Annotated in this window: 50 protein-coding genes and 1 riboswitch (2 of these 51 cut by a window edge); of the genes, 32 read left to right on the top strand and 18 right to left on the bottom strand. The window is 66.9% G+C overall.

Features of this window, described 5'->3' with window-relative positions; translation table 11 throughout:
• The 3 genes from thiC to ABIC90_RS23760 all read left to right on the top strand — a co-directional run.
• Positions 1-766, top strand: partial view of a phosphomethylpyrimidine synthase ThiC gene (thiC, locus tag ABIC90_RS23750; protein ID WP_354358524.1) — the final stretch only. Its footprint begins 1,121 nt before the window's first position; 766 of the gene's 1,887 nt are visible here — the last part of the coding sequence; its start codon lies beyond the left edge, outside the window; the stop codon is at positions 764-766.
• Positions 767-1,492: 726 nt separating this feature from the next.
• Entirely contained in the window at positions 1,493-2,185 is a 693-nt protein-coding gene (locus ABIC90_RS23755) for an HAD family hydrolase (RefSeq protein WP_354358526.1), read from the top strand.
• Between the two features lie 63 nt (positions 2,186-2,248).
• A complete protein-coding gene (locus ABIC90_RS23760; protein ID WP_354358528.1) occupies positions 2,249-2,575 on the top strand; it encodes a thioredoxin family protein in 327 nt (108 codons plus the stop codon).
• Between the two features lie 30 nt (positions 2,576-2,605).
• On the opposite strand, the gene ABIC90_RS23765 is transcribed toward ABIC90_RS23760, so the two are convergent.
• Positions 2,606-3,634: an AraC family transcriptional regulator gene (locus ABIC90_RS23765; protein ID WP_354358530.1), complete on the bottom strand. Its 1,029-nt coding sequence runs from the start codon at positions 3,632-3,634 to the stop codon at positions 2,606-2,608.
• A 139-nt stretch (positions 3,635-3,773) separates the two neighbouring features.
• Here ABIC90_RS23765 and ABIC90_RS23770 point away from each other — a divergent pair, with 139 nt between their 5' ends.
• From ABIC90_RS23770 to yfcF, 8 genes are all read left to right on the top strand, one after another.
• The gene (locus ABIC90_RS23770; protein ID WP_354358532.1) at positions 3,774-4,946 is read left to right on the top strand and encodes an isovaleryl-CoA dehydrogenase; all 1,173 of its coding nucleotides are present in this window, start codon (positions 3,774-3,776) and stop codon (positions 4,944-4,946) included.
• A 148-nt stretch (positions 4,947-5,094) separates the two neighbouring features.
• On the top strand, positions 5,095-6,777 hold the full coding sequence (locus ABIC90_RS23775; RefSeq protein ID WP_354358534.1) for an AMP-binding protein: 1,683 nt from the start codon (positions 5,095-5,097) through the stop codon (positions 6,775-6,777).
• Positions 6,774-8,396, top strand: a complete 1,623-nt coding sequence (locus ABIC90_RS23780) for a carboxyl transferase domain-containing protein (protein ID WP_354358536.1) — start codon at positions 6,774-6,776, stop codon at positions 8,394-8,396. The genes ABIC90_RS23775 and ABIC90_RS23780 overlap by 4 nt, the downstream gene beginning before the upstream one ends.
• A gap of 11 nt (positions 8,397-8,407) precedes the next feature.
• On the top strand, positions 8,408-9,202 hold the full coding sequence (locus tag ABIC90_RS23785) for an enoyl-CoA hydratase/isomerase family protein (protein ID WP_354358538.1): 795 nt from the start codon (positions 8,408-8,410) through the stop codon (positions 9,200-9,202).
• A gap of 21 nt (positions 9,203-9,223) precedes the next feature.
• Positions 9,224-9,895, top strand: coding sequence for a DUF4126 domain-containing protein (locus ABIC90_RS23790; RefSeq protein WP_354358540.1), 672 nt, complete (start codon positions 9,224-9,226; stop codon positions 9,893-9,895).
• Positions 9,888-11,891: an acetyl/propionyl/methylcrotonyl-CoA carboxylase subunit alpha gene (locus ABIC90_RS23795; protein ID WP_354358542.1), complete on the top strand. Its 2,004-nt coding sequence runs from the start codon at positions 9,888-9,890 to the stop codon at positions 11,889-11,891. The genes ABIC90_RS23790 and ABIC90_RS23795 overlap by 8 nt, the downstream gene beginning before the upstream one ends.
• Positions 11,892-11,951: 60 nt before the next feature.
• On the top strand, positions 11,952-12,914 hold the full coding sequence (locus ABIC90_RS23800) for a DUF4349 domain-containing protein (protein WP_354358544.1): 963 nt from the start codon (positions 11,952-11,954) through the stop codon (positions 12,912-12,914).
• A 39-nt stretch (positions 12,915-12,953) separates the two neighbouring features.
• Complete coding sequence (gene yfcF / locus ABIC90_RS23805; protein WP_354358546.1) at positions 12,954-13,586, top strand: glutathione transferase; 633 nt, start codon at positions 12,954-12,956, stop codon at positions 13,584-13,586.
• Positions 13,587-13,593: 7 nt separating this feature from the next.
• Here yfcF and ABIC90_RS23810 read toward each other — a convergent pair whose 3' ends face one another.
• Positions 13,594-13,908, bottom strand: a complete 315-nt coding sequence (locus ABIC90_RS23810) for an EthD family reductase (protein WP_354358548.1) — start codon at positions 13,906-13,908, stop codon at positions 13,594-13,596.
• Between the two features lie 90 nt (positions 13,909-13,998).
• On the opposite strand from ABIC90_RS23810, the gene ABIC90_RS23815 reads away from it, so the two are divergent.
• The 13 genes from ABIC90_RS23815 to ABIC90_RS23875 all read left to right on the top strand — a co-directional run bounded on the left by ABIC90_RS23815 (position 13,999) and on the right by ABIC90_RS23875 (position 24,942).
• Entirely contained in the window at positions 13,999-14,919 is a 921-nt protein-coding gene (locus ABIC90_RS23815) for a 2-hydroxyacid dehydrogenase (protein WP_354358550.1), read from the top strand.
• A gap of 93 nt (positions 14,920-15,012) precedes the next feature.
• Positions 15,013-15,762, top strand: coding sequence for an IclR family transcriptional regulator (locus ABIC90_RS23820; protein ID WP_354358552.1), 750 nt, complete (start codon positions 15,013-15,015; stop codon positions 15,760-15,762).
• Positions 15,759-16,151 carry a cupin domain-containing protein gene (locus tag ABIC90_RS23825; protein WP_354358554.1) on the top strand — a complete coding sequence of 131 codons (393 nt, stop codon included), beginning with the start codon at positions 15,759-15,761 and terminating at the stop codon, positions 16,149-16,151. The genes ABIC90_RS23820 and ABIC90_RS23825 overlap by 4 nt, the downstream gene beginning before the upstream one ends.
• 27 nt (positions 16,152-16,178) lie before the next feature.
• Positions 16,179-17,192 (top strand): Bug family tripartite tricarboxylate transporter substrate binding protein, encoded by a 1,014-nt coding sequence (locus tag ABIC90_RS23830; RefSeq protein WP_354358556.1) that lies wholly within the window; start codon positions 16,179-16,181, stop codon positions 17,190-17,192.
• A gap of 45 nt (positions 17,193-17,237) precedes the next feature.
• Complete coding sequence (locus ABIC90_RS23835) at positions 17,238-18,458, top strand: CaiB/BaiF CoA transferase family protein (protein WP_354358558.1); 1,221 nt, start codon at positions 17,238-17,240, stop codon at positions 18,456-18,458.
• Entirely contained in the window at positions 18,455-19,624 is a 1,170-nt protein-coding gene (locus tag ABIC90_RS23840; protein ID WP_354358560.1) for an acyl-CoA dehydrogenase family protein, read from the top strand. The genes ABIC90_RS23835 and ABIC90_RS23840 overlap by 4 nt, the downstream gene beginning before the upstream one ends.
• A gap of 161 nt (positions 19,625-19,785) precedes the next feature.
• Positions 19,786-20,706 (top strand): hydroxymethylglutaryl-CoA lyase, encoded by a 921-nt coding sequence (locus tag ABIC90_RS23845; protein ID WP_354358562.1) that lies wholly within the window; start codon positions 19,786-19,788, stop codon positions 20,704-20,706.
• Positions 20,707-20,746: 40 nt separating this feature from the next.
• On the top strand, positions 20,747-21,385 hold the full coding sequence (rhtB, locus tag ABIC90_RS23850; RefSeq protein ID WP_354358564.1) for a homoserine/homoserine lactone efflux protein: 639 nt from the start codon (positions 20,747-20,749) through the stop codon (positions 21,383-21,385).
• A gap of 27 nt (positions 21,386-21,412) precedes the next feature.
• The gene (locus ABIC90_RS23855; protein WP_354358639.1) at positions 21,413-21,901 is read left to right on the top strand and encodes a YbaK/EbsC family protein; all 489 of its coding nucleotides are present in this window, start codon (positions 21,413-21,415) and stop codon (positions 21,899-21,901) included.
• On the top strand, positions 21,898-22,164 hold the full coding sequence (locus ABIC90_RS23860; RefSeq protein WP_354358566.1) for a DUF1289 domain-containing protein: 267 nt from the start codon (positions 21,898-21,900) through the stop codon (positions 22,162-22,164). Before ABIC90_RS23855 ends, ABIC90_RS23860 begins: the two co-directional genes overlap by 4 nt.
• Entirely contained in the window at positions 22,161-22,805 is a 645-nt protein-coding gene (locus ABIC90_RS23865; protein WP_354358568.1) for a 2-hydroxychromene-2-carboxylate isomerase, read from the top strand. Before ABIC90_RS23860 ends, ABIC90_RS23865 begins: the two co-directional genes overlap by 4 nt.
• A gap of 180 nt (positions 22,806-22,985) precedes the next feature.
• Positions 22,986-24,680 (top strand): MFS transporter, encoded by a 1,695-nt coding sequence (locus tag ABIC90_RS23870; protein WP_354358570.1) that lies wholly within the window; start codon positions 22,986-22,988, stop codon positions 24,678-24,680.
• A gap of 121 nt (positions 24,681-24,801) precedes the next feature.
• Positions 24,802-24,942 carry a hypothetical protein gene (locus ABIC90_RS23875; protein ID WP_354358572.1) on the top strand — a complete coding sequence of 47 codons (141 nt, stop codon included), beginning with the start codon at positions 24,802-24,804 and terminating at the stop codon, positions 24,940-24,942.
• A gap of 126 nt (positions 24,943-25,068) precedes the next feature.
• Here ABIC90_RS23875 and ABIC90_RS23880 read toward each other — a convergent pair whose 3' ends face one another.
• Complete coding sequence (locus tag ABIC90_RS23880; protein WP_354358574.1) at positions 25,069-26,175, bottom strand: ABC transporter substrate-binding protein; 1,107 nt, start codon at positions 26,173-26,175, stop codon at positions 25,069-25,071.
• Between the two features lie 189 nt (positions 26,176-26,364).
• Complete coding sequence (locus ABIC90_RS23885; RefSeq protein WP_354358576.1) at positions 26,365-27,477, bottom strand: ABC transporter substrate-binding protein; 1,113 nt, start codon at positions 27,475-27,477, stop codon at positions 26,365-26,367.
• A 175-nt stretch (positions 27,478-27,652) separates the two neighbouring features.
• Between ABIC90_RS23885 and uvrA the strand changes: the two genes are divergently transcribed.
• Positions 27,653-33,610: an excinuclease ABC subunit UvrA gene (gene uvrA / locus ABIC90_RS23890; protein ID WP_354358578.1), complete on the top strand. Its 5,958-nt coding sequence runs from the start codon at positions 27,653-27,655 to the stop codon at positions 33,608-33,610.
• A gap of 41 nt (positions 33,611-33,651) precedes the next feature.
• Here the strand turns inward: uvrA and ABIC90_RS23895 are convergent, their stop codons facing one another.
• The 8 genes from ABIC90_RS23895 to gabT form a co-directional block, all read right to left on the bottom strand.
• The gene (locus tag ABIC90_RS23895; protein ID WP_354358580.1) at positions 33,652-35,172 is read right to left on the bottom strand and encodes a hypothetical protein; all 1,521 of its coding nucleotides are present in this window, start codon (positions 35,170-35,172) and stop codon (positions 33,652-33,654) included.
• A 182-nt stretch (positions 35,173-35,354) separates the two neighbouring features.
• Positions 35,355-36,833 carry an NAD-dependent succinate-semialdehyde dehydrogenase gene (locus tag ABIC90_RS23900; protein ID WP_354358582.1) on the bottom strand — a complete coding sequence of 493 codons (1,479 nt, stop codon included), beginning with the start codon at positions 36,831-36,833 and terminating at the stop codon, positions 35,355-35,357.
• A gap of 37 nt (positions 36,834-36,870) precedes the next feature.
• Positions 36,871-37,830 (bottom strand): agmatinase, encoded by a 960-nt coding sequence (speB, locus tag ABIC90_RS23905; protein WP_354358584.1) that lies wholly within the window; start codon positions 37,828-37,830, stop codon positions 36,871-36,873.
• 11 nt (positions 37,831-37,841) lie between these two features.
• The gene (locus tag ABIC90_RS23910) at positions 37,842-38,660 is read right to left on the bottom strand and encodes an ABC transporter permease (protein ID WP_354358586.1); all 819 of its coding nucleotides are present in this window, start codon (positions 38,658-38,660) and stop codon (positions 37,842-37,844) included.
• A 22-nt stretch (positions 38,661-38,682) separates the two neighbouring features.
• On the bottom strand, positions 38,683-39,939 hold the full coding sequence (locus tag ABIC90_RS23915; protein ID WP_354358588.1) for an ABC transporter permease: 1,257 nt from the start codon (positions 39,937-39,939) through the stop codon (positions 38,683-38,685).
• Positions 39,940-39,960: 21 nt separating this feature from the next.
• Positions 39,961-40,989: an ABC transporter substrate-binding protein gene (locus ABIC90_RS23920; RefSeq protein ID WP_354358590.1), complete on the bottom strand. Its 1,029-nt coding sequence runs from the start codon at positions 40,987-40,989 to the stop codon at positions 39,961-39,963.
• Positions 40,990-41,050: 61 nt separating this feature from the next.
• Positions 41,051-42,154 carry an ABC transporter ATP-binding protein gene (locus ABIC90_RS23925; RefSeq protein ID WP_354358592.1) on the bottom strand — a complete coding sequence of 368 codons (1,104 nt, stop codon included), beginning with the start codon at positions 42,152-42,154 and terminating at the stop codon, positions 41,051-41,053.
• 28 nt (positions 42,155-42,182) lie between these two features.
• Complete coding sequence (gene gabT / locus ABIC90_RS23930) at positions 42,183-43,475, bottom strand: 4-aminobutyrate--2-oxoglutarate transaminase (protein ID WP_354358594.1); 1,293 nt, start codon at positions 43,473-43,475, stop codon at positions 42,183-42,185.
• 164 nt (positions 43,476-43,639) lie between these two features.
• Here gabT and ABIC90_RS23935 point away from each other — a divergent pair, with 164 nt between their 5' ends.
• The 5 genes from ABIC90_RS23935 to ABIC90_RS23955 all read left to right on the top strand — a co-directional run bounded on the left by ABIC90_RS23935 (position 43,640) and on the right by ABIC90_RS23955 (position 49,572).
• On the top strand, positions 43,640-45,052 hold the full coding sequence (locus ABIC90_RS23935) for a PLP-dependent aminotransferase family protein (protein WP_354358596.1): 1,413 nt from the start codon (positions 43,640-43,642) through the stop codon (positions 45,050-45,052).
• 123 nt (positions 45,053-45,175) lie between these two features.
• Positions 45,176-46,225, top strand: coding sequence for an ornithine cyclodeaminase (locus tag ABIC90_RS23940; RefSeq protein ID WP_354358598.1), 1,050 nt, complete (start codon positions 45,176-45,178; stop codon positions 46,223-46,225).
• Between the two features lie 39 nt (positions 46,226-46,264).
• Positions 46,265-47,311, top strand: a complete 1,047-nt coding sequence (locus ABIC90_RS23945; protein WP_354358641.1) for a histone deacetylase family protein — start codon at positions 46,265-46,267, stop codon at positions 47,309-47,311.
• 103 nt (positions 47,312-47,414) lie between these two features.
• Positions 47,415-48,383 (top strand): Bug family tripartite tricarboxylate transporter substrate binding protein, encoded by a 969-nt coding sequence (locus ABIC90_RS23950; protein ID WP_354358600.1) that lies wholly within the window; start codon positions 47,415-47,417, stop codon positions 48,381-48,383.
• Between the two features lie 112 nt (positions 48,384-48,495).
• Positions 48,496-49,572: a Fic family protein gene (locus ABIC90_RS23955; protein WP_354358602.1), complete on the top strand. Its 1,077-nt coding sequence runs from the start codon at positions 48,496-48,498 to the stop codon at positions 49,570-49,572.
• A 127-nt stretch (positions 49,573-49,699) separates the two neighbouring features.
• Here the strand turns inward: ABIC90_RS23955 and ABIC90_RS23960 are convergent, their stop codons facing one another.
• Entirely contained in the window at positions 49,700-50,275 is a 576-nt protein-coding gene (locus tag ABIC90_RS23960) for a TetR/AcrR family transcriptional regulator (protein ID WP_354358604.1), read from the bottom strand.
• A gap of 89 nt (positions 50,276-50,364) precedes the next feature.
• On the opposite strand from ABIC90_RS23960, the gene ABIC90_RS23965 reads away from it, so the two are divergent.
• Positions 50,365-51,630 carry an MFS transporter gene (locus ABIC90_RS23965; protein WP_354358606.1) on the top strand — a complete coding sequence of 422 codons (1,266 nt, stop codon included), beginning with the start codon at positions 50,365-50,367 and terminating at the stop codon, positions 51,628-51,630.
• Here ABIC90_RS23965 and ABIC90_RS23970 read toward each other — a convergent pair.
• The 5 genes from ABIC90_RS23970 to ABIC90_RS23990 all read right to left on the bottom strand — a co-directional run bounded on the left by ABIC90_RS23970 (position 51,620) and on the right by ABIC90_RS23990 (position 56,279).
• Positions 51,620-52,459 (bottom strand): HAD-IIB family hydrolase, encoded by an 840-nt coding sequence (locus ABIC90_RS23970; RefSeq protein WP_354358608.1) that lies wholly within the window; start codon positions 52,457-52,459, stop codon positions 51,620-51,622. The two genes, ABIC90_RS23965 and ABIC90_RS23970, sit on opposite strands and share 11 nt — an antisense overlap.
• Before the next feature lie 104 nt (positions 52,460-52,563).
• Positions 52,564-54,192, bottom strand: coding sequence for a peptide chain release factor 3 (locus tag ABIC90_RS23975; protein ID WP_354358610.1), 1,629 nt, complete (start codon positions 54,190-54,192; stop codon positions 52,564-52,566).
• An 84-nt stretch (positions 54,193-54,276) separates the two neighbouring features.
• Positions 54,277-54,876: a DUF4304 domain-containing protein gene (locus ABIC90_RS23980; RefSeq protein WP_354358612.1), complete on the bottom strand. Its 600-nt coding sequence runs from the start codon at positions 54,874-54,876 to the stop codon at positions 54,277-54,279.
• Positions 54,877-54,977: 101 nt separating this feature from the next.
• Complete coding sequence (phaP, locus tag ABIC90_RS23985) at positions 54,978-55,478, bottom strand: TIGR01841 family phasin (protein WP_354358614.1); 501 nt, start codon at positions 55,476-55,478, stop codon at positions 54,978-54,980.
• Positions 55,479-55,643: 165 nt separating this feature from the next.
• Positions 55,644-56,279 (bottom strand): hypothetical protein, encoded by a 636-nt coding sequence (locus ABIC90_RS23990; protein WP_354358616.1) that lies wholly within the window; start codon positions 56,277-56,279, stop codon positions 55,644-55,646.
• A 117-nt stretch (positions 56,280-56,396) separates the two neighbouring features.
• Positions 56,397-56,465: riboswitch (S-adenosyl-L-homocysteine riboswitch) on the top strand.
• A 75-nt stretch (positions 56,466-56,540) separates the two neighbouring features.
• Between ABIC90_RS23990 and ahcY the strand changes: the two genes are divergently transcribed.
• Positions 56,541-56,632: the beginning of an adenosylhomocysteinase gene (ahcY, locus tag ABIC90_RS23995; RefSeq protein ID WP_354358618.1), read on the top strand. Its footprint extends 1,348 nt past the window's final position; 92 of the gene's 1,440 nt are visible here — the first part of the coding sequence; its start codon is at positions 56,541-56,543; its stop codon lies off the right edge, out of view.

The following is a 56,632-nucleotide window of genomic DNA, read 5'->3' on the forward strand; positions in this document are numbered from 1 at the left end:
AGCGTACGACGTGAGCTTTTCGCTGGGCGATGGCCTGCGCCCCGGCTCGGGCGCGGATGCCAACGACGAAGCGCAGTTCGCCGAACTGCGCACGCTGGGCGAACTCACCCGGGTCGCGTGGAAGCACGATGTGCAGACCATGATCGAAGGCCCGGGCCATGTGCCGATGCACATGATCCAGGCCAACATGGACGAGCAGTTGAAGCACTGCCACGAGGCGCCGTTCTACACGCTCGGGCCGCTGACCATCGACATCGCGCCGGGGTACGACCACATCTCCAGCGCCATCGGGGCCGCGATGATCGGCTGGGCCGGCACGGCGATGCTTTGCTACGTGACGCCGAAGGAACACCTCGGGTTGCCTGACCGTGACGACGTGAAGCAGGGAATCATTGCCTACAAGATCGCGGCGCATGCGGCGGATGTTGCGAAGGGGCATCCGGGGGCTCGGTCGCGGGACGATGCGTTGAGCAAGGCGCGCTTCGAGTTTCGGTGGCAGGACCAGTTCAACCTGGGGCTCGACCCGGATACTGCGCGCGAGTTTCATGATGAGACGCTGCCCAAGGATTCGAGCAAGGTGGCGCATTTCTGTTCGATGTGCGGGCCGAAGTTCTGCTCTATGAAGATCACGCAGGAAGTGCGCGAATACGCTGCTAAGAAGGGCGTGGCCGAGGCCGAAGCCATGGCTGAGGGGATGGAAGAAAAGTCCAAGGAGTTCATGGCGGGCGGCGGCGAGATCTACATACCTATTCGGGCTGTGTCTTAAGGTTTGCTTTCCGAGGCCGGGTCTCGCCCCGGCAGGCGACCTACTTTTCTTTGCTTCGCCAAAGAAACGTAGGCAAAAGAAAGGCGACCCCACTGTCTGCGACCCCTTCGCGTTGCTACGGGGCAACCTGCGGTGCTCGCGGTTCGCGGGGTCTCGCAGAACTCGCCTTCGGCTCAGACAGCTGCGAGCCCTGATCCGCGAACCGCTCCGCTCCTCGGCGCAGCCAGAGGGGAGGGGGCACGGTCCGGGCCATCGCTTCGCTCGGCCGCCGGATTTGCTCCTTCCCCCTCTGGGGGAAGGCTGGGATGGGGGCAGGCAGAGCGCTCGATAGCTCCACCGCCGGCCCTCACCCCAACCCTCTCCCCAAGTGGAGAGGGAGCACCCCGGGCCGAGCGCAGCGAAGGCCCGCATTGTGTCGAGCGCCGAGCGCAGCGATGGCGCGTCCCAAAGCCCTTCTGTATGCGCCGAGGAGCGCAGCGTTTCGCGGATCAGGGCTCGCCCTTGTCTGAGCGCAGCGAGTTTGGGCGAGACCCCGCGAAACGTGAGCACCGCAGGTTGCCCGTAGCGAAGCGGAGGGACGCAGACAGCAGGGTCGCCTTTCTTTTGCCTACGTTTCTTTGGCGAAGCAAAGAAAAGTAGGTCGGCCGCCGGGCCGAGACCCGGCCCCGGGAAAAAAACACCCCCCATTGCTACCATCGTCCCAAGCCCAACAGACGAAACAACTCAATGACCCCATTCCCCTTCGCCGCAGTCCTCTTCGACTGCGACGGCGTCCTCGTCGATTCCGAGCCCATCACCAACCGCGTGCTCGCCGAAATGCTCGGCGAACTCGGTTGGCATCTCACCACCGAAGAGTCGATGAACACCTTCACCGGCAAGGCCGTGAAGGACGAAACCGCGCTCATCGAATCCAGGACCGGCGTCAGGATCACCGACGAGTGGCTCAGGCGCTTTCGCGCGCGCCGCAACGAGGCGCTGGAGCGCGACCTGGTCGCCATTCCGCACGCCCCCGCCGCCATCCGCGAGATCCACGCCATGCTCAAGGGGCGCATCGCCTGCGCCTCGGGGGCCGATCGCCACAAGGTCGAGTTGCAGCTGGCCAAGGTCGGCTTGCTCGACTGCTTCCAGGGCCGCATCTTCAGCGGCCATGAAATGCCCCGCTCCAAGCCGCACCCCGACGTGTACCTGGCCGCGGCGGAAGCCCTCGGCGTGGACCCGAAGCGTTGCGCCGTCGTCGAGGACACCGTCACCGGCGCGATGGCCGGGGTGGCCGCAGGCGCCACGGTGTTCGGCTACAGCACTGGCGAATCGGGCCACAGCGGACCCGGCCCGCTGCTGAGCGTGGGCGTGACGCGGGTGTTCAGCGACATGGCCGAATTGCCTGCGCTGCTATCGGGCCATGGCCTGCAGGTGGCCTGAGTTTCTGGTGGAATGAACGGCATCGATTCCAAGTCGCAGGAATACAGGAAGGAACCACAGCCCATGACCTCCGAATACAAGACAGAACAACCCGACCGCACCGAGATCGACGCACGCACCGGTCCCGCCGTGGTCGAGTTCGGCACCAACTGGTGCGGCATCTGCAAGGCCGCGCAGCCGAACATCGCCGAAGCCTTCGCCCAATACCCGGACATCCCGCGCATCAAGGTGGAAGACGGTAGCGGCCGGCCGCTGGGCCGTTCGTTCAACGTGCGCCTCTGGCCCACGCTGGTGTTCATGCGCGATGGCAAGGAAGTGGCGAAGCTCGTGCGTCCGGAAGACAGCCAGTCCATCGTGGATGCGCTGGCAAAGATCGCGCAGCCGGCCTGAGGCGTCTTCGATCCTTCCGCGCCTTCGCCGCTACAAGCCCTGCTGCCGAAAGTCCCGCGGCGCATGTCCCGTCCACTGCAGGAACGCGCGCGAAAAACTCTTCTCGTTGCGAAACCCCACCGCCAGCGCCACCTGCTTGATCGGCCGTGTCGTGCGGCGCAACTGGTCCACCGCCAGTTCATGGCGCACCTCGTTCTTCAGCGTCTGCAGCGACGTGCCTTCTTCATGCAGCTGACGGTGCAAGGTGCGGCTCGAGACATTCAGCAGCGCAGCCAGCGCATCGGCCGTGGTGGCCTCGCTCGCGCGTGAGCGCAGCAGCTCGCGCACGCGCTGGCCCAGCAGGCGGTCGCGGCGGTACTGCAGCACCGTCAGCGGCAACGCGCGCTTGAGCATGGTGCGCAGCGCACGCTCGTCGCGCTGCAACGGCAAGGCGAGGTAGCGTTCGTCGAAGCTGAAGCCGGCCTCCGGCGCATCGAAGCGCACATCGGCGGTGAACATCAGCGGGTAGGCATCGCGGTGCGGCGGCGCTTCGAACGGAAAGGCGGCATCGCGCAGCGAGATGCGCGAATCGATCGCCCAGCAGACGTACCCGTGCAGAAAGCGCAACGTGGTCACCAAACAGAACTCGCGGAAGGCTTCGTCCAGCGGGCGGTTCTCGGTGATGCGCAAGGTGGCCACGCCGCCCGACACCTCCAGCGCGAGCGCGATGTCGTCGGTCAGCAGGCGGTGGTGGCGGCACCAGCGCTTGATGGCCACGCCCAGGTCGGGCGAGGTGAGCGAGGCGCGGCACAGCATGCCGTAGCTGCCCCAGGGCAGCCGCCGCGAGAACCAGCCCAGGGCCTCGTCGTCCATCTCCTGCATGGCGTGTTCCGACAGCGCCTCGAACTGCGCCGCCGTCACCCGTGCACCCGGACGGGCCACCTCGCGCGGCGTGATCTGTGCCGCTTGCAGGGCCTTGGACGGATCCGCACCGTAGCGCTCATAGCCCTGCACGATGGCTCTCACAAAGGCCATCGGCGTGACGGCGCGGGCAGGCTTCAGGAAGGCGGGCGATGTCATGGTCCGGGACGGAAGTCGTGGCGCAATTTGCAACCATTGTGGCGCCAATTGCGGCGCGGCCAGGCGTAAGCTGCGTGGTTCCAAGCGCCATTCCGCGTGGGCAGCCCTGCGCGCCGACCCCTCAGAGGAGACAAGACACATGCACGATCCCGGCCTGAACTTCGACCTGGGCGAGGACATCGACTCGCTGCGCAGCGCCATCCAGGACTTCGCCGCGAACGAAATCGCCCCCCGCGCCGCCGACATCGACCGCGACAACCTGTTCCCGCACGACCTCTGGCAGAAGCTGGGCGAACTCGGCCTGCACGGCATGACGGTGAAGGAAGAGTTCGGCGGCACCGAGCTGGGCTACCTGGCGCACATCGTGGCCATGGAAGAAGTCTCGCGCGCCTCGGCGTCGGTGGGCCTGTCGTACGGCGCGCACTCCAACCTGTGCGTGAACCAGATCCATCGCAACGGCAGCGATGCGCAGAAGAAAAAGTACCTGCCCAAGCTGGTAAGCGGCGAGCACGTCGGCGCGCTGGCCATGAGCGAGCCCAACGCCGGCTCCGATGTGGTGAGCATGAAGCTCAAGGCCGAGAAGAAGAACGGCTACTACCTGCTCAACGGCGGCAAGATGTGGATCACCAACGGCGGTGATGCCGACACGCTGGTCATCTATGCCAAGACCGAACCCGAGATGGGCGCGCGCGGCATGACGGCATTCATCGTCGAGAAGAACTACAAGGGCTTCTCTGCGGGCACCAAGCTCGACAAGCTGGGCATGCGCGGCTCCAACACCTACCCGCTGTTCTTCGACAACTGCGAAGTGCCTGAAGAAAACGTGCTGGGCGGCGAAGGCATGGGCGCGAAGGTGCTGATGAGCGGCCTGGACTACGAACGCGCGGTGCTCTCGGGCGGCCCGCTGGGCATCATGGCCGCGTGCATGGATGCAGTGCTGCCCTTCGTGCACGAGCGCAAGCAGTTCGGACAGAGCATCGGCGAGTTCCAGCTGATGCAGGGCAAGCTGGCCGACATGTATTCGACATGGCAGGCCACGCGCGCCTATGTGTACGCCGTGGGCAAGGCCTGCGACCGCAACGACCATGCGCGCACCTTCCGCAAGGATGCGGCCGGCGCCATTCTCTATTCGGCCGAGAAGGCCACATGGATGGCCGGCGAGGCGATCCAGGCGCTGGGCGGCGTGGGCTACACCAAGGACTTTCCGGTGGAGCGGCTGTGGCGCGATGCGAAGCTGTATGAGATTGGCGCGGGGACCAGCGAGATTCGCCGGATGCTGATCGGGCGCGAGCTGTTCGCGGAAACGGCCTGAGCAAGCTGTTTTTCTCCCTCCCCTTCCGGGGGAGGGCAGGGGTGGGGGCAAGCGGCGTTCGATGGAGCACTGCGCAGAACAAGTGCCGCTCGCCCCCATCCCAACCTTCCCCCGGAAGGGGAAGGCGCAAGACAAAGGAGACAAGGACATGAGCATGACTGCTGCGTTGACCGAGAGCTACGGCAAGGGCGCCACCGACGTCCCGCTGATCGAGCAGACCATCGGCGACTTCTTCGACGACATGGTCGAGAAGCAACCCGAGCGCGAAGCCCTCATCAGCCGCCACGAAGGCCTGCGCTTCACCTACCGCGAGCTGCAGACCGAATCGAACAAGCTCGCCAGCGCCCTGCTGAACCTCGGCCTCGCACCCGGCGACCGCGTGGGCATCTGGTCGCACAACAACGCGCCCTGGGTGCTGATGCAGATCGCCACCGCCAAGGTCGGCCTCGTCCTCGTCAACATCAACCCGGCCTACCGCACCTCGGAGCTCGAGTACGCGCTCAACAAGGTCGGCTGCAAGGTGCTGGTGACGATGGCGCAGTTCAAGACCAGCGACTACCTCGGCATGCTGCGGGAACTCGGCCCCAAGCGCCTGCCGCAGTTGCAGCACACCTTCTGGATCGACGGCAAGGCCGCTGCCGATGTGGAAGAGCCCGGCATGCAGCGCTTCAGCCATCTGCTCGCAAGCGGCGATGCGAATGACCCGCGCGTGGCGCAGATCCAGAAGACGCTGAAGGCCACCGACCCCATCAACATCCAGTTCACCAGCGGCACCACGGGCTTCCCGAAGGGCGCGACGCTCACGCACCGCAACATCCTGAACAACGGCTTCTTCATCGGCGAGTGCATGAAGCTCTCGCCCATCGACAAGCTCTGCATTCCGGTGCCGCTGTACCACTGCTTCGGCATGGTGCTCGGCAACCTGGCCTGCCTCACGCACGGCTCGGCCATCGTGTATCCGAACGACGGCTTCGATCCGCTCACTGTGCTGGAAACGGTGCAGGCCGAAAAATGCACCGGCCTGCACGGCGTGCCCACGATGTTCATCGCCGAGCTCGACCATCCGCGCTTCAAGGAGTTCGATCTCTCCACGCTGCGCACCGGCATCATGGCCGGCTCGCCGTGTCCCATCGAGGTGATGAAGCGCGTGGTCGACCAGATGCACCTGGGCGAGATCACCATCGCCTACGGCATGACCGAGACCAGCCCGGTGAGCTGCCAGAGCAGCACCGACACGCCGCTGGACAAGCGCGTGTCCACCGTCGGCACCGTGCAGCCGCACCTCGAAGTGAAGATCATCGACCCGGAGACCGGCGCGATCATGCCCGTGGGCAAGTCGGGCGAACTCTGCACCCGCGGCTACTCGGTGATGCACGGCTACTGGGAAGACGCGCCGAAGACCCGCGAAGCCATCGACGCCGACCACTGGATGCACACCGGCGACCTCGCCACCATGGATGCCGAGGGCTACGTCAACATCGTCGGCCGCATCAAGGACCTGGTGATCCGCGGCGGCGAGAACATCTACCCGCGCGAGATCGAAGAATTTCTCTACCGCCATCCGAAGGTGCAGGACGTGCAGGTGGTCGGCCTGCCCGACAGGAAGTACGGCGAAGAGCTGTGCGCCTGGATCATCGTCAAGCCCGGCCAGAGCGCGACCGACACCGAGATCCGCGACTTCTGCAAGGGCCAGATCGCGCACTACAAGGTGCCGAAGTACATCCAGTTCGTCACCGAGTTCCCGATGACGGTGACCGGCAAGATCCAGAAATTCAAGATCCGCGATGCCATGACCGAGCAGCTCGGTCTCAGCCAAGAAAAGACAGCATGAGCAAACTAGAAACCAAACTGAATGCGCGTTCGGCCGACTTCCAGGCGAACGCCGCTGCGATGCGTGCGCTGGTCGACGACCTGCACGCGCAGTTCGCCAAAGTGGAGCAGGGCGGCGGCGAAGCGGCGCGCGCCAAGCACACCGGCCGCGGCAAGCTGCTGCCCCGCGACCGCGTGGCCGAGTTGCTCGACCCGGGCACCCCGTTCCTGGAGATCGCGCCGCTGGCCGCGCATGCGATGTACCTCGACGGCAAGGGGGCCGAGTCGGCACCGGGCGCCGGCATCATCACCGGCATCGGCCGCGTGAATGGCGTCGACTGCATGATCGTCTGCAACGATGCCACGGTGAAGGGCGGCACCTACTACCCGCTCACCGTGAAGAAGCACCTGCGCGCGCAGGAAATCGCCGAGCAGAACCGCCTGCCCTGCATCTACCTGGTGGATTCGGGCGGCGCCAACCTGCCGAACCAGGACGAGGTGTTCCCCGACCGCGACCACTTCGGCCGCATCTTCTACAACCAGGCCAACATGAGCGCCCAGGGCATCCCGCAGATCGCGGTGGTCATGGGCTCGTGCACGGCCGGCGGCGCGTATGTGCCGGCGATGAGCGACGAATCGATCATCGTGAAGAACCAGGGCACCATCTTCCTGGGCGGCCCGCCGCTGGTGAAGGCTGCGACCGGCGAGGTCGTCACGGCTGAAGACCTCGGTGGCGGCGACGTGCACACGCGGCTGTCGGGCGTGGCAGATCACCTGGCGCAGAACGACCTGCACGCGCTGGCGCTGGCGCGCACCGCAGTGGCCAACCTCAACAAGACCGTGCGCGCCGAGCCTGCGGGAGCCGCCCCGCAAGCGCCCGCCTTCCCCCGCGAAGAACTCTACGGCGTGATCCCCACCGACACCCGCAAGCCCTTCGACGTGCGCGAGATCATTGCGCGCATCGTCGACGGCAGCGAGTTCCACGAGTTCAAGGCCCGCTTCGGTGCCACGCTGGTCTGTGGCTTTGCCGAGATCGAGGGCATGCCCGTCGGCATCATCGCCAACAACGGCATCCTGTTCAGCGAGTCGGCGCAGAAGGGCGCGCACTTCATCGAGCTGTGCTGCCATCGCAAGATCCCGCTGGTGTTCCTGCAGAACATCACCGGCTTCATGGTGGGCCGCAAGTACGAGAACGAAGGCATCGCGCGCCACGGCGCCAAGATGGTGACAGCCGTGGCCACTGCCAACGTGCCCAAGTTCACCATCATCATCGGCGGCAGCTTCGGCGCCGGCAACTACGGCATGTGCGGCCGCGCATACAGCCCGCGCTTCCTCTGGATGTGGCCCAACGCGCGCATCAGCGTGATGGGCGGCGAGCAGGCCGCGAGCGTGCTGGCCACGGTCAAGCGCGACGGCATCGAGCTCAAGGGCGGCAGCTGGAGCGCCGACGAGGAAGAAGCCTTCAAGGCGCCGATCCGCCAGCAGTACGAAGACCAAGGGCATCCCTACTACGCGACTGCGCGTTTGTGGGACGACGGAATCATCGATCCGGCCGATACGCGGCGGGTGCTCGCGCTGGGCCTCGCGGCCTCGCGCAATGCGCCGATTCCCGAGCCGAAGTTCGGCATCTTCCGGATGTAAGGGGACGCGGCATGAGCAGTGACTTCACCAAATTGAAACTTGCGATCGAAGGCCCTATCGCCCGCATCTGGCTCGACCAGCCCGACGCCCGCAATGCCTTCGACGACGTGGTCATCGCCGAGCTGACGCAGGCGTTCACCGAAGCTGGCGCCGCGCCGCAGGTGAAAGCCATCGTGCTCGGCGCGAATGGCCCGGCCTTCTGCGCGGGCGCGAACCTCAACTGGATGCGCCGCATGGCCGACTTCACGCGGGGCGAGAACATCGCCGACGCGGGCAAGCTGGCCGCGATGCTGCGCACCATCGCCGAGTGCCCCAAGCCCACCATCGCGCGCGTGCAGGGCGATGTGTATGCGGGCGGCATGGGTCTCGTCGCGGCCTGCGACATGGCCGTGAGCGTGGACACCGCCTGGTATTGCCTCAGCGAAGTCAAGATCGGCCTCGTGCCGGCGACCATCAGCCCCTACGTGCTGCGCGCGATGGGCACGCGCGCCTCGCAGCGCTACTTCCTCACGGCCGAGCGCTTCACCGCTGCCGAGGCGCACCGCATCGGTTTCGTGCACGAAGTGGTGGCCGCCGATGCGCTCGATGCCAAGGTCGATGAACTCCTGAAGGCGCTGACCGGCGCGAGCCCGGCCGCCGTGCGCGCCTGCAAGCAACTCATCGCCGATGTGGACGGCCGCGAGATCGACGACGCGCTCATCGCGAAGACCGTCGAAGGCATCGCCGACATCCGCGCCAGCGACGAGGGCCGCGAGGGCGTGCAGGCCTTCCTGCAGAAGCGCAAGCCCTCCTGGCTCGCCGGCTGACCCGCAAGCAAAGGACGCACCATGGACGCGCTCGACATGCCCCAGCTGCTCGCCCTGTCCGCCGCCGTCGGCTGGGCCAGCGGCGTGCGCCTGTACCTCGTGGTGCTGCTGACCGGCGTGGTCGGCTACTTCGGCTGGGTGCCGTTGCCGGGCGGGCTGCAACTGCTGGCGCATCCGGTGGTGATCGCGGCCAGCGGCTTCATGGTGTTCATCGAATTCTTCGCCGACAAGATCCCGGGCCTGGATTCGCTGTGGGACGTGGTGCACACCGCGATCCGCATTCCCGCCGGTGCGGCGCTCGCGGCCAGCGTGTTCGGTGCGGACCATGGCGTGATGGCCATCGTCGCGGCGCTGCTGGGCGGCAGCTTCGCGGCCACGGCGCACGCGGCCAAGGCCACGACGCGCGCGGCCATCAACACATCGCCCGAGCCGTTCTCGAACGTGGGCGCCTCGCTGGTCGAAGACACGATGGTGCCGGCCGGGCTGTGGCTCGCGGTGGCGCATCCGCTCGTTTTTCTCGTGCTGTTCGTCGTCGTGCTGGTGCTCAGCGTGTGGCTCATCCGCAAGAGCTGGCGCTTTCTGCGCGCGCTGTTCAGCCGCGTGGCCCGCATCTTCAGCGGCCGGCCCGATCCGGGCGTCGTGCCTGCGTTTCAACTGAAAAAGAATCCTCCGGGAGACACTCCGAATGTTTAAGAAAATCCTGATCGCCAACCGTGGCGAGATTGCGTGCCGAGTTGCTGCAACGGCACGCCGCATGGCCATCCGCACGGTCGCCGTGTATTCCGATGCCGACGCGCACGCCAACCACGTGCGTGCCTGCGACGAGTCGGTGCATATCGGCGGCAGCGCACCCAAGGAAAGCTACCTGCGCTGGGAGCGGATCCTCGAAGCCGCCAAGGCCACGGGCGCCGAGGCGGTGCACCCCGGCTACGGCTTCCTGAGCGAGAACGAGGAGTTCGCGCAAGCCTGCGCCGACGCGGGCCTGGTCTTCATCGGCCCGCCGCCCTCGGCGATCAAGGCGATGGGCCTGAAGGCCGAGTCCAAGCAGCTGATGGAAAAGGCCGGCGTGCCGCTGGTGCCCGGCTACCACGGCCACGACCAGGACCCGGCGCTGCTGCAGCGCGAGGCCGACCGCATCGGCTACCCGGTGCTCATCAAGGCGAGCGCGGGCGGCGGCGGCAAGGGCATGCGCGCGGTCGACAAGGCCGCGGATTTCGAGGCCGCGCTCGCCTCGTGCAAGCGCGAAGCCATCAACAGCTTCGGCGACGACGCGGTGCTGATCGAGAAGTATGTGCAGCGCCCGCGCCATATCGAGATCCAGGTGTTCGGCGACACGCAGGGCAACTATGTCTACCTGTTCGAGCGCGACTGCTCGGTGCAGCGTCGCCACCAGAAGGTGCTGGAAGAAGCACCGGCGCCCGGCATGACCGAGGCCATGCGCAAGCAGATGGGCGATGCGGCTGTTGCTGCCGCGCGGGCTGTGAACTACGTCGGTGCGGGCACGGTGGAGTTCATCGTCGAGCAGCGCGAGGGCGGTGAGATGAACTTCTTCTTCATGGAGATGAACACGCGCCTGCAGGTGGAGCACCCTGTCACCGAAGCGATCACAGGGCTCGATCTGGTGGAGTGGCAACTGCGCGTGGCCTTCGGAGAGACGCTGCCCGCGAAGCAGCAGGACCTGCAGATCCACGGCCACGCCATCGAAGCGCGCATCTGCGCCGAGAACCCCGACAACAACTTCCTGCCCGCCACCGGCACGCTGCGCGTGTACCGGAAGCCCCAGGCGACGGCCTTCCAGCGCAGCCGCGTGCGCATCGACGACGGCGTGCGCGAGGGCGGCGAGATCTCGCCGTTCTACGACTCGATGATCGCCAAGCTCATCGTGCACGGCAGCACGCGCGCCGAAGCGCTGGCCCGGCTCGACGCCGCGCTTGCGCAGGTGCAGATCGTGGGCGTGGCGACCAACGTGCAGTTCCTGCGCGGCATCCTCGCGACCGAATCCTTCTCGAAGGCGAACCTCGACACTGCGCTGATCGAGCGCGAGCGCGCCGTGCTGTTCGACCACGAGGCGCTGGGCCTGCCGCTGGCGGCCGCCGCCGCGATCACGCGCACGCTGGTCACCGAGTGGCCCTCGAAGATGCCCGACCCCTTCGCCCGCCGCGACGGCTGGCGCGCGCTGGGCGAATACCGGCGCCACTTCGACTTCGAGTTCCGCGGCGCCGAGCAGACTGCCTTGCTGACCTACAAGCGCGACGGCGGCCTCTGGCTCGAAGCCGGCGGCAGCGCAGGGCCGCTGGTCATCGGCCAGTTCCCCACGGGCGAGTTCGAGGTCGAGTTCGCCGGATCGCGCCACACGCTCGACGTGCACCTTGATGGCGCCACGGCCCATGTGTTCGCCGCCAAGGGCGCCACGAAGATCACCGCCATCGACCGCCTCGCTCACGCCGGCGACGCGCAGGCCGAAGGCGGCCGGCTCACCGCACCCATGCCCGGCAAGGTCGTGTCCTTTGCGGTCAAGGCCGGCGACAAGGTCAGCCGCGGCCAGCCGCTGGCCGTGATGGAGGCCATGAAAATGGAGCACACCATCGCAGCACCGGCCGATGGCACGGTGGAAGAACTGATGTTCTCGCCCGGCGAGCAGGTGGCCGAAGGCGACGAATTGTTGCGAATGGCCACGGCAACGGTTTAACCCCGTTGCGGGTTCTCGCCCGTATCAGCTGCGGTAGTCATCACTTTCAAGGGATCTTTCATGACGCATCGCACGCTCTTCGTTTCGCCCCGATTCGCCCGTCCCCGCACGGGCGTTGCCATGCTGGCCCTGGCCGCCGCGCTCGCGCTGGCCGGTTGCCAGCGCACCGAGGTCGCTTCGCCGGACGCAGCAGCCCCGCCGCCGGCCCCCATGTCGGCGCCCGTGGGCTTTGCGGGCGGCATGGCGATGAAGGAGCGGTCGCGCGCCGCGCCGCAAGTCGAACAGGCCGCCGCCGACGCGGGCCAGTCACAGCAGGCGCCGCTGCAGCGTTATCTCGCGGTACGGCAGGACCTCAACGTCGAAGTGCCGCCCGAGCAACTCGGCGATGCATGGGCCAAGGTGCGCGACCTCTGCGGCACGCTGCAGTGCGAGTTGCTGTCGTCCTCGCTGCTGCGCGAAACGCCGCGGCAGCCGGGCAACGCGATGCTCGAGATGCGCGTGGCGCCGGCCGATGTCGACAAGTTGTTGAGCGGCCTGGCGGGCGTGGCCAAGGTGGTGTCGCAGAACACCACCAGCGAAGACAAGACCGCCGAGGTCATCGACGTCGAGGCGCGCATCAAGAACCGCGTCGAGTTCCGCGACAGCCTGCGGCTGATGCTGCGCGACACCGTCACCAAGCGCACCATGGCCGACCTGCTGGCCATTCAGCGCACGCTGTCCGACACGCAGGCCGAGCTCGACGCCATCGCCACCCAGCGCAAGGTGCTGGAGCAGCAGACCAGCAAGCAGCACATCCAGATCCAGTTCACGCCGACGCGCACGTTGTCGCAGGGCGGCACCAGCTACAACCCGATGATGCGTGCGCTGCGCGAAGCCGGCTCGGTGCTGGCGGAGAGCGTGGGCGTGCTCATCACTTTCCTGGCGGCGGTGTTGCCGTGGCTGTTGCTGGTGGGGTTGCCGCTCGCGTGGCTGGTGCGGGTGTTGTGGCGTCGTCGCCGCCAAGGCGCTTCTAAGATTGCGTGAGGACCGCGCCGGGTCCTTTGCCACTCACAGGAGCCGTTTTTGACGCAAGACCCCATCCATCTCTACGTGGACGCGCAGTTCGCCAGTCCGTACGCCATGTCGGTGTTCGTGGCGCTGCACGAGAAGCAACTAGGCTTCGAAATGACGCCCCTTGACCTCTCGTCACATGAGAACCGGGGCGCCGGTTTCTCCCGCTTGTCGCTTACGCAGCGCGTGCCGACGCTGGTGCAGGGCGACTTTGCACTGTCGGAGTCGTCTGCCATCGCCGAGTACCTCGACGAGGTCTTTCCTGGAACGCGGCTCTATCCGAAAGATGTGCGCAGCAAGGCTCGCGCACGGCAACTTCAAGCTTGGCTGCGCAGTGACCTGATGCCGATCCGGCAGGAACGGTCGACCGAAGTAGTTTTCTATGGGGCTGTGGGCGCACCACTCTCCTCGGCGGCGCAGGCGTCAGCACGGTCGCTTTTCGACGCAGCCGAGGCGCTACTGCCGGCCGGTGCTGAGCACCTGTTCGGCGAATGGTCGATCGCCGATGTCGATCTGGCGCTGATGCTGAACCGGCTGGTGTTCAACGGTGATGTTGTGCCGCCGCGGCTGGCGGCCTATGCGGGCCGGCAGTGGCAGCGGCCCTCGGTGCAGCGCTGGGTGGCGTTGGCGCGACCGCCGCGCTGACGCGTCGTCAGCCCACCACCACTTCACTGATCTGCATCACCGGCGCAATGTCGGTGTAGTTCTTGATGTCGCCCAGGATCTCTTTTGCATGCGGCCCGAAAGCCGCCTGGAAGGCCTCGACCGAGTCGCTGAAGACGTGGCACATGCCGATGTACGCGGGCGGGGTGCCTGGTGCGCCGCCGGCCAGGCCCTTGTCGATGGTGTACGAGAGGCAGGCATCGCCCATGCGCGCCTTCAGGAGCGGCATGTGCTTGTCGCGGTAGTAGTCGTGGTCGAAGCGGGCGTCGGCCGCGTAGGGGTACATCACGCTGACTTTGATCATGGGTGTCTCCTGATGAGGTGAGGGGTGAGTGTGGGCCGAGCATAGCCATGCCATCGCGCCGCGTCAGCGGCCTCACTAAGATTCGTCCCCATGCGAATCACCGTCTACCTCACCGACAACCGCCCAGACCCCTGGATCCAAGGCTTGCAAGCCGAACTCCCCGATGCCGTCATCGAAGCCTGGAAGCCCGGCGCGCCGCAGGCCGACCATGCCGTGGTGTGGGCGCCGCCGCAGGCGTTCCTCGACGAGCAGCCCGGACTGCGCGGCATCTTCAACATCGGCGCGGGCGTCGATGCGCTGCTCAAGCTCAAGGTGCCCGCGCACACGCGCATCGTGCGGCTGGACGACGCAGGCATGTCGGTGCAGATGGCCGAGTACGTGTGCCACACGCTCATTCGCCACTTTCGCGAGTTCGATGCCTACGAGGCCGATGCGCGCGAGGGCAAGTGGGGCTATCGCAAGCCCAAGCTGCGGCGCGACTTTCCGGTCGGGATCATGGGCCTGGGCGTGCTCGGCGAGCGCGTGGCCAAGGCGGTGGCGCACTTCGAGTTTCCGGTGCTGGGCTGGAGCCGCTCGCCGAAGGCCATCGACGGCGTGCAGGTGTTCAGCGGCGAGGCGCAGTTCGACGAATTTCTTTCGTCCACGCGCGTGCTGGTCAACCTGCTGCCGCTGACCGACGCCACGCGCGGCATCCTGAACCGCAAGACGCTGGGCAAGCTCAAGCCCGAGGGCTACCTGATCAGCATCGCGCGCGGCGGTCATCTGGTCGAAGAAGACCTCATCCCCATGCTCGACGCGGGCGAACTCGCGGGCGCCACGCTCGACGTGTTCCAGGTCGAGCCGCTGCCGGCCGACCATGCCTTCTGGCGCCACCCCAAGATCACCGTGACCCCGCACGGCTCGGCGCGCACGCTGCGCGAGGAGTCCATCACCCAGATCGCCGGAAAGATCCGGGCGATGGAGCAGGGCTTGCCGGTGGCGGGCATCGTCGATCCATCGCGGGGCTACTGAGGCCATGCACGGCCGCCGATCCCGACGCTGAAAGGAGGCGAACGAAGGGGAAACCCTGAGGCATTTGTTTTTCACATACGCGAAAATTTATTCATGGTTGTGAAAACAGCGTTTCGCGTGATCGAGATCGTCGAGCTCTTCGCCCGGGAGAAGCAGCCGCTGGCGCTGTCCGAGATGGCGCGGTTGCTCGATATGCCGGTGTCCAGTTGCCTCGGGCTGATCCGCACGCTCGAAGAGCAGGGCTACATGTACGAAACCGGCCGCCGCCAGGGCTACTACCCGACGGGCCGGCTGCTTGCGATGGCGCAGGTCATCGCCGCGCACGACCCGGTGCTCGACCGGGTGAAGGCCACGCTGGAAGAACTGCGCGACGCCGCCCGCGAAACCGTGGTGTTCGGCAAGTTCCGCGATGCGGGCCAGGTGGTGTACCTCGACGTGCTGAGCGCGCCGCAGAGCATCCGCTACACGGCCGAATCGGGCGAGACGCGCCCGGCGTATGCCAACTCGCTGGGCCGCGCGCTGCTCTCCACGCTTGCGCCCGATGCGCGCCGCAAGCTCCTGGACGGCATGGCGCTGCTGCCGCTGACCGACGCGACGCTCACCACCGCCGACGCCATCGAAGCCGAGCTGCAGCACTCCCTCGCGCGCGGCTGGTACGGCAACCTCGGCGAAAGCATTCCCGACCTGATCGGCCTGGCCTGGCCGCTGCGCATCGGCGGCGAGGCCTACGCCATTTCGGTGGCCGGCCCGCGCTACCGCATGGAGCCGCGCATCGAGGACATCGCCGCGATGCTGCGCTCGGCGTGCCTGGCGATCGAACCCAAGACAGAGAACCCCCGATGACAACGACCTCCGCCCCTCGCTACTTCATCCGCGAAGCCGACATCGCCGGCTATCACCCGGCCAACCACACCGGCACGCTGAACAAGCGCCTGATCGGCCCCGAGACCGTGGGCGCGAAGCAGCTCGAGGTGCTGGTGGGCCACATCCAGAAGGGCAAGGGCGCGCTGCCGCATGCGCATCCGGGCATCGAGCAGGTCTGCTACATGCTCGAAGGCCGCGCGGTCGCCGAGGTGGGCGGCCAGCGGCAGGAGCTGCACCCCGGCGACAGCTGCTTTTTTCCGGCCGATGCGATGCACACCTTCACGGTGGTGAGCGACGAGCCGGTGCGCGTGCTGGTGATCTACAGCCCGCCGTACGAGGAATCGCCGGAGCGCGTGATCCGGCCCTGAACGACAACCACCCGGAGACAAAAAACCATGCAGACGAAGAACGCGACAGCAACAGTCGCGGTGGCAAGCCGCCGCCGTTTCATTTCCATCGGCGCCGCGGCGGGCCTCGCAGGCGCGGCGCCCTGGGCCTTCGCGCAGGACGCCGGCTACCCCAAGCAGCCGATCAAACTGATCGTGCCCTTCGCCGCCGGCAGCGGCACGGACGCGGTGGCGCGCATCACCGCGCAGATGCTGGGCGAGGCGCTCAAGGGCTCGGTCATCGTGGACAACCGTGCCGGTGCCAACGGCGTGATCGCGGCCGAGCTCGTGGCCAAGGCGCCGCCCGACGGCTACACGCTCTTCATGACCACCAACACCACGCACTCGGCCAACCCGAGCCTGATGAAGTCGCTGCCCTACGACCCGGTGAAGGACTTCGCGCCGGTCAGCCGCATGGGCAACCTGCCGTTCATGCTGGTGGTGAACAACGACCTGCCGGTCAAGAGCGTGGCCGAGCTCCTGGCCTGGGGCCGTGCCAATCCCGGCAAACTGACTTATGCGAGCGGCAACAGCACCGGCATCGTGAGCGGCGCCACGCTCTCGCGCATGAGCGGGGTGCCGATGCTGCACGTGCCCTACAAGAGCACGCCGCCCGCCATCGCCGACCTGATCGGCGGGCAGGTGTCGATGATGGTGGTCGACCTCGCCGCGGGCCTTGCCACGGTGAAGGCCGGCAAGCTGCGCGCCATTGCGGTCACCACGCAAGAGCGCACCAAGCTCTTCCCCGAACTGCCGCCGCTGGCCGACACGCCCGAGCTCAAGGGCTTCGACATCACTTCGTGGAACGGCGTGTTCGCACCGGCCGGCACGCCGCGCGACATCGTGCTCAAGCTCAACAAGGCGCTGTCGGAGATGGCGAACGGCGCGGTCTTTCGCGAGCGCGTGAGCAAGCTGGGCTTCGATGCGTTCGGCAGCACGCCGGAGGAACTGGGTGCCTTCACCGTGTCCGAGTTGGCCAAGTGGAAAAAGCTGATTCAGGCCGCAGGCATTCAACCCGAATGAGCGATCTGTATTTCTCCTTCCCCTAGAGGGGGAAGGAGCGACCACATGAATACCTCCGGACCCCTCGAAGGCATCCGCATCCTCGACCTCACGGCCGTGGTGATGGGGCCCTACGCCACGCAGACGCTCGGCGATCTGGGCGCCGACATCGTCAAGGTCGAACCGCCCGCAGGCGACAACCTGCGCGCGGTCGGCCCGATGCGTCATGCGGGCATGGGCGCGATGGCGATGCACCTGAACCGCAACAAGCGCTCCATCGTGCTCGACCTGAAGCAGCCCGAGGGCCGCGAGGCGTGCCTGCGGCTCGCCGCGGGTTGCGATGCGCTCATCTACAACACGCGCCCACAGGCGATGGCGCGGCTCGGGCTCGGCTACGAGGCGGTGGCGGCGGCCAATCCGAAGATCGTCTACCTCGGCGCCTTCGGCTACGGCGAAGAAGGCCCGTACGCCGGCAAGCCTGCGTACGACGATCTCATCCAGGGCGCGGCCGGCGTCGCCTCGCTCTTCGCGCAGCAAAGCGGCGATGCGCCGCGCTACGCGCCCGTCACGCTGGCCGACCGCGCCGTGGGGCTGCAGGCGGCCATCGCGCTGCTCGCTGCCGTGCTCCATGCGCAGCGCACCGGCAAAGGCCAGGCCGTGGAGGTTCCGATGTTCGAGGCGCTCTCGCAGTTCGTGATGGGCGACCACCTCGGCGGCCACAGCTTCGAGCCGCCGCTCGGCCCCACCGGCTATGCGCGCCTGCTCGCGCCGCACCGCAAGCCCTATGCGACGGCGGACGGTTATCTGAGCGTGCTCATCTACAACGACAAGCACTGGCAGTCCTTCTTCGACGTGATCGGCCGGCCCGAGCTGCGCGCCTCGCCGATGTTCGGCACGCACACCGCGCGTGCCGCGAACATCGGCGCGGTCTATGCGTTCGTGGCCGAGGTGATGGCCACGCGCGGCAGCGACGAATGGATGGCGGTGCTGGAAGCGGCCGACATCCCGGTGGCGCGCCTGCACACGACCGAGAGCCTGCTCGACGACCCGCACCTGCGCGCGGTCGGTTTCTTTCCCGAGTTCGACCACCCGAGCGAAGGCCGCATCCGCACGCTCGCGCCGGTCGGGCGCTACAGCGCCACGCCCGCGTCGATCCGCCGGCCCGCGCCGCGCATCGGCGAGCAGAGCGTGGAGCTGCTGCGCGAAGCGGGCTACGCCGACGAAGACATCGACCGGATGCTCGCGCGGGGCGTCACCCTGCAACCGAAACCGAAAGACAGCGAATGAATTTCTCCCTGAACGAAGACCAGCGTTCGCTCGTCGCAGCCATCGAGCGCCTCTGCGAAGACTTTCCCATCGACTACTGGCGCGACCATGACGAGCGCGCCGTGTTCCCGCACGAGTTCCACCGCGCCGTCGCCCAAAGCGGTTGGCTCGGCATCGCAATGCCCGAGGCGCAGGGCGGCGCGGGCCTGGGCATCACCGAGGCGGCGCTGATGATGCGCGCCATCAGCGCCTCGGGCGCGGGCATGTCGGGCGCGTCGTCGGTGCACATGAATATCTTCGGCCTCAACCCGGTGGTGGTGTTCGGCTCCGAGGCGCAGCGCCAGCGCTTCCTGCCGCCGCTGATCGCGGGCACCGAAAAGGCCTGCTTCGCCGTGACCGAGCCCGACGCGGGACTCGACACCACCAGCCTCAAGACGCAGGCGGTGCGCCAGCCCGGCGGCAGCTACCTGCTGCACGGCCGCAAGATCTGGATCTCGACCGCGCAGGTGGCCGACCGCATGCTGATCCTCACGCGCACCACGCCCATCGACCAGGTGAAGAAGCCTACGCAGGGCCTCACGCTTTTCTACACGGCGCTGGACCGCAGCAAGGTCGAGGTGCGCGAGATCCACAAGCTCGGCCGCGCGGCGGTCGACTCGAACATGCTCTTCATCGACGGCCTCGAAGTGCCCGAAGAAGACCGCATCGGCGAGGAAGGCCGCGGCTTCGAATACATCCTGCACGGTCTGAACCCCGAGCGCATATTGATCGCGGCGGAGGCCATCGGCATCGGCCGCGCTGCCTTGCGAATCGCTTCGCAGTACGCACAGGAGCGCGTCGTGTTCGGCCGGCCCATCGGCCAGAACCAGGGCGTGGCGCATCCGCTCGCGCGGGCCTGGGCCAACCTGGAGGCGGCCGACCTGATGATGCTCAAGGCCGCCACGCTGTACGACGCGAACGAGCCCTGCGGCATCGAAGCCAACGCCGCCAAGTACCTGGCGGCCGAGGCGGCGCACGACGCCTGCCAGAACGCGATCCTCACGCTCGGCGGCATGGGCTATGCCAAGGAATACCACGTCGAGCGCCTGCTGCGCGAGAGCTACATCCCGCGCATCGCGCCGGTGAGCCCGCAGATGATCCTGAACTTCATCGCCGAGAAGGCGCTGGGGCTGCCGAAGTCGTACTGATCCTTCGCCGGTTTCCGCGCTCCGGGATGCGCCTGGCGCCATTTGCACCCCCGCTGGCGCGCATTGCTACCTTCCGGAACTTGTGTACCAGGCAAGGTGTTCCGAGGTGGCCGACAATCGGGGGCGGTTTTTTCCTCCTCCCGCGACACAAGAGACACCCCATGACACTCCCCACCCGCGTCCAGCTCGTCGACGTCGGCCCGCGCGACGGCCTGCAGAACGAAAAGCAGCCCGTCTCGGCCGAGATCAAGATCGGCCTCGTGCACCGCCTGCAGGATGCGGGCCTCAAGGAGATCGAGGTCACGAGCTTCGTCTCGCCCAAGTGGGTGCCGCAGATGGCCGACAACGCCCAGGTGATGCACGGCATCGTGCGCAAGCCCGGCGTGCGCTACTCGGTGCTCACGCCCAACATGAAGGGCTTCGAGGCCGCCATCGCCGCGCCGCGCGAGGAGTGGCCCGACGAGATCGTGGTGTTCGGCGCCGCGAGCGAGGCCTTCAGCCAGAAGAACATCAACTGCTCCATCGCCGAGAGCATCGAGCGCTTCGCGCCCGTGGTGGCCGCGGCGCTCGAGAAGGGCATCGCTGTGCGCGGCGCGATGTCGTGCACGGTCGGTTGCCCCTATGAAGGCGAGATCGCGCCGGCCAAGGTCGGCTACCTCGCGCAGCTGATGAAGGGCATCGGCGTGCAGCGCGTGGACGTGGCCGACACCATCGGCGTGGGCACGCCGCGCAAGGTGCAAGCGGCCATGGAAGCCACGCTGGCGCACTTCGATGTGGCCGCCGTTTCCGGCCACTTTCACGACACCTACGGGCAGGCGCTGGTCAACACGCTGGCGGCGCTCGAGATGGGGGTGTGGAACTTCCAATCGTCCTCGGCGGGCCTGGGCGGCTGCCCTTACGCCAAGGGCGCGACGGGCAACGTGGCCACCGAGGACGTGGTCTACATGCTGCACGGCATGGGCATCGAAACCGGCATCGACCTGGACAAGCTGATCGACGCGGGCGTCTACATCAGCGAGGCGCTGGGGCGCGAGCCGAACTCGCGCGCATCGAAGGCCATCCGCACCAAGCGGGCCGGCTGAAGCCCCAACACAAACACCCACACGCACAGGAGTTTTCGTCGTGGACCTGCATGTCTGGCTCGCGTTTCTGGTGGCCAGTTGCGTCATCGCGGTTTCGCCCGGTTCGGGCGCGGTGCTCAGCATGAGCCACGGCCTGAGCTACGGCGTGCGGCGCACCACGGCGACCATCGTCGGCCTGCAACTGGGGCTGGCCGTGATCCTGCTGGTGGCCGGGCTCGGCGTGGGCGCGGTGCTCACCGCCTCGGCCACTGCGTTCACGGTGATCAAGGTGGTCGGCGCCTGCTACCTGCTCTGGCTGGGTTGGCGCCAGTGGCGGGCGCCTGTCGCAAAGGCCGAGGGCGACGCGGCGCAAGCCACCAGCGAGCCCGATCTCACGGTGCGGCAGCGCGTGCTGCGCGGCTTTCTGACCAACGTGACCAACCCCAAGGGCATCGTCTTCATGGCCGCAGTGCTGCCGCAGTTCATCGAGCCGGAGCGGCCTTTGTGGCTGCAACTGCTGGTGCTGCTGCTCACGACGGTGGCGGTCGATGTGACCGTGATGCACGGCTACGCCTGGCTGGCCGCGCGCTTGCAGGGCGTGCTGCGCAGCGTGCGTGCCCGTCGCGCGCAGAACCGCGTCTTCGGCGGCGTGCTGATGGCGATGGGCGCATTCCTTTTCATGTTCAAGCGCAACGCCTGAGCGGTGCGCCCCCATCCATTCGAATCCATGTGCGGCTCCGAACTCCATTCCCTTCCTGAAGGCGTGCAGCGCGTCTCGCGCGTGCTCCAGGACACCGGCCATCCCCATTCGCCGCGCATGCTCGACGACGCCTGCCGCACCGCGCAACAGGCCGCCGATGCGCTCGGCATCTCGGTCGGGCAGATCGCCAAGAGCATCATCTTTCGCCGCAAGAGCGACGGCGTGGCGGTGCTGGTCATCACCTCGGGCGACAAGCGCGTGGACGAGAAGAAGGTCGATGCGCTCATCGGCAAGACCGGCCGCGCCGATGCCGAATTCGTGAAGGCGCGCACCGGCTTCACCATCGGCGGCGTGTCGCCGGTGGGGCATGCGACCAAGCCGGTGGTGCTGATCGACCGCGAGCTGTTCCGCTTCGACGAGATCTGGGCCGCGGCGGGCCATCCGCACGCGGTGTTCCAGCTCAAGCCGCAAGACCTCGAAACGCTCACCGGCGCGCCGGTGGCGGACGTGGTTTGAACTTCTCGGAAGCCGAAACGCTGGCCGCGCGCGCCGTGGCCGTGCGCGATCTGCCCGAAGACGTTCCTTCGCCCTGCACCTCGGTGTGCCGCATGGACCGCCTGAGCGGATTCTGCGAAGGGTGCCTGCGCACCATTCCCGAGATCGCGGGCTGGAGCAAGATGGAAGACGACGCGCGGCGCCACGTCTGGCGCGCGATCGAGTTGCGCGCCCGGGCCGGCATCTGGCGCATCCCCGAAACCTCCGGAGACCACGACGCATGAAGCACATCGATTTCTATCTCGACTTCATCTCGCCCTACGCGCACCTCGCGTTCGAGCATCTGCCCCAGGCACTCGAGGGCCTGAGCTACAGCGTGGCCTACAAGCCGGTGCTGCTGGGCGCGCTGCTCAAGCAGCACGGCCAGCTCGGGCCGGCCGAGATTCCGGCCAAGCGCAGCTGGACCTACCGGCATGTGCTGTGGCTGGGCCAGGCCCACGGCATCCCCATCGAGATGCCGGCATCGCACCCTTACAACCCGCTGCCGCACCTGCGGCTCGCGGTTTCGACGTCGGACGATGGCAGCATCAGCCGCCTCGTGGCCGAGACGATCCTGCGCAACGTATGGCGCGGCGGCGAAGAAGCCGGCGATGCCGCACGGCTCGCCGCGCTCACCGCACAGCTGAACCCGAAGCGCGAAGCGGGCAGCGACGAGAGCAAGGCCCTGCTCAAGCGCAACACCGACGAAGCGCTGGCGCTCGGCGTGTTCGGCACGCCCGCCTATGTGGTCGAGGGGCGTCTCTTCTGGGGTTTCGACGGCCTCGCGATGCTGCGTTCGTACCTTGCCGGCGACGCATGGTTCGACGGCCCGCAATGGGCCGGAGCCGATCAGCGCCCCTCTTTGTTGCGCAGCAGCAAGGGCTGAGTACAAACCCGCGCAGGGGTCGAATTTCTTACAGGCTGAAACGCACTGCGCGGGTTTCACCTTAATTCGTAAGCATCGGTTCAGTTTCGCGCAAGGCTCGGGTCAGTCGCGCCTCCAAGAATGCCTCACGGTCCCGAATGCCGGGAACCGAATGAACGCAAACACACAGGAGACGACGCAATGGCAGCCACATTAGATTCGAGGGGAATGCCGCATCCGGCCCCCCGGCCCATGTCCGCGGAGGAGAAGAAAGTCATCTTCGCCTCCTCGTTGGGCACCGTGTTCGAGTGGTACGACTTCTATCTCTACGGTTCGCTCGCCGCGATCATTGCCAAGCAGTTCTTCAGCGGACTGGATGCGGGCGCTGCCTTCATCTTCGCGCTGCTGGCGTTTGCGGCCGGTTTCCTGGTGCGTCCGTTCGGCGCCATCGTGTTCGGCCGCCTGGGCGACATGATCGGCCGCAAGTACACCTTCCTGGTCACCATCCTGATCATGGGCCTGTCGACCTTCATCGTCGGCCTGCTGCCCACCTACGCGACCATCGGCGTCGCGGCGCCGGTGATCCTGATCGCGCTGCGCATGCTCCAGGGCCTGGCCCTGGGCGGCGAGTACGGCGGTGCCGCCACCTATGTGGCCGAGCACTCGCCGCACGGCAAGCGCGGTGCGTACACCTCGTGGATCCAGACCACGGCAACGCTGGGCCTGTTCCTGAGCCTGCTGGTGATCCTGGGCGTGCGGACCTGGCTCGGCGAACAGGCGTTCGGCGATTGGGGCTGGCGCATTCCGTTCCTGGTGTCGATCGCGCTGCTCGGCATTTCGGTGTGGATTCGCCTGTCTTTGAGCGAATCGCCCGCGTTCCAGAAGATGAAGGCCGAGGGCAAGACCTCCAAGGCGCCGCTGTCCGAATCGTTCGGCGAGTGGAAGAACCTGAAGATCGTGATCCTGGCGCTCGTCGGCCTGACCGCCGGCCAGGCCGTGGTCTGGTACTCGGGCCAGTTCTACGCGCTCTTCTTCCTGACGCAGCAGCTCAAGGTCGATGCGACCACGGCCAACCTGATGATCGCGGCCGCGCTGCTGCTGGGCACGCCGTTCTTCGTGGTCTTCGGTACGCTGTCCGACAAGGTCGGCCGCAAGCCCATCATCATGGCCGGCTGCCTGCTGGCGGTGCTCACGTACTTCCCGGTGTTCAAGATGCTGACCGAAGCCGCCAACCCCGACTTGGCCCGCGCGCAAGCCACGGCCGGCGTCACGGTCACGGCCGACCCGGCAACCTGCTCGTTCCAGGGCAATCCGGTGGCCCGGGAAATCGACTTCAGAAGCTCCTGCGACATCGCCAAGCGCTACCTGGTGCAGAACTCGGTGAGCTATGAGAACGTGGCCGGCGCGCCGGGTTCCAAGGCCGTCGTGAAGATCGGCGACAAGACGATCGAGGCGCCTGTGGGCAACGTCGTGAACCTCAAGTTCGACGAAGGCTCCGCCAAGGAAATCGCCGCGTTCAAGAAGGGCGTGGCCGAAGACCTGAAGATCGCGGGCTACCCGACCAAGGCCGACCCCGCAAAGATCAACAAGCTGCTGACGGTCGGCTTGCTGTTCTGGCTGGTGCTGCTGGTGACGATGGTGTACGGCCCGATCGCGGCGATGCTGGTGGAAATGTTCCCCACCCGCATCCGCTACACCTCGATGAGCCTGCCGTACCACATCGGCAACGGCTGGTTCGGCGGCCTGCTGCCGACCACCGCCTTCGCCATCGTGGCCTCCACCGGCAACATGTACAACGGCCTCTGGTACCCGATCATCATCGCGGGCATCACGCTGGTGATCGGCACCATCTTCATCCGCGAAACCAAGGACGTGGACATCTACGCCAACGACTGATCGCAGGTGCGACTGGAGGGCTGCGCAAGCGGCCCTCCGTTCAACAAAGAGGCTTCATGCCATGCATCGGCATGAGGCCTTTTTCTTGAACCCTCAACAACCTTTTCAGGAGACAACACCCATGTGGAAAATTGCCGTCGGCTTCGTCATCTTTGCCGCCATTGCCCTGTACGTGATCTCCCAGGCCGGTGACAAGATCGACATGTCGGGCGAGAAACATGGCGGCGACACCACCACGCACGAGCCCGCCCCACAAAAGTAAAGCGTAAAGCGAGAAACGCCGGGTTCATTCGCGAAACACCGCGGAACCGGCTTTGCCGGGCCTCAGGTGTTGCCCCCGGTAGGGGGAAGGAGAAGCGACACGAAGTGCGCGAAGCCTGGGGGCGAGCTACCTTTTAAACCGGCCTTCGCTCACGATCGACAGGTCGACATAGTCGATGCCCGAGTGGTCCGTCGGTGAGTAGCTCACGTCGAGCCCGCCGCCCAGGTCGTACTTGAACCTGTTGAGCGTGGCGATGAGCTTCGCGCGCGTGGGCCGGGGGCCGGCGCGGCGCAGCGCCTCCACCAGCACTTTGGTGGCCACGAAGCCTTCGAGCAGCGCGGGCGACAGCTCGCTCTGCCCCCTGGCCCTGGTGAGCGCCAGCGCTTCCTTGATCAGCGGATGGCCGAACGCGCGCTCGTACGGAAGCACCTGCGTGACGATCACGCCCGCGCCGGCCGGGCCCAGTTCCTTGATGAAGCCCGAGGACGCGTTGTTCGACAGCGTGACGACCTGCGCCGCCGAGCCCGCGGCCCGCAGCGCCTTCACGCCGTCGGTCACCGCGGTGCCCGAGCCGATCCACAGCACGGCCTGCGGGTTGGCCTGTACCAGCTGCGGCACGATGCGCGCGAAGTCGGGCTTGCTGCGGTCGGCCAGCACCAGCGCCGCGGGCTTGAGCCTGGCTTTGTCGAAGGCCCTGCTCGCGCCTTCCATCGCGTCCTTGCCGAAGGCGTCGTCCGCCTGGACCACGGCGATGTGCCGGATGCCGGTGGTGTTCAGGTGCTGCACCGCCTTCTCGGCCTCGCGCTGGTAGGTCGAGCGCACATTGAAGATGTGCTTCTGCAGGGGCTTGTGCAGCACCATCGCGCCGGTCGAAGGGCCGATCAGCGCCACGCCGTATGCGTCGAGCAGCGGAATCACCGCGATGGTGTTGGGCGTGCCGCGGTTCAGCAGCAGCGCGAGCACCTTCTTGTCCTCGATCAGGAAGCGGGTGTTTTCCAGCGAGACCCCGGGGTCCAGGCCGTCGTCCAGCCGGATCACCTCGATCTGCTCGCCGTGGATGCCGCCCTGGGCATTGACCTGGTCGATGAGCAGCTGCGATCCCAGAATGGTTTCCTTCACGCCGGCGGCCGCCGGGCCCGAGAAGTCGGCCGACTGGCCGATCAGGATCTGGGCCGACGCCCCGGTCGCTGCCAGGACCAGCGCAGCAGCGCATGACGCGAGCACTGTCTTCATCGAATAAAAGCCTTTCCGCGAGGCTTCGATTTGAACCTCTGTCGCAGGATGTGCGATCTGTTGCTGCGCGCGATGTTCGCCTGCTCCCGCAAGCCCTGTCAAACCTTTGTTTTCAAGCCAGAAAAAGCAACGGCCCGCCGGTGGTGCCGGCGGGCCGTTGCGGGAAGGGGCTGTCGGGGAGCGCGGGGCTCAGCGCTTGAAGCGTCCCTCGCTGATGATCGAGAGGTCGGCAAAGTCGATGCCGCTGTGGTCCTGCGGCGTGTAGCTCACTTCGAGCCCGCCGCCGAGGTCGTAGTTGCGCAGGCCTTCGAGCGCCGCCAGCATCTTGGCGCGCGTGGGCTTGGGACCCGCGCGGCGCAGCGCCTCGACCAGCACCTTGGCCGAGGCAAAGCCTTCGAGCGCGGCCGGGGAGAGTTCGGCCTGGCCCTTGGCGCTGGCTAGCGCGAGCGCCTCCTTCACCATCGGCTGTCCCAGCGACCGCTCGTTGGGGAACACCTGCGTGACGATCACGCCGCGGCTGGCGTCGCCCAGTTGCTTGATGAACCCGGACGAGGCGTTGTTGGACAGCGTCACCACCTGCGCGGCCGAGCCTGCCGCGCGCAGCGCCTTGATGCCGTCGACCACCGCGGTGCCCGAGCCGATCCACAGTACGGCCTGCGCGTTGGCGGCCGCGATGGCGGGCACGATGGTCTTGTAATCGGGCTTTTCGCGGTCGGCCGGGATGGTCACCGTCGGCTTGGCATTGCCCTTGGTGAAGCCGGCCATCGCGCCTTCGAGCGCATCGCCGCCGAACGAGTCGGTCACGTACACCACGGCGATGCGCGTGAGGCCGATGGTCAGCAGGTGCTGCACCGCCTTTTCAGCCTCGCGCTGGTAGGTGGCGCGCACATTGAACACATGCCGCTGCAGCGGCTTGTGGAGCGCCATCGCGCCGGTGGAGGGGCCGATCAGCACCACGTCGTTCTTGTCGAGCCACGGGATGATGGCCTGCGAGTGCGGCGTGCCGCGGCTCATGAACAGCGCGAGCACCTTCTTGTCCTCGATCAGCACGCGGGCGTTGTCGGCGGCGCGCTTGACGTCGAAGGCGTCGTCCATGCGCACCACCTCGATCTTCTCGCCGTGGATGCCGCCCTGGGCGTTGGTCGCATCGATCAGCAACTGTGCGCCGCCGATGGTTTCGTTGACGCTGGCGGCCACCGAGCCCGTCATGCCGGCGGTCTGGCCGATCAGTATCTGGGCCGAGGCGCCCGTGGCCGCCAGCGCGAGCAGGGCGGCGCCGCAGAGCGCGCGCATCTTGGTCATGGGAACCTTTTCGGACATGTTTGTAAATTAATGAAAACAAATGCGCTATTTGTTTCCGAAAGCGGCTTAAGGGACATCCGGACAAACCCCTGCGCGGGCACCAAGCATGTGGCGCAGTGCACGAATGCGTCACCAAGCTCTTCCTAGAATGTTTGCCCCACCCCCCAAGGCACTCATGACACAGGGCTCCATCCGGATTCGCGGCGCGCGCCAGCACAACCTCCAGAACCTCGATCTCGACATCCGCACAGGCGAGATGACCGTGGTCACCGGGCCCAGCGGCTCGGGCAAATCGAGCCTCGTGTTCGACACCCTCTATGCCGAAGGCCAGCGGCGCTATGTGGAGACCTTCTCCGCCTATGCGCGCCAGTTCCTGGACCGCATGGACAAGCCGGCCGTCGACAAGGTGGAGGGCGTGCCGCCCGCCATCGCCATCGACCAGACCAACCCGGTGCGCTCCTCGCGTTCCACGGTGGGCACGATGACCGAGCTGAACGACCACCTGAAGCTGCTCTACGCCCGCGCGGCGCAGCTCTTCGACCGCGAGACCGCGCTGCCGGTGCGCCACGATTCGCCCGACAGCATCTATGCGCAGATCGCCGAGCGCGCGGGTGCGGCTGGCGATCCACGGCTGGCCGTTACCTTTCCGGTCGAATTGCCTGCGGGCACATCGGCGGAAGAAGTGACGCAGTGGCTCTCGGCCAGCGGCTTCACGCGCGTGCAGTCCGAGCGCGAAGTGGCCACGCCCACCGGCCCGCGCAAGGTGCTCGACGTGGTGGCCGACCGCTTTCGCATCTCGAGCGCCGAGCGTTCGCGCGTGGTGGAGGCCATCGAGGTGGCGCTCAAGCGCGGCAGCGGGCGGGTGACCGTGTATGCCACGGGCACCGATGAGAACGCCCAGGCGGACGTGTGGAAGTTTTCGACCGGCCTGCATTGCCCCGAAAGCGACATCCGCTACACCGACCCGATCCCGTCGATGTTCTCGTTCAATTCGGCCGTGGGCGCCTGCGACACCTGCCGCGGCTTCGGCCGGGTCATCGGCGTCGACCTGGGCCTGGTGATTCCGAACGACAAGCTCACGCTACGCGCCGGCGCGATCAAGACCATCCAGACCCCCGCATGGAAAGAGGCGCAGGACGACCTCATGCGCCACGCCGAGGCCGCAGGCATTCCGCGCGACACGCCCTGGAACAAGCTCACCGAGGAACAGAAGCATTGGGTGATCGAGGGCACGCCCAACTACAAGGAAGGCAACTGGAACAAGCAGTGGTATGGCGTGCGCCGCTTCTTCGGCTACCTGGAGAGCAAGGCCTACAAGATGCACATCCGCGTGCTCTTGTCCAAGTACCGCAGCTACACGCAGTGCCCGACCTGCAGCGGTGCGCGGCTCAAGCTCGACAGCCTGATCTGGCGCATCGGCAGCAAGGAAGATGCGGATGCGGTGCTGCCGTCTGAAAAGCGCTTCATGCCGGCCGGCGTGAAGTGGACGCGGGCGCAGCTGGAGGCGTTGCCGGGGTTGTGCCTGCATGACCTGATGCTGTTGCCGATCGAGCGGCTGCGGCGGTTTTTCGACCGCATGAGTGTGACTCCCTCCCCTTCCGGGGGAGGGCAGGGGTGGGGGAACGCGGCCTCTGCAAAGGCTGTGGCGGTGGTGGAGGCCGAGAGCCCCCATCCCAACCTTCCCCCGGAGGGGGAAGGAGCAAGACAGGGCGAAGCACAAGCCCTCAAGCTCCTCTTCGAAGAAATCACCACCCGCCTGCGCTACCTGCACGACGTCGGCATCGGCTACCTCACGCTCGACCGCCAGAGCCGCACGCTCTCGGGCGGCGAGGTGCAGCGCATCAACCTCACGACGGCTCTCGGCACCTCGCTGGTCAACACGCTCTTCGTGCTCGACGAGCCCAGCATCGGCCTGCATCCGCGCGACATGAACCGCATCACCGAGGCCATGCTGCGCCTGCGCGATGCGGGCAACACGCTGGTGGTGGTCGAGCACGATCCGGCCGTGATGCTCGCGGCCGACCGCGTGATCGACATGGGCCCCGGCCCCGGCATCCGCGGCGGGCAGATCGTGTTCGACGGCACCACCGACCAGCTGCGCGACGCCGACACGCTCACCGGCCAGTACCTGGGCGGGCGGAAGAAGATCGGCATGGGCTTCAAGCGGCTGGTGAGCGAGAACACGCACCGGCTCATCCTCGAGGGCGCGCGTGAGCACAACCTGCAGAACGTGACCGTCGAATTCCCGCTCGCGCGGCTGGTGTGCGTCACCGGCGTGAGCGGCTCGGGCAAGTCGACGCTGATCCAGGACGTGTTGGCGCCCGCGCTCATGCGCCACTTCGGCAAGGCCACCGAAACGCCCGGCGCGCACGACCGCCTGCTGGGCGCCGATCACCTGGGCGATGTGGTCTTCGTCGACCAGTCGCCCATCGGCAAGACCGCGCGCTCCAACCCCGCGAGCTACGTGGGCGCGTGGGACGCGATCCGCGAAATCTTCGCCACCGCGGCGCTCTCGCGCCAGCGCGGCTACACCGCGAGCAAGTTCAGCTTCAACTCCGGCGACGGGCGCTGCCCGACCTGCGGCGGCTCGGGCTTCGAGCATGTCGAGATGCAGTTCCTGTCGGACGTGTACCTGCGCTGCCCCGATTGCGACGGCAAGCGCTACCGCCCTGAAATCTTGGAAGTGCGCGTGGAGCGCAAGGGCAAGAGCTACAACGTGGCCGACGTGCTCGACCTCACCGTGGCCGAAGCAGCCGGGGTGTTCGAGGCCGACCGTGACGTGCTGCGCGTGCTGCAGCCGATTTCCGATGTGGGGCTCGATTACGTCAAGCTCGGCCAACCCGTGCCCACGCTCTCGGGCGGCGAGGCGCAGCGCCTCAAGCTCGCGGGCTTCCTCGCCGAGGCCGCGAAGAGCGCGACCGCGAGCAAGCAGTCGGTCGCCCGCAAGGGCACGCTGTTCCTGTTCGACGAGCCGACCACGGGCCTGCACTTCGACGACATCGCGCGCCTGATGCGCGCGTTGCGCAAGCTGCTCGATGCCGGCCATTCGCTGATCGTCATCGAGCACAACCTGGATGTGATCCGAGCGAGCGACTGGTGCATCGACCTCGGCCCCGAAGGCGGCGAGGGCGGTGGCAAGGTGGTGGCCGAAGGCACGCCCGAGCAGCTGCGCGAGAACCGCGCCTCGCTCACCGGCGCGGCGCTGGCCGACTACGAGCTGGCCATCGGCCCCGAGGCCTACAAGGTGGCCGAGCGCGCGGCGCGCCGCTACATCGCCAACGCGAAGACGGCGCCCGGCAGCAACGCCATCGAAATCGTCAACGCGCGCGAGCACAACCTGAAGAACCTCAGCGTGAACATCCCGCGCGGCAAGTTCAGCGTGGTGACGGGCGTGAGCGGCTCGGGCAAGTCGACGCTGGCTTTCGACATCCTGTTCAACGAAGGGCAGCGCCGGTATCTCGAATCGCTCAATGCGTATGCGCGCAGCATCGTGCAGCCGGCGGGGCGCCCCGAGGTCGATGCGGTGTACGGCATTCCGCCGACCGTCGCCATCGAGCAGCGCCTCTCGCGCGGCGGCCGCAAGAGCACGGTGGGCACCACCACCGAGGTGTGGCATTTCCTGCGCCTGCTGTATGTGAAGCTGGGCATCCAGCACTGCATCCACGACGGCGCCGCCGTGCAGCCGCAGACGCCCGACAGCATCGCCGCGCAGCTGATGCGCAACTTCAAGGGCCAGCACATCGGCCTGCTTGCGCCGCTGGTGAGCAACCGCAAGGGCGTGTACACCGAGCTGGCCGACTGGGCGCGGCCGCGCGGCTTCACGCACCTGCGCGTGGATGGCGACTTCTTGCCGACCACGGGCTTTCCGCGCATCGACCGCTTCAAGGAGCACAGCATCGAGCTGCCCGTGGCCAGCCTCGACGTGCTGCCATCGAAGGAAACCGAACTGCGCGAGGCATTGACCCGCGCGCTGGAGCACGGCAAGGGCGTGGTGCATGTGCTGAGCCAGCTCGACGGCCTCAGGGCCGCGATGATGGCCGGCGTCTCGGCGGCGGGCATCGGCCGCGTCAACGTGTTCTCCACGCTGCGCGCCTGCCCGGTGTGCAGCACCAGCTATGCCGAGCTCGACCCGCGCCTCTTCAGCTACAACAGCAAGCACGGCTGGTGCCCCGACTGCGTGGGCACGGGCGTCAAGCTCAGCAAGGACCAGCGCAAGGTTTTCGACGACTCGATCCGCGACGACGACAGCAAGGGCCGCGAACAGACCTTCGCCGAGCCCGAGATCGAAGACCTGGCCGACACCGCCTGCCCCACCTGCCACGGCACGCGCCTGAACGCGACGGCGCGCGCGGTGAGCTTCGGCGCGTCGCTGGCCGACGGCACGGGCGGCATCGGCATCACCGAGCTGGCGCGCATGAGCGTGACCGAGGTGCGCCAGTGGTTCGAAGGCCTGGCGCTCACCGGCCGCGAAGCCGAGATCGCACGCGACTTGGTGCCCGAGATCAAGAGCCGCCTCGAATTCCTCGAAGAGGTGGGCCTGGGGTATCTGACGCTGGACCGCGGCGCGCCCACGCTCTCCGGCGGCGAGGCACAGCGCATCCGCCTCGCGGCGCAGTTGGGCAGCAACCTGCAGGGCGTGTGCTACGTGCTCGACGAGCCGACCATCGGCCTGCATGCGCGCGACAACCAGATCCTGCTGAACGCGCTGCACAAGCTGGGCGACAAAGGCAACACGCTGGTGGTGGTGGAGCACGACGAAGACACCATCCGCCGCGCCGACCACATCATCGACATCGGTCCGAGTGCCGGCAAGCGCGGCGGGCGGCTGGTGGCCGAGGGCTCGGTGGCGGACATCGAGGCGGCGGGTGAATCGCAGACCGGGCGGTATCTGCGGGATGCGATCAGGCACCCATTGCAGGCGCGGCGCCTTGTCCCTCTCCCTCCCCTCCCGGGGGAGGGCCGGGGTGGGGGCACGACGGCCTCCGCGAAAACCTCTGGCCGTGCAAGCGCCGCGAGCCCCCACCCCAACCCTCCCCCGGGAGGGGAGGGAGCAAGCCAAGGAGCGGGCGCCGATGCATGGCTCACCGTACACGGTGCCGACCTGCACAACCTGCAGAACCTGACCGCCACGCTGCCGCTGCACCGCCTCGTGGTGGTCACCGGCGTCAGCGGCTCCGGCAAGTCCACGCTCGCGCGCGACGTGCTGCTGGCCAGCGTGCAGGGCATCGTGATCCAGCGCATGACCAAGGCCGGCCGCGATGCCGATGCCGCGGGCAAGCGTGCGGCCTGGTCCGGCTGCAGCAAGGTCGAGGGCTACGAGTCCATCGACCGCGTGCTCGAAGTCGACCAGACCCCCATCGGCAAGACGCCGCGCAGCTGCCCGGCCACCTACATCGGCTTCTGGGACACCATCCGCAAGCTCTTTGCCGACACGCTCGAAGCCAAGGCGCGCGGCTACGGCCCGGCGCGCTTCAGCTTCAACACCGGCGAAGGCCGCTGCCCGGGCTGCGACGGCGCGGGCGTGCGCACCATCGAGATGAGCTTCCTGCCCGATGTGAAGGTGCCCTGTGAGGTGTGCCACGGCGCGCGCTTCAACCCCGAGACGCTGGCGGTGAGCTGGCGCGGCAAGAGCATCGGCGACGTGCTCAAGATGGAGGTGGACGAGGCGGTCGAGTTCTTCGCGGCCATGCCCAACATCAGCCATCCGCTGCAGTTGCTGAAAGACGTGGGGCTGGGCTACCTCACGCTGGGTCAGCCCTCGCCCACGCTTTCGGGCGGTGAGGCGCAGCGCATCAAGCTGGTGACCGAATTGGCCAAGGTGCGCGACGACATCACCCGCCGCGGCCAGAAGGCGCCGCACACGCTGTACGTGCTCGACGAGCCGACCGTGGGCCTGCACATGGCCGACGTCGAGAAGCTGATCCACGTGCTGCACCGGCTGGTGAACGGCGGCCACAGCGTGGTGGTGATCGAGCACGACCTCGACGTGATCGCCGAAGCCGACTGGATCATCGACCTCGGGCCCGAAGGCGGCAATGCCGGCGGGCGCATCGTGGCGGCGGCGCCGCCGGAAGAGGTCGTGCGGCTGGGCACGCACACCGGCGTGGCACTGAAGCCGGTGCTGACGCGCTGAAGGTTGGCAATGCGGAGGCCCGAAGCCTCTGTGCCACCTAGTCAGTATTGCAGCGCGTATCCAAGGAGCCACTCCATCGTTCCGTTGCCCTCGCAGTCAGCCTGGTTGGATGCGAAATGGTGGACCTTGGTGGCATTGAAGCAGCGGTACAGCGGGACCGTGTTCGGTTGCGGCGATTGGAATACCCAGCCGGCAGTTCTCAACCGTGTGTAGCCGCTGCAGGTGCCGTGGTTTGTCAGCAGGTTGTCGGGATGACCGGGCCAATTGCTGGTGCATTCCTCGAGTTGGCTCGACGCAAACTGCGACGGTGCCTTCGTCATGAGGTAGCCCAAGGACTTCTCCATGGCGAAGGAAGTGAAATTTCCGGGAACCGGAGCAACGGTGCTGCGCATGTCGTTTGCAGCTGCGTTGTACCAGCGAGTCAGCGCAACGCCCACTTGGGGACTGCCAGGCGTGGCTCCCACCGTCATGGTGACATCACGGAACACCAAATAGCGCTTGTCGAAGCCCTCACCGGGTTGCAAGTAAGTGTGGGTCACCAGGAACGGACTCACGAATTGATTACTGCTGTCTTGGTTGCTCAGGATGCTGAGATAGGCGAACAGATCTGACTGCGCGGTGGTCGTGGCTCGGTCCCACTGCTGGTAGTCCGCCACCCAGAGCGGCTCCTTCAAGCGTGTGAAGTTGGTCTTGTCCGAAGAGAAGGAAATCTTGACGCCACCGAATCCATTGTTCTGACCGGGAGGGTAGTTGATGGAATCGGAGGCCAGAAGAACCATTTGGTTTTGCGAAATCCAGCGCCCTGAGCCCATACCCAGTATGGCGTCCGTCGCGTTGCCAGGGGATGAAGTGTCAGCCGCAAGAAGGGCCGTTGCACGTCCCGCCAGGCCAGGTTCCGTCCAGGTGCCTCCGAACCACTTTTTCCAGTTCCCCGCTTGCGGTGAAGTGACCGGTGCGCGAGCGACGATGGTTCGCCAATCGGAAGCTCGCAGGCAATATGCGTAGTAGTAGCTGTCTCCACCGTCTGCCACAGTGCAATCGCCCTCGCCCGTGATCTTGTTTGGCGCGAACGTGTCTGATCCCGAGATGATCTGTTGCGGTGTCGTCCATGACACGCCGCTATCGGCAGACGTCGAGTAAGCCATCGACTTGCGCGTCTGGCCGGCGTTGTAGTTGCACTGCGTCTCGGAATGGACAAATCCGTGAATCAGGCTGTTGGGCAGGCGTTTAGTGTCGGCAAGCCAGCGGCCGCAATCGGAAAACCCGTCGGCAGTTCCGCCGTTGAGCGTCGGGATTGGTGTTGTTGCACCTCCCATGCTCCATGGTTCAAGGCCTGTCGCATGGTTGCTGATGCCGTTTCCGGAAAAGCCGCGCCGCTCGTTGTTGGACAGCTTGACCTGGTTAAACGTCGTGTCCAGATCGCTTGCTGCCGGCCCCCGCACCACCAGAGGCCTGCCCACCCGAATACTGACGCAGTCGATGCAGAGTGATTGGGACGTTGCCTCACTGAGAAACGAAAAGCTCAGGATCGATAAGAGTAGGGCTTTGCGCCGGATTCGCATAAATAAGGTCCTCCCCAGGAGTTGATCATCGGACAAACACCCGGGGCATGAAGCGCGGACCGGGCAAGCGTTAGATTAGCGTTTCCTGGCAGCTCCGAAAACCTTGCCGACCACACGAAGCGATGTGGTCGGAATGCACATCGGTCTCACGTCAAACCGATGCGGGCAGGCCATGACTTCCCCTATCGTTGGATGTCGCCCAGGCAGAGGTACTTGATCTCCACGTAGTCGTCCATGCCGTGGTGCGAGCCTTCGCGCCCCAGGCCCGACTGCTTCACGCCGCCGAAGGGCACATGCTCGGTGGCGATCACGCCCGCGTTGATGCCGACCATGCCGTATTCCAGCGCTTCCGCCACTCGGAAGATGCGGCCCACGTCGCGTGTGTAGAAGTAGCTCGCCAGGCCGAACTCGGTGTTGTTCGCCGCGTCGATGCCGTCCTGCTCGGTCTTGAAGCGGAACACGGGCGCGAAGGGGCCGAAGGTTTCTTCGCGCGCGCACAGCATGTCGGCGGTGGCTTCGGAAACCACCGTCGGCTCGAAGAACTGGCCCTGCATCCTGCGGCCGCCCGCCAGCACCTTGCCGCCCTTGGCGACGGCGTCGGCCACATGGCGCTGCACCTTGTCGATGGCCGCCTCCTCGATCAGCGGACCCTGCACCACGCCTTCGTCGAAGCCGTTGCCCACCTTGAGCGCCTGGACCCTGGCCGCGAATTTCTCGACGAAGGCGTCGTAGATGCCGTCCTGCACATACAGCCGGTTCGCGCACACGCAGGTCTGGCCGGCGTTGCGGTACTTGCTCGCCATGGCGCCTTCGACGGCGGAGTCCACATCCGCATCGTCGAACACCAGGAAGGGCGCGTTGCCGCCCAGTTCCAGCGACAGCTTCTTGACCGTCGGCGCGCACTGGCTCATGAGGATGCGGCCCACTTCGGTGGACCCGGTGAAGCTCAGATGGCGAACGACGTCGCTCTCGCACAGTTCCTTGCCGATCGCGATGCTGTTTTCGCTGTCGGCCGTGAGCACGTTGAGCACGCCCGCCGGAATGCCGGCGCGCACCGCCAGTTCCGCCGCGGCCAGCGCGGTCAGCGGCGTGAGTTCGGCGGGCTTGATGATCACCGTGCAGCCCGCGGCCAGCGCCGGCGCCACCTTGCGGGTGATCATCGCGAGCGGAAAATTCCACGGCGTGATCGCCGCGCACACGCCGATGGCCTGCTTCATCACCAGCAGGCGGCGGTTGTTGTCGAACTGCGGCAGCACCTCGCCGTTCACCCGCTTGGCCTCCTCGGCAAACCATTCGACGAAGCTCGCGCCGTAGGCGACCTCGCCCTTGGCCTCGGCAAAGGGCTTGCCCTGCTCGGCGGTCATCAGGCGGCCCAGGTCTTCGGCGTTGGCGATGAGCAGGTCGAACCACTTGCGCAGCACGATGCTGCGCTCCTTGCCGGTCTTGCCGCGCCAGGCGGCCAGCGCCTTGTGGGCGGCGGCGATGGCGTGCACTGCGTCCGCCCGGGTGAGGTTGGCCACATCGACCAGCTTGAGGCCGGTGGCCGGGTCGTTCACGTCGAAGCGGCCGGCGCCCGCGATCCATTCGCCGGCGATCAGCGCGTCGGTCCTGAGCAGGGTCGGGTCGTTCAGCAGGGCGAGGGGGGAAGTCTGGGTGTCCATGGTGTGGTTTTGTCTCGGAATGAAATGGGTAGCGGTGTCAGCGAAAGGGCACGCCAGGAAGCACGCACAGCATCTCGTAGAGCAGGTTGGCGCCGAGCAGCGCGGTGTTGCCGCTCGTGTCGTACGGCGGGCTCACCTCCACCAGGTCGGCGCCCACCACGTTCAGGCCGCGGCAGCCGCGCACGATCTCCAGCGCCTGCGGCACGGTGAGCCCGCCGATCTCGGGCGTGCCGGTGCCGCCGGCGAACGAGGGGTCGATGCCGTCGATGTCGAAGCTGATGTAGACCGGATGCGTGGGGCCGATGCGCTCGCGCACCTGCACCATCAGCGGCGCGAGCGACTGGTACCAGACCTCGTGCGCCTGCACCACGGTGAAGCCCTGCGCGCGTGGCCAGTCGAAATCGTCCGCCGCATAGCCGGTGCCGCGCAGGCCGATCTGCCAGACCTTGTCGCAAGCCAGCAGCCCTTCTTCGACCGCGCGCCGGAACGGCGTGCCGTGCGCGATGCGCTCGCCGAACATGTCGTCGTTCACGTCCGCATGCGCATCGACATGCACCAGCGCGACCGGGCCGTGCTTTCGCGCCATCGCGCGCAGGATCGGCAGCGCGATGGTGTGGTCGCCACCCAGCGTCAGCGGTGCGCAGCCGGCGGCCAGCACCGTGTCGTAGAAGGCCGAGATGATGTCGATGGACTTTTCGAGCGAATAGGTGTTGATGGGCACATCGCCCAGGTCGGCCACGTTCAGTTTGTCGAAGGGCGCGGCGCCGGTGGCCATGTTGTAGGGCCGCAGCAGCGCCGATTCGGCGCGGATCTGGCGCGGCCCGAAGCGCGCGCCCGGCCGGTTGGAGGTGCCGATGTCCAGCGGCACGCCGATGAACGCCGCATCCAGCCCCTCGGGCGAGGGGGCCGCAGGCAGCCGCATCATCGTGCCGGGGCCGGCGAAGCGCGGCATCGTGTTGCCGCCGAGCGGCTGGTTCGGGGTGGTGTTGGTCGGCATCGCAGGGGGCTTCAGCGCCGCCGACCGCGCAGCCATTCGAGCGTCAGCAGCAGCGTGGTGGTGAAGATGATCAGCAGCGTCGCCACGGCGGCGATGGTGGGTGAGATGTTCTCGCGGATGCCGGTGAACATCTGGCGCGGCAGCGTGACCTGGTCGGGCCCCGCGAGGAACAGCGTGACCACCACCTCGTCGAACGAAGTGGCAAAGGCGAACAGCGCCCCCGAGATCACGCCCGGCGCGATCACCGGCAGCGTGATGCGCATGAAGGTCCTGAACGGCGTCTCGCCCAGGCTCAGCGACGCGCGCACCAGGTTCTGGTTGAAGCCGGCCAGCGTGGCGAGCACGGTGGTCAGCACGAAGGGTGCGCCCAGCGCCGCATGCACCACGATCAGCCCGAAGTAGGTGTCGGCGAGGCCAATGGGCGCGAAGTAGAGGTACGTGGCAACGCCCACCACCACGATGGGCACCACCATCGGCGAGATCAGCACGCTCATCAAGAGGCCCTTGAAGGCGAAGTTGGTGCGTGACAGGCCCACCGCCGCCAGCGTGCCCAGCACGGTGGCCAGCACCGTGGCGGCCGGCGCGACGATGAAGCTGTTGCGCGCCGCCCGCGCCCACTCGGGCGACTCGAAGAGGTTGCGATACCAGCGCAGCGACCAGCCGGGAATCGGGTAGGCCAGGAACGAGCTGTCGGAAAACGACAGCGGAATCACCACCAGGATGGGCGCCAGCAGAAAGGCCAGCACCGCGACGCAGCCCGCGCGCACCGCCCACCAGCCGAGCTTGTCGGCGAAGGTGGCGTAGGCCGGAAAGTGAGGGAGCTTGAACATGCGTGTGTGTCTTTCGTGCGGTTCAGCCGAGGCTCAGCTCGGCCTTGCCGATGCGGCGGTACACCGCATACAGCAGCAGCGTGGCGACCAGCAGCACGGCGCCCAGCGCGCAGGCCATGCCCCAGTTGATTTCCACGTTGGTGTAGCGCGCGATGTAGTAGCTGAGCATCTGGTCGCTCGCGCCGCCGAGCAGCGCCGGCGTCACGTAGTAGCCGATGGCCAGGATGAAGACCAGCAGCGCACCCGCGCCGATGCCCGGATAGGTCTGCGGCACATACACGCGGAAGAACGCCGCCAGCGGCGAACTGCCCAGCGACACGGCCGCCCGCAGGTAGGTGGGCGGCACGCTCTTCATCACGCTGTAGAGCGGCAGGATCATGAAGGGCAGCAGGATGTGCACCATCGCGATGATCACGCCGGTGCGGTTGAACAGCAGCGCCAGCGGCTGGTCGATGAGGCCGATGCCCATGAGGCCGCGGTTGACCAGCCCCTCGGATTGCAGCAGCACGATCCACGCGGCCACGCGCACCAGGATGGAAGTCCAGAAGGGCACCAGCACCAGGATCATCAGCACGTTGGCCTTGCGCGCCGGCAGCGTCGACAGCCACCAGGCCAGCGGATAGGCCAGCAGCAGGCAGAAGAAGGTGACCACGGCGCTGATCCAGAAGGTGCGCAGCAGGATGCCGGAGAACGCGCGCTGGTCGGGCGGCATGCGCGCCACGTCGCCGGCCGCGTCGCGCCGCAGGTCGACCGAGGCAAGCAGGTAGTCCGGCGTCCAGCGTGAGCCGTTCTTGGCAATCGCCTGCCAGTACGGCGCTTCGCCCCAGCGCGGATCGATCTCCAGCATGCGCGCCTTGACTTCTTCAGGCGTGCCGGCGATCGGCAGCGCGCGGAAGGTGCCCATCACCAGCGAACGGGCGCCCGCGATCTCGGTGTTGAGGCGGCGCGCCAGGGCGCCCGCGTCGGAGCTGTCGGGCAGCTGGCCGAGGTCGGCCGCGATGGCGGCATAGGCCGCCGGCGCGGGCGCCTCCTTGCGGTTCCAGCCGTCGAGCGCGCGCACGGTGCGCGGCAGCGCGTTGGCCACTTCAGGGTTCTCGACCGCGCGCTGCAAGAGCGCCACGATGGGCACCAGCAGCGTGAGCAGCAAAAACACCAGCAGCGGCACCGTGAGCGCGAAGGCGCGCCACTTGCGGCGGGCGTCGGCGCGCGCCAGCGCACGGCGCAGCTCGCCGGGCGGTGCCTCCGCCGAACCGAGGGAAACAGTCGTTGCCGCGTGCATGGCCTCTTTCGCGCCCGCTCGTTACTGCGTGGCCCAGGATGCGAAGCGCTTCTCCAGCGCCTCGCCCTGGTCGGCCCAGAAGCCGACGTTGAACTGCAGCGCATCCTTGGCATTGGCCGCCGAGGTCGGCAGGTCGGCCAGCACCTTGGGACTGAGCGCAGCCAGGGCCTTGGTGTTGGTGGGGCCGTAGGCGATGTTCTGCGCGTAGACCGACTGGTTGGCCGGCTGCATCGCGAACTGGATGTACTTGAGCGAGGCCTCCTTGTTCGGCGCGCCCTTCGGGATCACCAGGTAGTCGAGGTCGTAGATGCCGCCCGGCCAGTAGATCTTGAGGTCGCGGCCTTCGCGGTTGGCCGCGTCGATGCGGCCGTTGTACACGGTGGTCAGCACCACGTCGCCGGCCACCAGGAACTGCGGCGGCTGCGCACCGGCTTCCCACCACTGGATGTTGGGCTTGAGCTCGGTGAGCTTCTTGAAGGCGCGGTCGGCGCCGTCCTTGGTGGCCAGCACCTTGTAGACATCGGCCGGCTTCACGCCGTCGGCCATGAGCGCGAACTCCAGGTTGTAGCGCGCGCCCTTGCGCATGCCGCGCTTGCCGGGGATCTTCTTCACGTCCCAGAAGTCGGCCCAGCTGCTGGGCGCGGTCTTGAGCTTCTCGCCGTTGTAGGCCATCACGGTGGACCACACGAACAGGCCGACGCCGCAGTCGGTGACCGCGGCGGGGAGGAAGTCGGCCTTGTTGCCGATCTTGGAATAGTCGAGCTTCTCGAACAGGCCCTCGTCGCAGCCGCGTGCCGCATCGGGCGACTCGACCTCGACCACGTCCCAGGTGACCTTCTTCGTCTCGACCATGGCCTTGATCTTGGCCTGCTCGCCGTTGTATTCGACCGGGATGATCTTGGTGCCGGTCTTCTCGTAGGGCTCGTAGTAGGCCTTCTTCTGGGCATTGGCGTTGGCGCCGCCGAAGTTGACCACGGTGAGCTGCTGCTGGGCGAGGGCCGGCAGCGCGAAGCTGGCGGCGACGGTGCAGGCGAGGAGGGTCTTTTTCATGGGGAAGTCTTCCTGGGTGATGAAGTAAAGAGGAGCTTGTGCGTGAACAGCGGGGCCGGGTTCAGGGGGCGTAGATGCGCACATGCGCCATCGGAAATTCGAGCACCACCGCTTCGCCGGCCTGCGGCGCGGCGGCACCGTCGAGGCCGTCCAGCGGCAGCTTCACGGTGGCTTCGGCCTGGCCGTCGCCAACGCCGCACAGCAGCCGCAGGTGGTCGCCGAAGTAGATGACGCGCGACACCCGGGCGGCGAGCATGTTGGCGCCGGGTGCGTCCTGTGCGGCCGGGCTGCGGTGCATCACCACCCGCTCGGGGCGGATGCAGGCCTCGACGGCCGCGCCCGCTGCCGCGCCGCCGACGTTGAGCCCCTGCAGCACGCGGCCGTCGGGCAGCGTCATCCCGGCCTGCTCGCCGCCGTGGGCCAGCTGGCCCTTGAGCACGGTGTTGTCGCCGACGAAGCCGGCCACGAAGCGGTTGGCCGGTTTTTCGTACAGGCCGTCCACCGTGTCCAGCTGCTGGATCACGCCTTCGTTGAACACCGCGACGCGGTCGCTCATGGTGAGCGCCTCGCCCTGGTCATGCGTCACGTACACGAAGGTCACGCCCAGCTGGCGGTGCAGGTCCTTGAGCTCGATCTGCATGTGCTCGCGCAGCTGCTTGTCGAGCGCGCCGAGCGGCTCGTCCATCAGCACGAGCTGGGGCTCGAACACCAGCGCGCGCGCCAGCGCCACGCGCTGCTGCTGGCCACCCGAGAGCTGGCCGGGCAGGCGGTCGGTCATGCCGCGCAGCTGGACCATGTCGAGCGCGCGCTGCACGCGGCGCTGCTGTTCGTCCTTCGGCACCTTGCGCACCGTCAGCGGATAGGCCACGTTCTGGCCCACGCTCAGGTGCGGAAACAGCGCGTAGTTCTGGAACACCATGCCGAAGTTGCGCTTGTGCGGCGGCACGCCGGTGATCTGCTTGCCGTCGAGCAAGATGTCGCCCGAGGTCGGCGACTCGAAGCCCGCCAGCATCATCAGCGTGGTGGTCTTGCCCGAGCCCGAAGGCCCGAGCAGGCTCAGGAACTCGCCGCGGTGAATGTCCAGGTCGAGCTGGCGCACCACCAGGTGTTCGCCGTCGTAGGTCTTCTGGACGCGCTGGAAGCGCACCAAGGGTTCTGCGGTCATGGAGGATTTCAGCAAAAGGATCGTTCGGTCAGCGCAGCGCGGCGAAGCTGTCCGCGAGAAGCGCCAGGCCTTCGTCCACAAGCAAGTCGGATGCCGTCAGCGGCACCAGCACGCGAACGACGTTGCCGTAGGCGCCGCACGACAGCAGGATCAACCCGCGCCGCGCCGCCTCCGCGACCACCTTCCGGGTCAGCGCGGCATCGGGCCGCGCGGTGTCGCCTTCTTCGAACAGTTCGATGGCCACCATGGCGCCCAGCCCCCGCACGTCGCCGATGGCCGGCACGTCGGCTGCGATGCGGCGCAGGCCGGCGGTGAGCCGCTCGCCCATCGCGCGGCTGCGGGCCAGCAGCTGTTCTTCGTCGAACACCTTGAGCACCGCCAGCGCCGCGGCGCAGCCGATGGGACTGCCGGCATAGGTGCCGCCCAGGCCGCCGGGCGCGGGGGCGTCCATCACCTCGGCGCGGCCGACCACGCCCGAGATCGGGAAGCCGCCCGCCATCGACTTGGCGGTGGTGATCAGGTCCGGCGCCACGGGCCACTGCTCGCTGGCGAACCAGGTGCCGGTGCGGCCCGCGCCGGTCTGCACCTCGTCGGCAATGACCAGGATGCCATGGCGGTCGGCCAGCGCGCGCAGGCCTTCGACGAAGTCGTTGGGCGCCACGTAGAAGCCGCCCTCGCCCTGCACCGGCTCCAGGATGAAGGCCGCCACGCGTTCGGGCTCGATGTCGTTCTTGAACAGCAGTTCGACCGAATGCAGGGCATCGTCCACGCTCACACCGTGCAGCGCATTCGGGTACAGCGCATGGAACACCTCGCCCGGGAAAGGGCCGAAGCCGATCTTGTAGGGAGCCACCTTGCCGGTCAGGCCCAGCGTCATCATCGTGCGGCCGTGGTAGCCGCCGTTGAAGGCAATGACGCCGGGGCGCCGGGTGTGGGCGCGGGCGATCTTGACCGCGTTTTCCACCGCTTCGGCCCCGGTGCTCAGGAAGATCGACTTCTTCGCGAAGTTGCCCGGCGCCAGCGCATTCAGGCGCTCGGCCAGCTCCACATAGGGCTCGTAGGCCACCACCTGGAAGCAGGTGTGGGAGTAGAGGTCGACCTGCGCCTTGACCGCAGCGCCGATCTCCGGGTGGCAATGGCCGGTGTTGAGCACCGCGATGCCGCCGGCGAAATCGATGTAGCGGCGGCCCTCCACGTCCCACAGTTCGGCGTTGGCGGCGCGGCTGACGAAGATTTCGTGGGCCTGCCCGACGCCGCGCGCGACGGCCGCGCTGCGGCGTGCCATGAGAGCGGCATTGCTGAGGTGGGGTTCGCGTTTCATGGGTACGGCCTGTGCATTGAAGAAGGAATGACGGCACTCTAGGTCGCGCGAATCGATCCAGCCATGTACACCGGAAGTGATCGCCGGCGGGACTGTACTGGTCTTGTATCCTGTACATACTTTCCTCAATATGGTGCAGGCCGGACCGCTGCAGACGCCTCCCGATGCTCATTCTTCGCCCCGAACAGCCGACACCGCTGGTCAGCCAGATCGTGGAAGGGCTGCGCGGCCTGATCGGCGCGCAGAAGCTCAAGGCCGACACCAAGCTGCCGTCGATCCGTGCCTTTGCCTCGGCCCATGGCGTCAGTGTCTTCACCGTGGTCGAGGCCTACGACCGGCTGGTGGCCCAGGGCCTGCTGGTGTCGCGTGCCAACGCGGGTTTCTTCGTCAAGCGGCGCAGCGAAGACAGCGGCGCCGGTGCGGCCAGCGCACCGCGGCCGGACCCCCGCTTCGATGCCCGCTGGTACCTGCAGCAGATCTTCGAGAACCGCAATCTCCCGCTCAAGCCGGGCTGCGGCTGGCTGCCGCACGACTGGCTGTTCGAGGACGGCATGCGCCGGAGCCTGCGCCACCTGGCTTCCGAAGGCGCCGACATCGGCGGCTACGGCCTGCCCTTCGGCCATATGGCGCTGCGCATGGCGACGGCCGAGGCGCTGTCGGAGCAGCAGATCGTGGTGGAGGCTGGCCAGGTCCTGCTGACCCAGGGATCGAGCCAGGCGCTGGACCTGGTCGCGCGCCGCCTGCTCAAGCCGGGCGATTCGGTGCTGGTGGACGACCCGGGCTATCCGAACCTGATGTTCATGCTGCGCTTCCTGGGCGTGGAGATCATCGGCGTGCCGCGCATCCCCACGGGCTACGACATGCCCGCGCTCGAGGCGCTGCTCGCGGTGCACCGGCCCAAGGCCTTCTTCACCCAGCCCCGGCTGCAGAGCCCGACCTGCTCGATGGCCTCGCTGCCGCAACTGGTGCAGCTGCTCCAGCTGGCGCAGGCGCACGATTTCACGCTGGTCGAGAACGACATCTATGCGGAGATGGATGCGTCGATGCGTCCTTCGCTCGCCAGCCTCGGGCAACTGCGCCACGTGGTCTACGTGAGCAGCTATTCGAAGACCATCTCGCCGAACATCCGCGTCGGCTACGTGGTGGCGCAGCCCGAGCTGCTCGAAGACCTGGCGCAGCTCAAGATGGTCTCGGGCCTCACCTCGTCCGACATCACCGAGCGCCTGGCCTTCAGCACCGTGACCGACGGCCGCTGGCGCAAGCATCTCAAGGCCCTGCGCGACCGCCTGGCGCAGGCGCAGGGCAGCGTCGCGAGAAAGCTGAACGGGCTGGGCTTCGAGCTTTTTCATGAAGCCGCGGCCGGCATGTATTTGTGGGCCCGGCACCCGGACATTGCCGACAGCGCCGAGCTCTCGAAGCGCGCCGCGACGGAAGGCATCATGCTCGGCCCGGGCCAGTTGTTCCTGGTCCATCCGCGCACGACGGGCTGGCTGCGATTCAACGTGGCCTTCAGCGAGGACGAGCGGCTCTGGCGCTTTCTGGAGCGCAGTATCGAGGAAGAGCGCAGGTTCGACTGACAGGGCGCGCAAGCAGGCGCACAATGGCCTGAACCCTTGGCGCAGGCGCATCCTGAATCAGCCATGTGGAGTGAACATGTGATCGGATGAAGCGCCGCGCCGGGCTACGCAAGGAGCCTCGCCATGACCCGCTTCATCGATGTTCACAGCCTGGTTCGCCTGGTGGACGAAACCGGCGTTCCGCAATTCCTCGAGGCGCTGGCCGACGCGCTGCGCGACGACTTTTTGCGCTGGCGCGAGTTCGACAAGAAGGCGCGCGTTGCCAGCCACTCGCACCTCGGCGTGATCGAGCTGATGCCGGTGGCCGACGACGGCGCCTACGCCTTCAAGTACGTCAACGGCCATCCGCACAACACCCAGGTGGGGCTGCCCACCGTCATGGCTTTCGGCGTGCTGGCGGAGGTCGACACGGGGTACCCGGTGCTGCTGTCGGAGCTCACGCTCACCACCGCGCTGCGCACGGCCGCCACCTCGGCCATGGCCGCCAAGGCGCTGGCCCGGCCCGCCTCGCGCAGCCTGGCGCTGATCGGCAACGGCTCGCAGAGCGAGTTCCAGGCGCTGGCCTTCCACGCGCTGCTGGGCATCGAGGAAGTGCGCGTGTTCGACACCGACCCGCACGCCACCGACAAGCTGGTTCGGCATCTCTCGGCCTGCACGCCGCTGGAGATCGTGCGCGCGCGTTCGGTGGCCGAAGCCGTGCGCGGCGCGGACATCGTGACCACCGTCACCGCCCACCAGGGCCGCGCGACCGTGCTCACGCCCGAGATGATCGAGCCGGGCATGCACATCAACGCGGTGGGCGGCGATTCGCCGGGCAAGACCGAGCTGCATCCCGACGTGCTGTGCATGGCCCGCGTGTTCGTCGAGTACGAGGCGCAGACCCGCGTCGAGGGCGAGATCCAGCAGCTGGACCCCGACTTTCCGGTGCACGAACTGTGGAAGGTGCTGATCGGCGAAGTGCCCGGGCGCGAAAGCGACGAGCAGGTCACCGTGTTCGATTCGGTCGGCTTTGCGCTGGAGGACTACACCGCGCTGCGCTACATCCACCAACTGGCCATCGAGCGCGGCATCGGCCAGCGGATTGCACTGGTGCCCGAGCTCGACGACCCGAAGGACCTGTTCGGGCTCACCGCGTCCGGCAGGCGCCGGGCGGTGCTGCGGCGTGCGGCATGATCGGCGGCTTCCGCAATGCCGATCCTGTTTTTCTTCTTCATGCTCACCATCTACAACGACCAGCACGCACTGCACCAGGGCAAAGTCGAAATGTTCCGTGGCGAACTGGTGCCCTGCTTCGAGGTGCCGGCCCGCGTCGACCATGTGAAGCATGAGCTGGAGCGCCGCGGGCTCGGCCCGTTGCAGGCGCCCGATGCGCTCGACGATGCGTTGCTCGCGAAGGTGCATGCGCCGCGCTACCTCGACTTCATCGCCGGTGCGTGGGACGAGTGGGTGGCGCTCGATCCGGCGAATGCATCGCGCGACGCGCTCCCTTCGTACTGGCCCACGCGCGGCATGCGCACCGATGTGCTGCCGCAGAGCTTTCCGGCGCGGCTGGGGCTGTTCTCTTTCGATGCGGGCACGCCGCTCACGGCCGGCAGCTGGGCCGCCGCACGGCAGGGCGCGGCCTGCGCGTGGACGGCGACGCAGCGCGTCCTTGCCGGCCAGCGCTCGGCCTTCGCGCTCACGCGGCCGCCGGGTCACCACGCGGGAAGCGATTTCTTCGGCGGCTACTGCTTCATCAACAACGCCGCGGTGGCCGCGCAGGCGCTGCGCGATGCGGGCGTGGAGCGCGTGGCCGTGCTCGATGTCGACTACCACCACGGCAACGGCACGCAGGCCATCTTCTATGACCGGAGCGATGTGCACTTCGCGAGCCTGCACGGCGATCCGTTCACCGATTACCCGTATTACCTCGGCCACGCCGACGAACGCGGCGCCGGCGAGGGCGAAGGCTTCAACCACAACCTGCCGCTGCCGCGCGGCACCGACTTCGCGGCATGGCGCGCGGCGCTGAAGACGGCGCTCGACGGCATCGCAAAAGTAAAGGCGGGCGCGCTGGTGGTTTCGCTGGGCGTCGACACCTTCGAAGGCGACCCCATCTCCGGCTTCAAGCTCAAGAGCGACGACTACCTGCGCATGGGAGAAGACCTCGCGCGCGCAGGGTTACCCACGGTGTTCGTGTTCGAAGGCGGCTATGCGGTGGCGGAGGTGGGCGTCAACACGGTGAACGTGCTCGAAGGCTTCGACCAGGCTGCCGGCTGAGGCTGGGAGCAACCTGCGCGACAGCAGTCGGGTGAGCCCCGATTGCCCGGCCCGGCGGGGCAAGGCCCAATGCGCGGTTGTTCACGTTCTCAGGAGCCCCGCCATGTCCCGCCGTTCCCTTCTCTGTGCCGCCACGCTCGCCGCGTGCGGTGTTGCTTTTCCGCTGGCGGCATTTGCCCAGGCGTTTCCCGCCAAGCCCATCAAGCTGGTCATCGCCTTCCCCGCGGGCGGGCCGACCGACATCACGATGCGCCAGCTTGCCGACAACGCGAGCAAGATCATTGGCCAGCCGGTCATCGTCGACAACAAGCCCGGCGCCGGCGGCACGCTGCCCGCGCAGGCGCTGCAGACCGCGCAGCCCGATGGCTACACCGTCGCGCAGATTCCGCTCGGCGTGTTTCGCCTCGGCTACACCACCAAGATCAACTGGGACCCGCTCAAGGACATCAGCTATGTGCTGAACGTGACCGGCTATGCCTTCGGCATCGTGGTGCCGGCCGACAGCCCGTTCAAGACCTGGGCCGATTTCGTCGCCTACGCCAAGGCCAACCCCGGCAAGCTCACCTACGGCTCCACCGGCAACCTGACCAGCCCGCACCTGACGACCGAAATCATTGCGCAGCAGGCCGGCATCCAGCTGCAGCACGTGCCCTACAAGGGCAGCGCCGACCTGATGCTCGCCGTGGTCAGCGGCCAGCTGATGGCCGCCGCCGACAGCACCGGCTTTGCGCCGCAGGTCGAGGCCGGCAAGCTGCGCGTACTCAACACCTGGGGCGACAAGCGCCTGGCCAAGTTCCCCGATGCGCCCACGCTCAAGGAGCTGGGCTACGACATCGTGCAGAACTCGCCCTTCGGCATCGGCGCACCCAAGGGCACGCCGCCCGAGGTGGTGAAGAAGCTGCACGACGCGTTCAAGCAGGCGATGGAAGAGCCGAGCTATGTGGCCTCGCTCGGGCGCTACGACATGCTGCCGAACTACATGAGCTCGGCCACGTACACCAAGTTCGCGCAGGACACGGTGGTGAAGGAGAAGGTGGTGATCGAGAAGCTGGGGTTGGCGAAGGGCTCTTGATCCGTCAATAGCGCACGGTTAATGTTTAAAAAATCCGATTTTTTAAACATGTTCGGCGAGACATGTATAAAGATCGGCCTTTTCTATGCATGTCCGCCCTCGGCGGCGCTAAATGAAGTTCGACCGAAACCAGCCATTCAATGACCTTCCGCTGCTGCCGCCCGCTTTCGAACTCGAAAGCAAGGTGGTGCTCAAGCAGGCCATCGGTGCCAACCGCGTGCTGGCCAATTTGCGGGGCCTGGCCGCGCAGATTCCGAACCAGGCGGTGCTGATCAGCAGCGTCGTGCTGCAAGAGGCGCGGTTGTCTTCGGAAATCGAGAACATCGTCACGACCAATGACGAGCTCTACCGGGCCGATGCCGATGCCGATGGCAACACCGACGCGCAGACCAAGGAGGTCTTGCGCTACCGCGAGGCGCTCTATCACGGCTTCGATGCGCTGAAGACGCGCCCGCTGGCGACCAACCTGTTCATTGAAATCGCCCAGCGCATCAAGCAGATCGAATTCGATGTGCGGGCCGTCCCCGGCACCGCCTTGAAGAACGGACGCGGCGAGGTGGTCTACACGCCACCGGTCGGCGAGGCCGTCATTCGCAACAAGCTGGCGAATCTCGAGAAATTCATCCACGCCGAAGACGATCTGGACCCGCTGCTGAAGATGGCGGTGATGCACTACCAGTTCGAGGCGATCCACCCTTTTCCTGATGGAAATGGGCGCACGGGCCGCATCCTGAATCTGCTCTTCCTGGTCGACAAGGGGTTGCTGGACATTCCCGTGCTGTTCTTGTCGCGCTACATCATCGCGAACAAGGCGGACTACTACGACGGGCTGCGTCGCGTGACGGAATCGCAGGACTGGGAAAACTGGCTGCTGTTCATGCTGCGTGCTGTCGAAAGCACTGCTCAGCAGACCTTCGATCAAGTCAACCGGATCCGCGACCTGATGGAACAGGTTCGTGAACGCGTGCAGCGCGAGGCGCCTGGCGTCTACAGCAAGGACTTGATCGAGGTGATCTTCCGGCACCCGTACACCAAGATCCAGTTCCTGGTGGACGCTGGGATTGCCAAGCGGCAAACGGCCTCAGGCTACCTTCAGGCGCTGGTCAAGCTCGGCGTCTTGCGTGAAAGCAAGCGCGGACGCGAAAAGTACTACATCAACGATGCACTTTTTGCCGAGCTGGTGAAGTGACTGCCATGTCGATGTCATCGACATGGCAGCACAACATGTCGATTTAGTCTGATTTTTTAAACATGTTCGGATGATGTGTCGAGTCGATCGACATGTCCAACGGGCTTTGGCGAGCTATTAAGGCGCATTAATTAGCCTTGTCGGTGATGGCAAACAACTCCCCCACCAACCGCTCCGCCAGCTCCGGCTTCACCGGATCGGCCCCAAACACCAGCCGGAACACGATCGGCGCAATCAGGTGATCGATCACCTGTTGCGCCTCGGGCGCATGCTCGCCGCGGGCGCGCGCCTGCTCGACCAGCGTCAGCGCTTCCTTGCGGCGGTTGCGCAGGCAGTCGGTGTCCGCACCGTCGTTGGCCAGCGCGGCCGCAGCTTTCAACAACGACTTGCTGCACGGCTGCGCAAGGTGGGTGATGAGTTCCTGCGCCCACGACGTCAGGTCCTGGCGCAGCGAGCCCGTATCGGGGAGCGGCCGGTTGGGGTCTAGCCGGTGCGTGGCCGTCTCGGCCAGCAGGCCCGACAGGTCGCCCCAGCGCCGGTAGATGCTGGAGGCGCTGACTCCCGCGCGCTCGGCCACGGCCGGCACGGTGACGCGTTCCCGCCCCTCCTCGGCCACCAGCTGTTCGAGGGCGGTACGCACCAGCGCCTGCACCTGGGCGCTGCGGCCGCCGGGACGCTTGTTGGGAAGGACAACATCGTTCATGCGAGGACTTTAACGCAAACTTATTTGCTTTAGTGAATTTGCAGGTCTAGAATCGCAAAAAGCTAAAAAAATTGCGTTAAGGATCAGACATGTCTTCCTCCTGCCCTGAACTCGCCGTTGCCACCGCCGATATCGCTGCCCGCTCCAGGCCCTGGCGCCTGCCGGCAGCGGTCGGTTTTCCGCTGCTGGCCGCGGTGCTCTTCGCCTTTTTCTTCGCGGCGGCCGCACCCACGCCGCTGTTCGTCGTGTTCCAGCACGCCTGGGGCTTTTCGGCGTCGATGCTCACGGTGGCGTTCGCGATCTACGCGATTGCGTTGCTGATCTCGCTGCTGGTGGCCGGCTCGCTGTCCGACCACATCGGCCGCCGCCCGGTGGTGCTGGCAGCGCTGGTGCTGCAGGCGGTGGCGATGGGGCTGTTCGTGCTGGCGCAGGACATCGCCGGGCTGATCGTCGCGCGTGTCGTGCAGGGCGTGGCCACGGGCATCGCGAGCGGCGCGTTGAGCGCGGCGGTGGTCGAGGCGGCGCCGGCATCGCGCAAGCGCCTGGGCGCGATGATCACCAGCGTGTCGCCGCTCGCGGGGCTCGCGGTGGGCGCGCTGCTGACCGGCATCGCGGTCAAGTTCACTGCCCAGCCTGTGGTGCTGGTTTTCGGCGTGCTGGCCGTGGTGTTCGCGGTGGGCGCGGCCGTGGTGCTGTGGATGCCGGAGACCGTCACGCCGCGCCCCGGTGCGCTGGCCTCGCTGATGCCGCGCGTGTCGATTCCCGTGCGGGCCCGGGCCGATTTCTTGCGCGGCCTGCCGGTGTTCGTCGCGGTGTGGGCGCTGGGCGGCCTCTACCTCTCGCTGGCGCCGTCGCTGATGCTGCATGTGTTCCACATCGACAACGGCGTGGTCAACGGCCTCACAGTGGCGGTGCTATCCGGTTTCGGCGCGCTTGCGCCGACGCTGCTCAGCCGCGTCTCCCCGCCCGGGGCAGTCGTCTTCGGCACGGCGAGCATCGCGGTCGGCCTCGCGTTGCTGCTGGCGTCGCTGGCAACGAAGTCGCTCGCGCTGTTCTTCGTCGGCACCGCGGTCGCGGGCCTGGGCTTCGGCGGGGCCTTCTCGGCGCTGGTGCAGACGCTGGCACCGCTCGCCGATTCGCATGAGCGCGGCGAGCTGTTCGCGGCCATCTTCGTGGTCTGCTACCTCGCGTTCAGCCTGCCCGCGATGCTGGCGGGCTTCCTGGTGAAGCCGCTCGGCCTGCTGAACACGGTGGAAGGCTATGCGGCCTTGCTGCTGCTGATCGCCGCCTTCGGCATCTGGCGCCAGTGGGCAGTGCTGCGCCGCACCGCTCGCAGCCTGCCGGTCAGCGAGTAGCGCTGCGCACCGAAAGAATCGCGCGCGCCGCCTCGGCAAACCCCGTGCCGCGCTCGCCCTCCGTCACATAGCGCGGCAGGTGCTCCAGCTGCGGCACGAAGCGCGCCACGTTCGCCACGCCGATGCTGCTTGCAAACGTGCGGAACATCAGCTGGTCGTTGGTGGAGTCGCCCACGTAGGCCCAGCGGTCGAGCTCGTAGTCGAGCGTGCGGCCCCACAGCTCGCGCACGATCCAGCGCGCGCCCTCGAGCTTGTCGTTGTCGCCGTACCAGCCGTTGATGTGGATGCTGCTCACCGTGGCGTGCATGCCTTCGCCGCGCATCAGCGCGACCACCTGCGCAATGGTTTGTTCGCTCAGCTGCACGAACTCGCTGTGGTCGATGGCGATGTCGGTCTCGCGGCCCGGCGAGTCGGTGGCGCGCTGGGCCCCCGGAATCTCTTGCTCGATGCGTGCCAGCACCGCCTGCATGCGCGCGAAGTTGGCGGCGCGCGTGGGCGCATCCTGCTGGTAGCGCTTTTCGACCCGGCCGTCGGCCGAGGGCAGCAGCGCCACCGCGCCGTTCTCCGCCACGATGGCATCGACCGGCCAGGTGTTGACGAAGGGCAGGCTCCAGCCCACGGGCCGCCCCGTGATCGCCACGATGGCGAGGCCCGCCGCCTTGAGGTCGCCCAACGCCTGCAGTGCATCGGCGGTGATGGCGCCTTCGCTGGTGAGCGTGTCGTCGATGTCGGTGAACACGCCAACGAGCGCGCGGCGTGCGGGCGCCGGCCAACGGGCCAGCGGGAGCAGGTGGGTGGGCGAGGGGGGCAAGGAAGAAGACGAGGACATGGCGAGCGATCTCTGCGGAGTCCGCGATCGTACCGGCGGTTGCGTGCAGCTTCCCGCCGGCGCGGCGCGCCACTACGCCTCGACGGGCAGCTGACCCTTCTTGCTCAGCCCGCGCTCTGCAGCGCCAGCCCCGCGTGCTCCCGCAGCGGATGGAAATGAATCTTCGGAAACCGCTCCTGCGCCAGCCGCACGTCGTACGGCGAGGTGCACAGGAAGGCCAGTGTGTCGGCCGCGTCCTTGGCCATGCGAACCGGGTAGGCGTTGACGAACTCGCGCAGCTCAGCCGGCGTGTCGGCGGTGATCCAGCGCGCGCCCGTGTACTGGCAGCCTTCGAGCCGCACGTCGGCGTCGTATTCGGCCTTCAGGCGGTGCTGCACCACTTCGAACTGCAGCTGGCCGACGGCACCCAGCAGCATCGGCCCGCCGACTTCGGGGCGGAACACCTGGATCGCACCTTCTTCGCCGAGCTGGGCCAGGCCCTGCTGCAGTTGCTTGGTGCGCAGCGGGTTCTTCAGGATCACCGTCATGAACAGCTCGGGCGCGAAGAAGGGCAGGCCGGTGAACTGCAGGCTCGCGCCGTCGGTGATGGTGTCGCCCAGCTGCACGCCGCCGTGGGTGGTGAAACCCACGATGTCGCCCGCATAGGCCTCTTCGACGGCCTCGCGGCGCTGGCTCATGAAGGTCACGACGCTGGTGGGGCGCAGTTCTTTCGAGGTGCGCTGCACCTTGAGCTTCATGCCCGGCGTGTACTTGCCCGAGGCCATGCGCACGAAGGCGATGCGGTCGCGGTGGTTGGCGTCCATGTTGGCCTGCACCTTGAAGACCACGCCCGCGAAGTCCTTGTCCTCGGGCTGGATCTCTTTCACCACCGGCTGGCGATTGACCATGGTGGTGCTGGTGCGCGACTGCGGCGAGGGCGCCAGGTCGACCAGCGCATCGAGCACTTCCATCACGCCGAAGTTGTTCACGCCCGAGCCGAAGAACACCGGCGTCTGCTTGCCGGCCAGGAAAGCTTCCCGGTCCCAGGTGGGGGAGGCGCCGGTGGCCAGCTCCATGCTGTCCATGGCGGATTCGAAATCGGCGCCGAAGCGCTGGGTGAGCTTGTCGCGTTCCGTCAGCGGAATCGTCTCGAAATCGTGCGGCAGCCGTTCGCTACCGGACTCGAACACCGTCATCGTCTGTGTGCGCAGGTTCATGATCCCGCGGAAGCTCTTGCCCTGGCCCACGGGCCAGGTCATCGGCACGCAGGGCATGCCGAGCTCGCGCTCCACTTCGTCGAGGATGTCCAGCGGCTCGCGCACTTCCCGGTCCATCTTGTTGACGAAGGTGATGATGGGCGTGTCGCGCTGGCGGCAAACCTCGATCAGCCGGCGCGTCTGCGCTTCCACGCCGTTGGCCGCGTCGATCACCATCAGCGCCGAGTCGACGGCGGTGAGCACGCGGTAGGTGTCTTCCGAGAAGTCCTTGTGGCCGGGCGTGTCGAGCAGGTTGATGACGTGGTCGCGGTAGAGCATCTGCATGACCGAGGAGGCCACCGAGATGCCGCGCTGCTTTTCGATTTCCATCCAGTCGGAGGTGGCATGGCGCGAGGCCTTGCGCGCCTTCACCGAGCCGGCGATCTGGATCGCGCCGGAGAAAAGCAGCAGCTTTTCGGTCAGCGTGGTCTTGCCGGCGTCAGGGTGGGAAATGATCGCGAAGGTGCGGCGGCGGCGGGTTTCGGCAACAAAAGACAAGATGGGCAATCGGCGGGGGAATGCCGCGATTTTAGAAGGTGGCCCGTGGCGGGCCGGCTCGGAGGCGCAAGCCGGTCTGGATCCTTACGATGCGCCCGCGGTTTCGCGCATCCGCGAGAGCGACTGCAGGAGGCCGGTGGCCTGAGGCTTGGCGCGGGCCAGGCCCGAGTCGATGAGCGCGAGGGCCTTCGCTTTGTTGCCCAGCTCGAGCGCGAGACGCGCCATCGTGAGGCAGGTCGCCGGGTGGACCTCGTCGGGAACCAGCCCTTCGACGAGACGAACGAAGTCGGCGGGGTAGGCCGTGTATGGGGCGAAGAAAGCGCGCCCCTGGCTATCCCAGGCCGCGATCAGGGCCGAGACGTTGCGGTCCGCCTCTTCTTCCGATGCGCCGTAGACCCAGCCGACGCGCTGTTCCGGCGGCGGCTCGATGCGGCCGCGGAACGCGCACTCCGCCTCGGTCAGCTTCTCGGGCTGCCAGTCGGCCGTGCCGGTCGACAGGAACGACAGGTGCGCCCCCAGGTTGATGTAGCACCGCGCCCCGCCCGAGCCGCCCTGCACGTTGAAGACATGCACCAGCGGCCCGTCGATGCGCCGCAGCGTGCTTCCGGAGCCCTTGAATCCTTCATTCCGCAGCAGCGGATAGAGGCGTTTGGCGATGAGTTTGGAGAAAGACTGCAGGTCCATGCCCCGCTTTATGCCCTAGAAAGCCTCCGTCATCCCATACGCCCGCATCTGCGCCGCTCGATAGCGGGTGGGACGGCGGTCATCGCGCGAGCGCCCCGCGCCTACTTGCGCTGCAGCATCTTGGTCACTTCGTCCACATTGGACTGGATGCGCTGGCGCACCACGTCGAAGGCGTCGGCCTGCGACTTGGCCGCGAGGTTCGCCAGTTCCTTGATGTCGTCGATGGCGCGCTGGAACGACTGGCGGCCGAGCTCGTCGAGCTTGGCGAGGTTGGCCTTGGCGTCGTTGCCGGGCATTTCCTTGGCGGCCGCCTGCCATTCGGTGATGGCGCTCTTGATCATTTCGGTTTGCCGCTGCACCACGGTCTGCAGGCCCTGGTAGGACTTTTCGTTCGCCTGCATCAGCGCCTGAAGATCCTTGCGGCCGCTGTCGAGCAGCTTGCCCGCGCCGCCGGTCAGGTTGAGTTCCTGCAGGCGGTCGGTCATGCCCTTGAGATTCTTCATCGGGTTGAGCATGTCGGCGGCGCTGGGGGCGGCCGTCTTGCTGCTACTGCTGCTGCTGGCAGTGGTCTTCTTGGCGGCGGCTTTCTTGGCAGTGGCCATGGTGCGGAATCTCCTGTGTCGGGTGAACGGGTGAATGGCAAACGAGGACCGGCCGGACGGCAAAAGTCCCTCGCCACGATACGCCGCACCGGCACGGCCAAGGGCGCCGCAGCGATAGAAATGCCTGCGGGATTTCCCTTGGATATTGAAAGCCGTGCTGAATGCCTACATCGGCGGCGCGAAGCCGTTGCGCCCGGCCGTCACGCGCAGCGCCGTGGGCGTGCCGTTCTTTTCCTGTGCGTTGACCAGCACCTTGGCGCCGGGCACCAGCAGCGCCTCCGTGCCGGGGCGGAAGGTCACGACCGGCACGTCGGGCGGCACGATGACGGTCTTCTCGCCGCCCTTGTAGGTCAGGCGCAACTGCTGGCCGCCCTTCACCGATCGAGGCGCCGCGGCCAGGTCGGCGACGGTGGCATTGGTCATGGTGCTCTGCGGCAGCAGGTCCCACGGGCGATGGCCTTCGCCGGTGCCGCGCGCGGCCTCGGGGAACACCACGACTTCGAGCGCCTTCTGCGTCCCGTCGGCCTGCGGCATGGCGGCGGTGCCGATGAAGCTGCCCTGCTTGATGTCGGCGAGCTTGATGCGGTAGACCTCCGACAGCTGCATGTCGGCCGGCCGCGCGAGGCTGACGACTTCGCCGCCGCGGTCCTGCACCACGAGGGTCTTGGCGTCGACGCGGACGATGGTGCCGCGGATGCGGACTTGTTCGGAGGCAGCCTGCGCAGAGGCGATGTCCGGCGCGGCCGCGGCGGCAAGAAGGGCGGCCGCAGCCAGCAGGGTCGATGGGATTCTGTAGAGCATGGAGAGGTTCTTTGTGTTGGAGTGCGGATCAATGTACGCCTCGAAAACCAAACGTGCTTCCCGTCATATGGGATACCCCAGCGGTTGGCTCGGCCGGACACCCCGTCTACAATCCGCCGTTCCGAGGAGCGTTGCAGCGCCGTCAGGCGTGAGGCTCGGACCACATCGCAACCACGCTCATCCGCTGTTCTCGCGGTGAGTCCTTTTTCCGTCAGACCCCCGAACGCAGTGGCATCTTTCAAACCAGTTTTGGAGTCCTCCATGAGCGCTGTTCTCAAGCCCACCCCCGTGTCCACCGCCGACCAGGCGATCGCCGACCTGTCCCTCGCCGCCTGGGGCCGCAAGGAAATCCG

This window comes from Variovorax boronicumulans, from assembly GCF_040544675.1.
Classification (GTDB): Bacteria; Pseudomonadota; Gammaproteobacteria; order Burkholderiales; family Burkholderiaceae_C; genus Variovorax; species Variovorax boronicumulans_D.

What these genes read in the sequence shown, in the direction of transcription:
- ABIC90_RS23885 (WP_354358576.1), bottom strand. Translation starts at nt 27,477, where the DNA reads ATGACCAAGATGCGCGCGCTCTGCGGCGCCGCCCTGCTCGCGCTGGCG.
- ABIC90_RS23855 (WP_354358639.1), top strand. Translation starts at nt 21,413, where the DNA reads ATGTGCGGCTCCGAACTCCATTCCCTTCCTGAAGGCGTGCAGCGCGTC.
- ABIC90_RS23990 (WP_354358616.1), bottom strand. Translation starts at nt 56,279, where the DNA reads ATGCTCTACAGAATCCCATCGACCCTGCTGGCTGCGGCCGCCCTTCTT.
- ABIC90_RS23870 (WP_354358570.1), top strand. Translation starts at nt 22,986, where the DNA reads ATGGCAGCCACATTAGATTCGAGGGGAATGCCGCATCCGGCCCCCCGG.
- ABIC90_RS23955 (WP_354358602.1), top strand. Translation starts at nt 48,496, where the DNA reads ATGAAGTTCGACCGAAACCAGCCATTCAATGACCTTCCGCTGCTGCCG.
- ABIC90_RS23935 (WP_354358596.1), top strand. Translation starts at nt 43,640, where the DNA reads ATGCTCATTCTTCGCCCCGAACAGCCGACACCGCTGGTCAGCCAGATC.
- ABIC90_RS23765 (WP_354358530.1), bottom strand. Translation starts at nt 3,634, where the DNA reads ATGACATCGCCCGCCTTCCTGAAGCCTGCCCGCGCCGTCACGCCGATG.
- ABIC90_RS23815 (WP_354358550.1), top strand. Translation starts at nt 13,999, where the DNA reads ATGCGAATCACCGTCTACCTCACCGACAACCGCCCAGACCCCTGGATC.
- uvrA (WP_354358578.1), top strand. Translation starts at nt 27,653, where the DNA reads ATGACACAGGGCTCCATCCGGATTCGCGGCGCGCGCCAGCACAACCTC.
- ABIC90_RS23790 (WP_354358540.1), top strand. Translation starts at nt 9,224, where the DNA reads ATGGACGCGCTCGACATGCCCCAGCTGCTCGCCCTGTCCGCCGCCGTC.
- ABIC90_RS23785 (WP_354358538.1), top strand. Translation starts at nt 8,408, where the DNA reads ATGAGCAGTGACTTCACCAAATTGAAACTTGCGATCGAAGGCCCTATC.
- ABIC90_RS23825 (WP_354358554.1), top strand. Translation starts at nt 15,759, where the DNA reads ATGACAACGACCTCCGCCCCTCGCTACTTCATCCGCGAAGCCGACATC.
- ABIC90_RS23965 (WP_354358606.1), top strand. Translation starts at nt 50,365, where the DNA reads ATGTCTTCCTCCTGCCCTGAACTCGCCGTTGCCACCGCCGATATCGCT.
- ABIC90_RS23970 (WP_354358608.1), bottom strand. Translation starts at nt 52,459, where the DNA reads ATGTCCTCGTCTTCTTCCTTGCCCCCCTCGCCCACCCACCTGCTCCCG.
- ABIC90_RS23835 (WP_354358558.1), top strand. Translation starts at nt 17,238, where the DNA reads ATGAATACCTCCGGACCCCTCGAAGGCATCCGCATCCTCGACCTCACG.
- ABIC90_RS23980 (WP_354358612.1), bottom strand. Translation starts at nt 54,876, where the DNA reads ATGGACCTGCAGTCTTTCTCCAAACTCATCGCCAAACGCCTCTATCCG.
- ABIC90_RS23820 (WP_354358552.1), top strand. Translation starts at nt 15,013, where the DNA reads ATGGTTGTGAAAACAGCGTTTCGCGTGATCGAGATCGTCGAGCTCTTC.
- ABIC90_RS23920 (WP_354358590.1), bottom strand. Translation starts at nt 40,989, where the DNA reads ATGAAAAAGACCCTCCTCGCCTGCACCGTCGCCGCCAGCTTCGCGCTG.
- ABIC90_RS23940 (WP_354358598.1), top strand. Translation starts at nt 45,176, where the DNA reads ATGACCCGCTTCATCGATGTTCACAGCCTGGTTCGCCTGGTGGACGAA.
- ABIC90_RS23760 (WP_354358528.1), top strand. Translation starts at nt 2,249, where the DNA reads ATGACCTCCGAATACAAGACAGAACAACCCGACCGCACCGAGATCGAC.
- phaP (WP_354358614.1), bottom strand. Translation starts at nt 55,478, where the DNA reads ATGGCCACTGCCAAGAAAGCCGCCGCCAAGAAGACCACTGCCAGCAGC.
- ABIC90_RS23770 (WP_354358532.1), top strand. Translation starts at nt 3,774, where the DNA reads ATGCACGATCCCGGCCTGAACTTCGACCTGGGCGAGGACATCGACTCG.
- ABIC90_RS23960 (WP_354358604.1), bottom strand. Translation starts at nt 50,275, where the DNA reads ATGAACGATGTTGTCCTTCCCAACAAGCGTCCCGGCGGCCGCAGCGCC.
- ABIC90_RS23950 (WP_354358600.1), top strand. Translation starts at nt 47,415, where the DNA reads ATGTCCCGCCGTTCCCTTCTCTGTGCCGCCACGCTCGCCGCGTGCGGT.
- ABIC90_RS23795 (WP_354358542.1), top strand. Translation starts at nt 9,888, where the DNA reads ATGTTTAAGAAAATCCTGATCGCCAACCGTGGCGAGATTGCGTGCCGA.
- ABIC90_RS23915 (WP_354358588.1), bottom strand. Translation starts at nt 39,939, where the DNA reads ATGCACGCGGCAACGACTGTTTCCCTCGGTTCGGCGGAGGCACCGCCC.
- ABIC90_RS23845 (WP_354358562.1), top strand. Translation starts at nt 19,786, where the DNA reads ATGACACTCCCCACCCGCGTCCAGCTCGTCGACGTCGGCCCGCGCGAC.
- ABIC90_RS23925 (WP_354358592.1), bottom strand. Translation starts at nt 42,154, where the DNA reads ATGACCGCAGAACCCTTGGTGCGCTTCCAGCGCGTCCAGAAGACCTAC.
- ABIC90_RS23775 (WP_354358534.1), top strand. Translation starts at nt 5,095, where the DNA reads ATGAGCATGACTGCTGCGTTGACCGAGAGCTACGGCAAGGGCGCCACC.
- ABIC90_RS23780 (WP_354358536.1), top strand. Translation starts at nt 6,774, where the DNA reads ATGAGCAAACTAGAAACCAAACTGAATGCGCGTTCGGCCGACTTCCAG.
- ABIC90_RS23900 (WP_354358582.1), bottom strand. Translation starts at nt 36,833, where the DNA reads ATGGACACCCAGACTTCCCCCCTCGCCCTGCTGAACGACCCGACCCTG.
- ABIC90_RS23945 (WP_354358641.1), top strand. Translation starts at nt 46,265, where the DNA reads ATGCTCACCATCTACAACGACCAGCACGCACTGCACCAGGGCAAAGTC.
- ABIC90_RS23800 (WP_354358544.1), top strand. Translation starts at nt 11,952, where the DNA reads ATGACGCATCGCACGCTCTTCGTTTCGCCCCGATTCGCCCGTCCCCGC.
- ABIC90_RS23875 (WP_354358572.1), top strand. Translation starts at nt 24,802, where the DNA reads ATGTGGAAAATTGCCGTCGGCTTCGTCATCTTTGCCGCCATTGCCCTG.
- ABIC90_RS23840 (WP_354358560.1), top strand. Translation starts at nt 18,455, where the DNA reads ATGAATTTCTCCCTGAACGAAGACCAGCGTTCGCTCGTCGCAGCCATC.
- ABIC90_RS23755 (WP_354358526.1), top strand. Translation starts at nt 1,493, where the DNA reads ATGACCCCATTCCCCTTCGCCGCAGTCCTCTTCGACTGCGACGGCGTC.
- ABIC90_RS23910 (WP_354358586.1), bottom strand. Translation starts at nt 38,660, where the DNA reads ATGTTCAAGCTCCCTCACTTTCCGGCCTACGCCACCTTCGCCGACAAG.
- ABIC90_RS23865 (WP_354358568.1), top strand. Translation starts at nt 22,161, where the DNA reads ATGAAGCACATCGATTTCTATCTCGACTTCATCTCGCCCTACGCGCAC.
- ABIC90_RS23830 (WP_354358556.1), top strand. Translation starts at nt 16,179, where the DNA reads ATGCAGACGAAGAACGCGACAGCAACAGTCGCGGTGGCAAGCCGCCGC.
- speB (WP_354358584.1), bottom strand. Translation starts at nt 37,830, where the DNA reads ATGCCGACCAACACCACCCCGAACCAGCCGCTCGGCGGCAACACGATG.
- ABIC90_RS23810 (WP_354358548.1), bottom strand. Translation starts at nt 13,908, where the DNA reads ATGATCAAAGTCAGCGTGATGTACCCCTACGCGGCCGACGCCCGCTTC.
- ABIC90_RS23895 (WP_354358580.1), bottom strand. Translation starts at nt 35,172, where the DNA reads ATGCGAATCCGGCGCAAAGCCCTACTCTTATCGATCCTGAGCTTTTCG.
- gabT (WP_354358594.1), bottom strand. Translation starts at nt 43,475, where the DNA reads ATGAAACGCGAACCCCACCTCAGCAATGCCGCTCTCATGGCACGCCGC.
- ABIC90_RS23880 (WP_354358574.1), bottom strand. Translation starts at nt 26,175, where the DNA reads ATGAAGACAGTGCTCGCGTCATGCGCTGCTGCGCTGGTCCTGGCAGCG.